Source organism: Actinomyces oris, from assembly GCF_006546825.1.
Lineage (GTDB): Bacteria > Actinomycetota > Actinomycetes > Actinomycetales > Actinomycetaceae > Actinomyces > Actinomyces oris.
On the sequence record NZ_VICC01000001.1, the window covers coordinates 638,841 to 692,002 of the forward strand.

Sequence of the window (53,162 nt, forward strand, 5' to 3'; positions counted from 1 at the left end):
GCCGTAATCGCGGGAGTAGGAGTAGCGCTCACCGGAGTTCGGGCTCCACGAGCTCGACGATCCGCGCACGTCGGCCTCGGCCAGGGCCTGGGCCTGGGCCACGAGCGGCTCGGCCGCCGCGACCTCCGCCAGGGCGGCCACCGGGTCAGTGGTCTGGACGGTGGTGGCGGCCGTGGCGTGACGGGCGGCCTCACTGAGTGCGGTGCGCGCCGAGGGGCCCACCGCTCCGCGATAGGTGGTGATGTAAGAGGTCACGGACTCCACCTGGGAGTTGAGGCGGGCCAGGCGCGAGCCCAGGGAGGCCCGGGCACGCGAGTCGTTCTCCTCGCGCTCGCGTGCCGGGGCCAGGGCGGCGTCGATGGCGGCCTCGGCCCGGGCCAGGTGGTCCAGGGCGGCCAGGGGGTCGCCGCTCGGGTTGGCGCCACTGGCCTGACGGCCCTCGGCGACGGCGGCCTCGGCGTCGGCCACGAGCGGGGCCAGGGTCGCCGCCGGCACCGTGCCCTCCAGGCGCTTGGCGTCCACCAGGTCCGAGGAGATCGAGGCGATGGCCGCCTCCAGGTCCTTGGCCGCGCTCTGAAGGCGCTCGCGGGCCCCGGTGACCTGTGCGGCCAGCTGACCGGCCTGGGCGATGGAGCCCTGGGCGATGCGGACCTGCTCGACCGCCGTCGCCTCCTGGGAGGCCTCGACGCTGGCGCGGGCCTGGTCCAGGGCGGTGCGCCCGGCGGCCAGCAGGCGGCGGGCCTGCTCGGGGGCCTGGGCCACACTGGTCAGGGAGGAGGCGGGATAGGCGGCGCTGAGCGTCACCAGGATCGTCTCGGCCATGACGATGGCCTGCTCGGTCTCATCGGCGCGCTGGGCGGTCTCGGCGATCGACGTCGGCAGGTTCGCCTCGATGCCGCGCCGCTTGTTGAAGGCCTCCTCCTGAGCGCGGATCTCACCGACCGCCTCCGAGCAGTGCTGGAGGATCTCGGTGTACATCTGGCGCTGCTGCGGCTCGGTCTCGGGGATGTCGTCGTCGAGGATCTTGCGCAGCTCGAAGCACCGCGACAGGTGCTTGCGGGCGCTGTCCAGGGCGGCGGTGAAGGCGTCCGTGGCGGACAGGCCGAACTGCGCCTGCGCGTAGGACAGCTCCTCGGCGGCGGCGCGCACCGTGTCATCGGCCTGGACCAGGGCGCTGCCGGCCTGGGTGCGCAGCTGCTCCACCGTCATCGCCGCGGGGCCCGCGGGCTGGTTGCCGGGGGCGCCGCTCTGATTCCTGCGCTTGCCGAACAGCATGTCGTCGTTCTCCTTGTTCTTCCTGCGCTTGTACACCGTCCAGGCGGCGGCCCCGCCGGCCGCGACCGCGCCCCCGCCCAGCAGGAGCGGAAGCGCCGAGGAGCCTGAGTCACCTGAGCTGCCCGAGCCCGATGAGCCGGACATGTTCTCCGGGATGGCGGCCACGGCGTCGTCGTAGTTGCCTGCGCTGAGCTGCTTCTTGATGGCCGAGTCGATCCGCTTGTAGTCGGACTCGGAGAACTTCGAGGAGTTGTCGTGCGCCTGCAGCTTGTAGCTCTTCGAGGCCGAGCCGTCGGAGGGGATGTTGATGACCAGGAGCATGTCGTCGCGTCCCAGCTTCGTGTCCTTGAAGGTCTGCGCGGCGATGGCGGAGGCCTTCTGGCTGGAGTCGGAGACGGTCAGCACCCACAGGCCCACGCCGTACGTGGAGGACATGGTGTCCACGGCCTGCTGGGCCTTGGAGGCATCCAGGATCCCGAGCTCATCGGTGACGTGCTCGGTCAGGGTGGTCGACGCCGCCGGGAGGGCCCGGGGCGCGCCCGCCGAGGTCTGTGCGGAGGAGGCCAGGGCCAGGGATGCGGAGCCGGGCGTCGTCGGAGCGGCTGCGGCGCCGGCAGAGAGCCCCAGCAGCCCCAGGGCGGCCGCCGTCGCGACGCCGGAAAGGGCCATCTGGTGCCAAGGACGGGGGAGTGGGGGCTGCTGGTTCTTCATCCGGGACATCGTCCCCGCAGGGTCAGGGTGTGAGCAAGTCGTTTCGCCTCAGGCGGCACGCCTGCGCCTGTCACTGAGCGCAGGCAACCGAACCGGCGGCAGAATGTCGTCCATGACTGACACGCTCACGATCACCGTCATCGAGCCCGAGGAGCTCGCGCCCGTGGGGCGTCTGGGGGAGTGGCTCTTCGCCGAGGGTGCCTCCCTGCGCATGGTGCGCCCCTGGCGGGGCGAGCCCATCCCTTCCCTGGACGAGATCGGCGATGGCCTCGTCGTGCTGGGCGGTTCCATGAGTGCCCACGATGAGGGTGAGCACCCCTGGCTGGCGGACCTGCGTGAGCTGCTGCGCGGCGTCGTCGCCGACGACGTCCCCGCCATCGCCATCTGCCTGGGTGCCCAGGTGGCCGCCGAGGCCCTCGGGGGCTCCACGGCCGTGCCGGCGCTGGGCAACGACGAGGTCGGCGTCGTCGAGCTGACCATCACGGCCGCCGGCGAGAGCGACCCGGTCTTCGGGGCCGTGGCCGCCGAGGCCATCCGCGCCGCCCACCGCGCCGGAATCCCCACCTCCGACGGCACCCGCCTGCCCGTCATCGTCTCCCACCACGACGCCGTCACCCACCTGCCCGAGGCCGCCACCCTGCTGGCCTCCTCCGACCGCTCCCCGGTTCACACCTGGCGGGCCGGGCGACTCCTGGCCTTCCAGCACCACCCCGAGTCCGACCCGGCGCGCGTGGCCTACTGGCGCACCCGTGACGCCCTCAACGACCTGGCCGGAAGCATGGACGCGGCCTCCCTCCAGGCTGCCCGCGATGCCCTGGAGGTGGCCGCCGGCCGGAGCGCCGCGCCGGGCGCCGCCGGAACCCACGGGGCCACGGCCGCCGACCTGCCCGAGGCGGCCGCCAGCGCCGGGGCCGCCGCCCGTGAGCAGGCCGAGAGGGTCGACCCCGCCATCCAGGCCTTCGGCCGCAGCCTGGCCCGCGTCCTCGTGCGCAACGTGCGCGCCCGCCGTCTGGCGCGCTGACCGGGCTGCCGGCCCTCACCGGCCCGGCCGGCTCGGTTTGTCCGGCTGGGCGGGTTCGTCCGGCTGCGCCTCGTTCACCGCCGGGCTGGGCTCACCTGTTCTCGGTGAGGTCCTCGGCGTCGATGATGGCGTAGGCGTAGCCCTGCTCGGCCAGGAAGCGCTGCCGGTGGGCGGCGTACTCCTGATCGGCGGTGTCGCGGGCGACGACCGTGTAGAAGTGGGCCTGGCGGCCGTCCTCCTTGGGGCGCACGATCCGCCCGAGCCGCTGGGCCTCCTCCTGGCGCGAGCCGAAGGAGCCCGAGACCTGGATCGCGACGCTCGCCCCGGGCAGGTCGATGGAGAAGTTCGCGACCTTGGAGACCACGAGCGTGCGGATCTCCCCGCAGCGGAAGGCGTCGTAGAGGCGTTGGCGCTCGCGCACCGTCGTCGCCCCGGTGATGACGGGGGCGTCCAGGTGCTCGGCGATCTCGGTGAGCTGGTCCACGTACTGGCCGATGACCAGGGCCGACTCGCCCTCGTGGCGGGCCAGGAGGGCCTCGATGATCGGCAGTTTGCGCGGTGAGCAGGCGGCCAGGCGGTAGCGCTCCTCGGGCTCGGCGGTCGCGTAGGCCATGCGCTCACCGGCGTCGAGGGTCAGGCGCACCTCGGTGCAGATCGCCGGGGCGATCCAGCCCTGGTTCTCCAGGTCCTTCCAGGGGGCGTCGTAGCGCTTGGGGCCGATGAGGCTGAAGACCTCGTCCTCGCGGCCGTCCTCGCGCACGAGGGTCGCCGTCAGGCCCAGGCGGCGGCGCGCCTGCAGGTCCGCGGTCATACGGAAGATCGGGGCTGGCAGGAGATGGACCTCGTCATAGACGATGAGCCCCCAGTCGTGGGAGTCCAGCAGGTCCAGGTGCGGGTAGACGCCTTTGCGGCGAGTGGTGAGCACCTGGTAGGTGGCGATCGTGACGGGGCGGACCTCTTTGCGCGAGCCGGAGTACTCGCCGATCTCCTCCTCGGTCAGGGTGGTGAAGCGGATGAGCTCCTCCTTCCACTGGCGCGCCGAGACTGCGTTGGTGACCAGGATGAGCGTCGTCGTCGAGCTCTTGGCCATGGAGGCTGCGCCCACGAGGGTCTTGCCGGCCCCGCAGGGCAGGACGACCACGCCCGAGCCCCCCGCCCAGAAGCTCTCCACCGCCTCGCTCTGGTAGGGGCGCAGCTGGAAGGTGTCGGGGGAGTCGGTCAGGGTGATGGGGTGGGCCTCGCCGTCGACGTAGCCGGCCAGGTCCTCGGCCGGCCAGCCCAGCTTGATGAGCACCTGCTTGAGGTGGCCGCGCTCGGAGGGGTGGACGACGACGTCGGCCTCCCCGAGTCGCGTCCCCAGCAGGCCCTTGGTGCGCTTGGAGCGCATGACCTCCTCCAGGACCGGCACGTCGGTGGCGTGCAGAACCAGGCCATGGGCGGGGTCGGTGAGGAGCTGGAGGCGGCCGTAGCGACTCATCGTCTCGGCGATCTCGGTGAGCAGGGCGTGCGGCACCGGGAAGCGCGAGTAGGTGATGAGGGTGTGGACGACCGTCTCCGCGTCCAGGCCCGCGGCGCGCGCGTTCCATAGGGCCAGCGGCGTGATCCGGTAGGTGTGGATGTGCTCGGGGGCGCGCTCCAGCTCGGCGAAGGCGGCGATGGCGCGGCGGGCCTGCCCGGCCTGGGGGTGGGCAACCTCCAGGAGGACGGACTTGTCGGACTGGACGATGAGCGGGCCGTCGGGGGCGGACGGCGCCGGGGACGTAGGATCGCTGGGCGTGGCGGACATGGGCGGGAGTATCCCAAGCCGGGGCAGCGCGCCGCCGTGACGGAGGAGACGTTCCTCTTCCAGCGGGAGGGGCGAGCCGGCCGGCGTCATGCCTGGGCGCGCGTGGCTGACAGTGCTACCGACAGTGACGTCACATCCATTCGCGTCATGACCGCGCAAGCGCAGCTGACGGCCCGGATCTTGGGCTGCCTCGGCGGAGCGCGAGCCGTGGGACGTGAACACGAGCCCCGGAGGCGGGGCGGCAAGCGCTACAAGGGGCCAGAAACGGTGACATCTGCGGGGTTGTGTCCAAATCGGTGACAAAGGCGTGAGGCGCGCTGCGGCCTGCGAAAGAAAACCGCATGATTCTGCGGTTCGTGTTGCTGGCCTCAGGGGTGGTCAGGTCTGTGACTTCTGCGTTTAAATGGCGGGGTTCTTCCGACGTTCCGTGGCAGGCCGGGGTCAGGTGACGCCGATGACCAGGGTGCTTTGGGCGGCTTCGATGACATCGTTGGTGATGGTGTCGAGTTCGTTTATCTTCAGCACGCGCTGGATCTGGGGGATGAGGCGTTCGAGCAGCCGGAAGTTGCCGCGGGTGACCCGCGCGATGGCGGCGATGGCTTGGGCGTCGGTGAAGTCTTCGGGGTCGAGGGTCTTGCCGAGGGAGCGCCAGTGTCGTTGCAAGACGAACAACAGTTCGTCCTGACCCAGGGGTCGGTATTGATGGGCGAACCCGACCCGGCTGTAGAACTGGGGGTAGTGGCTGAACTGCTTCTCCAGTCCGGGCATGCCGATCAGGATCAGTGCGATGTCGTCTCGGTCGTAGCGGTCGCGCAGCAGTTCCAGGGCGGCGGGGCGGAGCCGTTCGGACTCGTCGACGATGATCAGCTCCACGTAGTTCCTGCTGCGGCGCCATCCCCAGGTCTCGGGCGTGACGTCGCCGTGCGGCGCGAGGTGCTGTTCGATGCAGATGTTGGTGCGGGTGATGGCCTGATTGAGCTCATCCTTCAGGGTCCGCGGGGTGGTCAGCACGCTGGGGGTGTAGAGCACGGTGCGGCTCCGGTTCAGGGCGGCGTAGATCTTGGCGTCGTCGTCGGAGCGCGGCCCCCAGTAGGTCAGCAGATCGAGGGCCTTGTCCCAGTGCGCGTAGCGGCGCGCCGAGAGCGTCTTGCCCACTCCGGCCGACCCGAAGCACAGGCCGATGGTGTGGCCGCGGCGCACGGCGTCGGCGAACTCGGTGAAGCGGCGGTGTTCTTTGGTGACGATGAAGCGCTGGCTCACCTCAGGTCCTCCTTGTAGACCTTCAACTTCCGTTTCGGCGTCTGCGCCGCCGCTGGTTCCTCCGCGGGAGGTGGTGTCTCGGTGGTGTGTGCGGCCACGACAGCGATGCGTTCGTTGATGCCGGCCCGTAGTGCCCGGCGTCTCGCGTTGCGAGCGGCCTGGATCTCTTTGAGGCTGACCTTCTGGTCGTGGTGCTCCTGGTTGACGGCCTTGCAGAGGAACTCGTCGTGGTCGAAGACGCGGATCTCGGTGATGTCGCGAGGGTCGTAACGGATCACGACCGACTGTCCGACGTAGCCGGCCAGGGTCGGGGAGACGTAGCGCAGGCCCTGGAATCGGATGCCATCGCGGCGCACGACGCGGGTCTTGGCCACGGTCAGCAACAGTCCGTCGAGAGCTTCCAGGCTCTCGGGCATGCGGGGCAGCCAGCCCTCGGCGATCCACGCGCTGCGCGGGGAGGTGCCGATCTCGCTGTGCGTGCGGTCGTTGTAGGTGGCCACGAACCTTTCGACGGCGGTGTCGAGCTCGGCCAGGGACAGTGTCGGTGTTGGCCAGGGCTGGCCTTCGCCGATGTATCCGGGCAGGTCGGCCAGCAGCTCGGTGTTGACGGTGCCGAAGAACCGCTCGATCTTGCCCCGGCCCTGGGGGCGGGCGACGGTGGAATGGATCAGCCGGATGTGGAGGTCGACGGCGGTGCCGGCGAGCTGGTGGCTGATGAAGTCGCTGCCGTGATCGACGTAGAGCACGTCCGGTAGGCCGCACATCGGCCAGGCCGGGTCGGCCTTGTGCCAGATCGCCTGCCGCAGCGCCAGCTCGTGCTTGTCGCGGTAGGACGCCGCGCCTTCCAGGGCGAGGGTGACCATGCCCGGGTCCAGGGCGCGCACGATCTCCCACACCACCGAATAGGACGGGACCGGCCACCCGTGGATGCCGCAGATGCCGGTGACCTTGCGATGGATCGTGGCGATAGCCGGCCGCGGCTTGCTCAGCGCCAGACCCTCGATCACGTGGACGAGATCGGTCGGCAAGCGGTGGGTGCCGGCGTCCATTCGCGGGGCCGTCTCCAGGCCCGCGTAGCCGTCGGTCCGGTAGCGGGCGTGCCAGCGCTCCAGGGTCCGCAGCCCGACGCCGGACTCGCGGGCCAGACGCGCGAGCGGAACCTCGTCCTCCACATGGAGCCGGAGAATGCGCCACCGCGCCGCAGCGTCCATCGCGCACCTACTGCACGAGGCTCTCGCGGCCACGCTGCGCGCGCTCAAGGGCACGGTAGACCGTGGAGCGGCCGACGCTGAACAGCTCGGCCAGCTCGCCCACGGTGTGCTCCTTGGCGGCATGCAGGTGGACGAGGTGAGCCTCCTGTCGTGGGGTGAGCTTCGGAGACTTCCCGCGCAGCCGGCCCTTGGCCTTGGCGACCTTCATCCCTTCGCGGGTGCGGGCGCGAATGAGGTCGGCTTCGAACTCGGCGACCATCGCCAGCACGTTAAACAGCAGTTTGCCCATCGGGTCCGTCGGGTCATACACCGATCCGGCGATGCTGAGTTTCACCTCGCGGGCCGCGAGGTCATCGGCAATCTCATGAGCATCGCGCACCGAACGTGCCAACCGGTCGAGCTTGGTGACCACGAACGTGTCACCGGCCCGGCATGCCGCCAGCGCCTGCCGCAGCCCGGCGCGATCCGCATTGCGGCCGGTCAGTCCGTGATCGACGTATATGCGCATCGCGTCGACACCGAGAGCGCTGAGGCCATCGCGCTGGGCGGTGAGGTCCTGTTCATCGGTGGAGACCCGGGCGTACCCGACCTTCAAAGCGGACATGCTTCTAAGTGTGTCATATAATGCCCCGTCACCGAACAGTTCACCGGACGGGTCTTACGGGACACCTCGTCAGGCATGCTATAGGACTCCCATGTCGGGAGTGGGTGTGTCCGGTCGAGGTTCCCCATGCGGGACCCTCGGAAGTGTGCCGTCGAGGGACCGTCGCGAGGTGATCGATGGTGATCGGGTCACCGGCGGCGCGCAGCCGCAGCAACGGGACCAGCAGGGCGGTCTCCTCGGACCGGACGAGCCGGTCTGCCAGGTCGGTGGTCTGTCAGGTCGGTGGTGAGGATCGTCTCATTGAGTGCGTCCAATTCTATTGGGGTGAGTGCGCGGTCAGGCGCAGCAGGACAGCTTCGAGACGTCGGTGGTGAAGGCCTTGGCGACGATGCGGATGCCTTCGGCCATGGTCAGGTATGGGGCCCACGCGTCGGCGACTTCTGCGATGGTCTTGCCGAGGATGTGGACGCCGGCGGCGGCGAGCTCGCCGGCGTCCTTGGCGACAGCGGTGAGACCGAGGATCTCGCCGGTGTCGGCGTTGGCGACCATCTTGATGAACCCACGCATGTCCCGGTTCACCAGCGCACGGGGCACGTACTCCAGTGGCAGGACGCGGCAGTCGCAGCGGATCCCGGCCGCGATGACCTCCTTCTCGGTCATCCCGACCGCGCCGATGGCGGGACCGGTGAACGTCACCCGAGGCATCCGTGTGTAGTCGACCGAAGTGTTGGCGTCGGTGAAGGCGTTCTCGGCGACGATCGTGCCGTGCCGGGCCGCGACATAGACGAACTCGGGGTGCCCGGTGACATCCCCGCCCGCCCAGACGCGGGGGTTGGCGGTCTGCAACTGGTCGGTGACCACGATCTGTCCGGCCTCGCCGGTCTTCACCCCCACGGCCTCGAGGTTGAGCCCCTCGGTGACCGGGCGGCGTCCGAGCGCGACGAGGATCTCGTCGGCACGGAACTCCTGCTCGCCGCCCGAGACCTCGGCCATGACGACGACCTGCCCGGTGACGGTATCGCGGGCAACGCGGGAGGGAACAGCGCGGCGGACCACCCGGATGCCCTCGTCGGCGAAGACTTCCTGCAATGATCTGGAAACCTCCGGCTCCTCCTTCGACGCCAGCCGAGAACGCACCAGCAGGGTCACCTTCGAGCCGAGCCGGGCGAACATCTGGGCCAGCTCCAGCGCCACGTAGCCACCGCCGAGCACCAGCAGCGAGTCGGGGCGCTCGGACAGTTCCATCGCCGACGTCGAGGTCAGGTACTCGACGCCGTCCAGCCCCTGGATGAGCGGGACCCAGGGACGGGTGCCGGTAGCGATCAGGTAATGGGCGGACTCGATGGTTTCCACGGTGCCTTCAGCGGCGGTGACCTCCAGCACAGGCGCATCCGGGGTGCCGGCGAAGGCCGCCTGGCCCTGGCGGACCGGCCAGCCGTAGGCTTCGGCCACGTCGAAGTACTTCTCACCCCGCATCGCCTCGACCAGGTCCTGCTTGCCACCCACCAGCCCGGGCATGTCGACCGCGCCCGCGGTGGCGGCGATCCCCGGGAACCGGGAGCCCGCGTCCGCGGCCACGTGGCGGGCCTCGGCGGCCGCTATCAGCGCCTTGGACGGCACGCACCCGGTGTTCACGCAGGTGCCGCCGAACGTACCGCGCTCGACCATCACCACCGACTTGCCCAGCGTGGTGGCGCGGATCGCTGCGGCGAACGCCGCGCCACCCGACCCGATCACGGCCAGATCAATCTTCGACTGCATCCCGAACCCTCCCCGGACTGTTGAGAAATCCTCCTGATGCGGCGATACTAAAGCTTCCAGTACAGGGGAAGGTCAAGGGTGAGACCTGTGACACACGAGGGGTGAGGATGCGGATCGGGGAGCTCGCTGAAGCGGCCGGCACGACCACGAAGACTCTGCGGTTCTATGAAGACCAGGGGCTCTTGCCCCCGGCCGAGCGCACGCCCGGCGGCTACCGCGACTACACGACCGAGAGCCTCACCCGGATCGACTTCATCCACCGCGGCCAAGCCGTCGGACTCTCCCTCGCCCAGATCCGGCAGGTCCTCGACATCCGCGACCACGGCCAAGCTCCCTGCGATCACGTACGCGACCTGCTCGACGCACGCCTGACCGACATTGACCTGAAACTCAGACAGCTCCACGACCTGCGCGACACCCTCGCCGGGCTACGCGACCAGGCCGAGCACGTTGAGCCCGACACGTGCAGCTCCGACCAGGTCTGCCGGTACCTGTAGCCAAGCCCGACGCCGCACGGACACGCCATCGAGGGGTGGTGGTCGACCGAGCCCCAGCCGCACAGCTGGAACGTTCCGCCTCGACCTACTGACACGAAAGTGTCAGCGGCGCAGTGGGCATCGGAACTGCGCCCGAGGGACTCACAGCACGTATCGATCCGGGTGGGTCGACAGGGGTGAGGGTCGCCAACCCCGGTAGTCGTATGGGGATGGCCTTACGGACACGCAGGGCATCGCTACCACCCCCTCGCGTGCGAGGGAGTGGAGGCCGCCACTGAGCGTCTGAAAAACCCCGCCAATTAGCGGACAAAGTCACAGGTCAGGTCCCTTTGTATCCGATGTGGACACCGGCGCCCTTCATCCACGCTCCCCGCTCTGTCCGTGAGTGGGGCGGGGGCGTATTTTGGTGCGGATGAGCCCTTCCGCCTCCACCCAGGACCTCGCCGTGCACCTGACGGCGCTGCCGGACCGCGAGGTCGCCGCCCTGCTGGTGGCGCGCCCGGACCTGGCCGCGCCGCCGTCCTCCTCCTTCCTGGCGCTGGCGACTCGCGCGGGGGCTCCCGGCAGCATCGAGCACGCCCTGGCCGGGCTGGATGCGCCGACGTTGGCCGTGGCCGAGGCGGTGGTGGCACTCAGCCGGCTCGATGAGTCGGGCCGGGCGGGTGGGGCCGGGCCGACCGAGGTGGCCGAGGTGGTCGGGAACGAGCAGGCTGGCGGGGCCGGTGGAGAACCTGCCGGTGGTGAGCCGGCCGGCAGTGAACCTCTCGGCGGTCCCGCAGACCATGCAGCCGACCCGGCCGACCTGGACCGCCCAGACAGTGTTGACCTGGCCGGGTTGGTCGCCGACCACCTCCCGCTGCCTGCTGAGCAGGTCACCGAGGCATTGGAGCACCTGGGCCGGCTGGCGCTCGTCATCGAGGGCAGGCCCGTGGCCGCGCTCGAGGCGGCCTTTGGACCACACCCCTTCGGCCTGGGGCCCTGGGCCGCTGAGCCCCTGAGCACCGAGCAGCTGCCACCCACCCTGGAGGAGCTGAGCGAGCACTCGGCCAGTGGAGCCGGCGGCGAGCCGGTCATCCCGGTGGCCTCCGTGGAGATGCTCCAGGTCCTCACCTGGGGGCCGCCCGCCGGTACCCTGCGCGCCGGCGGCACCGCACCGGGCGCGGCCCCACTCATCGAACGCGGCTGGCTGGAGCGCAGCAGCGATACCCACGGGCGCACCCGCTTCATCCTGCCGCGCCAGGTCGCCCTCGCCCTGCGCGGCGGCCACCTGACCCGCGAGCCCCTCACCGCCCCCGAGGCCAGCGACCTCGAGACGGTGGGCGCCGACGTCATCGCCTCCGAGGCCTCCTTCCACGCCGAGGAGGCCGTCCGGCTCGTGGCCGCCCTCCTGGAGGAGTGGGGCCGCGAGGGTGGCACGATCCGCCGCACCGGCGGAGTGAGCGCGCGCGCCCTGGCGCGCACCGCCGACGCGCTCGACCTGGAGGCCGATGTCGCCGCCCGCATCATCGAGATCGCCGCGGCCGCCGGGCTCCTGGGGCTCGACGAGGACGGCACCACCTGGGTGCCCTCCTCCCAGGCCGCAGGATGGCTCGCCGACAGCCTCCCCCAGCGCTGGGCGCCGCTCGCCCTGGCCTGGTCGGGCAGCGCCCGCACCCCCTGGCTGACGGGCACCCGCGATGACGACGGCACCCTGCGCGCCGCCCTCAGCCCGGATCTGGAGGCCGGGTGGGTGGCGCGACTGCGCGCCCGGGTGCTCGCCCTCCTGGGTGACCTCCCGTCAGGCGCCAGTGCGACCCCCGCCTTCGTGCGGGCGGCCTTGACCTGGCAGAGTCCCCGGCGCACCATCCCCGGCGGGGCGATCTCCGCGGTCCTGGCCGAGGCCGAGACCCTCGGGGTCACCGGCGGCGGGGCGCTCACCGAGGCCGGCAGGATCCTCGCCCGACGGGCGGCGGCGAGCCTCGACGAGCAGGACACCGGACTCAGCGGCAGGCCCGGCGGCCCCACCGACCCTGGAGACGCCAACCGCGCCGAGGAGGCGGGCGGTGAGGCACACGCCGAGCCGCTGTCGGATGACGAGGCCCTCACGGCCCTCGAGGTGGCGCTCGCCGCGGACCTGCCGGCCGCCGTCGAGATGATCCTCGTCCAGTCCGACCTCACCGCCATCGTGCCGGGTCGGCCCGCCCCCGAGCTGGCCGCGCTGCTGGAACGCACGAGCGTCGTCGAGTCGCGCGGCGGGGCGCTCACGGTGCGCTTCACGCCCGAGTCGGTGCGCGGCGCGCTCGACGTCGGCTACCGGGCCGAGGAGATCACCCAGGAGATCGGCCGTTACAGTCCCACGCCCCTGCCGGACTCGCTGAGCGTGCTCATCCAGGACGCCGCCCGCCACCACGGGGCGGTGCGTGTGCGAGCCGTGTCCGCGCTGCTGCGGATCAGCGACGAGGCCACGGCCGCCGGGCTCCTGGCCGAGCCGCGACTGCGGGACCTCGGCCTGGACCAGGTGGCGCCCGGGATCCTCGTGGCCACCGCAAGCGCCGGGCAGGTGCTGCGCGAGCTGCGCGCCACCGGGCTGGCGCCGGTGACCGAGGACGCCAGCGGCCACCTGGTGGTCGGGCCGGCCACCGCGCAGCAGGCCCGCCGGGCCCCCGAGCCGACGCGCCCCGGCAGCGAGCACTCGGTGCGACGGCGCAGGCCCGGGAGGCGCGAGCTGACGACCCTCGTGGGGCGGCTGCGCGTGGGGCAGGAGGCGCTGCAGGCCGCCGGGGAGACGGCTGTGGCCACCGACCCGGTGCACGCCCTGGCGGTGCTGCGCCAGGCCCAGTCCTCGCGCTCGCGGCTGCGGCTGAGCCTGGCCGGCCCCGACGGCGCCGTGCAGGAGCGGCAGGTGCGGGTCATGGCCGTCGAGCCTGGGCGGGTGCGCCTGCGCGACGTCGTGCGTGAGACCGAGCTGACCGTGGCCGTCCACCGCATCGTCTCGGTCGAGGCGAGCTGACAGTTCTCTCACTTACCGACAGAATCTTCAGAATCGACGCGTATCTGTGTCGATTGTGAAGATTCGGTCGAAGTGTGGGAGGGCGGGGTGGTGTGCCCAGGCCAACCCGCGCGGGCCGGGGAAGTTCCAGGAGCCTCCCCTACACTGGCCGAGTGACCGACACGATCGACTCTCACACCGACGCCTCAGGCGAGCCCGCAACCGGGACCGACTCGGGTTCACCGGCGGGCGCCGCCACCGGGGCGCGCACCTCCACGGCGACCCTGGAGCGCCCGGCTCTGGCACCGAGTGCGGCCTCGCCCTCTCCGACGCAGGCCCCCGTGCCCCGCGCCGGTGCCCTGCCGACCCCGGCCGAGCAGGCCCTGGCCGCCAAGGACAAGACCCTCACCTCCCCGGCGGCCATCGAGTTGGCCCGCCACGCGTTGGAGGAGGTCACCGACCCCATCACCGTCGGCGAGTACGTGGCTGCCGCGCCCGACGCCGAGCGCCTCGTCACCCACCTGTTCGACTGCACCCTGAGCGGCTACCGCGGCTGGCGCTGGGCGGTCACCCTCAGCCGCGTCCCGCGCGGCCGCACCGCCACCGTCTGCGAGGTGGAGCTCCTCCCCGGCGAGGAGGCCCTCCTCGCGCCCGCCTGGGTCCCGTGGGCCGAGCGCCTCGAACCCGGTGACATCACCCGCTCCGATCGCCTGCCCCGCAAGGAGACCGACGAGCGTCTCGAGCCCGGGTGGGAGGCCACCGGTGAGGACGCCGACGCCGTCGCCCTGGATGAGCTCGACCTGGGCCGCCCCCGGGTCCTGAGCGCCCAGGGCGTCGCCAGCGCCGCCGAGCGCTGGTACGGCGGCGACCACGGCCCCGAGGCCGAGGGCGTCCGCAAGGCCCACGCCACCTGCTCCACCTGCGGCTTCTTCGTGCCGATGGCCGGCGCCCTGCGCGCCATCTTCGGCGTGTGCGCCAACGAGTGGGCCGCCGACGACGGCAGCGTCGTCTCTCTGGACCACGGCTGCGGTGCCCACTCCGAGACCGACCTGCCCGACCAGGGCCCGGAGTGGCCCATCAACCCCTCCCGGGTTGACGACCACCTCATGGTGCCGCTGAGCACCAACGGGCTCGACCTGCGCGAGGGCCGCAGTATCGCCGAGCTCGCCGACGAGCAGGCCGACGACGTCGACGCCGAGCCGGGTGGTGCCCCCGCCGAGGACACGGCAGACGCGCCCGGTCAGGGATCCGGTGCGGAGTTGCCTGCTCAGGAGGCCGAAGGCCCGGCTGATGGCGCGAAGGCCACGGACTCCGACGCCCAGAAGGCTCAAGCCGAGGACGGCGCCGCCGGCACGGATGCCACTGCGCCCGCGGCCGAGGAGCAGTCGGAGGAGCCCGGGACGAAGACCACCAAGAAGTCCGCCGCGTCCGAGCAGAAGCCCGCCGCGAAGCGTTCCCGCCGCGTGGCCTCCTCGACGCGCCGCCGTCGCATGGCCGACTCGCCGGAGGAAGCCTCCGAGGAACGCAGCAGCCGCCTGGTGGGGTTCGACCTGGGAGAGCTCGAGCGGGCGGCCGCCGCGGCGTCGGCCTCCTCGGCCCCTGATGCTGCGAGCGCCGCCGAGTCTCTTGAGGCAACAGCGGATCGGCCTTCACCGGCCCCCGCCGGAGTCGAGTCCAGCGAGACACCCAGCGAGCGGGCCGCCTCGGCCCGCGCAGCCGTCGCCGGCCTGTCCCTGGCCCTCGGGATCGACATGCCCCAGGGCGACGCAACCTCCGACGACACCGAGAGCGCCGAGGTCGACGCCCCCGCGGAGCAGTCGCCGCGGACCCTCGCCGAGCTCGAGGCCATCCTGCCCAACCGCTCCTGAAGCCGCGTCAGCCGCGGCCCGTCATCATGCCTCGGCGAGGCGCTTGGCGGCTTCCAGCACGTCATCGAGCATCGCCTCGGTGAGCCGACCGGTGAACGTGTTCTGCTGGCTGGGGTGGTAGCTGCCGAGCAGCGTCACCGGCCTGCCGTCGGGCCTGGTCAGCTCCGCCGTCGCCCCGTGGCCGAAGCGCGGCTGGGGGCGGGGGAGAGTCCACCCCGCCTCGCGGGTGACCCGCAGCACCGCGCCCCATCCGATCCCGCCCAGCGCCAGCAGCACCTTGACCTCGGGCATGAGGGCGATCTCGCGGGCGAGCCACGGCGCGCAGGTGGCCCGCTCGACAGTCGTCGGCTTGTTGGCCGGCGGGGCGCACCGCACGGCAGCGCCCATGCGCGCCCCGGTGAGCCGCTGCCCGTCACCTGCCGCCGTCGAGGTGGGGGACGTCGCCAGGCCCGCCCGGTGGAAGGCCGCCCACAGCCAGTCCCCGGAGCGGTCCCCCGTGAACATCCGGCCGGTGCGGTTCGCCCCATTGGCCGCGGGCGCCAGCCCGACGACGTAGATGCGGGCATCCGCCGGCCCGACACTCGCCACCGGTCGCCCCCAGTACGGCTCATGGGCGAAGGAGGCGCGACGACCGGTCCGGGCCACCGCCTCACGCCAGGCCACGAGTCGGTCGCAGGCACGGCACACCGTGATCCGGGCATCAAGCGCGGACAGTTCCGACGATGCACCGGCCAGGCGCGCCACGTCGGCGGCCGAGCGGGCTACAGGTGTTGCGGCAGTAGCGGGATCGTCGGGCCACCCGGTCCCGGGAGGGACCGGGGAGTCGAAGAACGCTCCGGTGACGGGGTGCGGGTCAGCCATGTCCTCATTGTGAGCGTGTGGAGCGCACCGTGGGCCGGCTTCCGTCACCGGTGAGGAGCCGGCCCACTCATCGCCAGGTGGCCCCGGAGGTGCCGCCGGCGAGCCGCATCCCCCTGGGGTCGCGCACGAAACCGGCCTCATGCAGGAGGTCGCTCACGGCCGGCGACAGCGCGGTGACCCCGTTGAGGGACTCCACCACCGTGCGGCGCCTGACCGCCGCTGCCCCCTGGCGCGCGAACATCGCCTGCCTGTCGGCCGCCAGCGCGGTCAGGGCGCGTGCCAGCTCCTCGCGCGCGGACGTGTAGGAGATGAGGACCTTGAGGTTCTCTGAGGCGTAGAGCACCGGGGCGCCACCCAGCACGACGACGCTCGCCCCCTGGCGCCGGACCGGCGGGCCACTCGTCTCCTCACCGTGGCCCCCGGCCGACTCGCCGAGGCCAGCAGGTAGCACCGGCTCGGGCCACGGCACCCCACGCCCGACGAGACAGGCCGGGTCCTTGAGATCGAGCACGACCGGCGTCTCCGCCGCGCCGCCGGGGCCGTGGGTGAGGGACCGCAGCCGCTCGACGCTCTCCCGCTCGGCGAACTGCGCCGGCCCCAAGCCTTCAATGAAACTGCCACGCAGAACCACCCCGGTCTCCTCCATGCGCCGCAGCACCGGCATGAGCGGCCCGAGCCCTCCCGCGCCGCCGAAGGTCAGGGCGAGGTCGCGGCAGACGACCCCGTAGCGGTCCAGCAGCGACTCCACCTCCGCGATCGCCCGCTCCTCATCGCCCGCCGAGGTGGAAGACAGCCTCACCCAGGAGGTGGAGGCCACCACGGAGGACAGCCGCCCGGCCACCGTCACCTCCCCGGCGCTCGGCATCCCCATCATGAGGCGACGGCCCCGGCGGCTGCGCACTCGCCGTGAGGGCGGGGCAGTGCGCGTCCCGGCCGCGGGCACCAGTGCCCGGCGCACCGGTTCGAAGGAGCGGCCCGTGGCGGCCCCCTCACGAACCAGCCTCCAGAGCTCCTCCTCAGTGACTCCCGTCTCCCGGCCCTCCGCTGCCTCCGGCTCACCCAGCGCGATCGCCTCCCCAGCGACCGGCGCCAGGGCGGAGTCCGTGGGGAAGAAGGCGATCTCGCCTGGAGCGGGGACGTCCGCGGCCCCGCTCCTCACCCGGGCCGCACCGGACCGGGACGCGGCGTTGCCGATGGGTCGCGCCTGCCAGACGACCTCCCCGGTGGCGATGAGCTCATCGAGCATGGCCGGCCGGTAGTCGGCCACGCGCGCGGGCAGCACCACTGACTCCCACAGACCGGCCGGCAGCCACACACCCTCCAACGCCGCCAGGGCCTCTGCCAGGGTGTCCACGCCGCTGCCCGGCTCATCCAGGCCCGCCCGCTCCAGCACGAGACGCTGGAGAGCCGTGGGTGGCACTGGTGCGACGGTGGCCCGCGCCCGGTCCAGGGAGCGGTGGCGCACCCGGGCGAGGATCGCCGGCTCCATCCATCCCGCCGCACCCAGGTCCACGAGGGAACCGTCCCCGGCCAGCTCGGCTAGGGCTCCCTCCGCTACTGCCGTCCCCAGCCCGAAGGCCTGCGCCACGCGCTGCGGCGTCACGGTCGTGTGGGTGCGCGCGTAGCGCAGAAGCAGGTCTTTCAGCGGCGAGCGGGCCGCTGCCTTCCGCTCGACCGCGACACCGGCCGTGGCCCGCTCCAGCGCCCAGTCGGGGACCTCAGCCCCCAGGGCCCGCCGCAGAGCCGGGGCGTCCTCGACCCGGGCCCACAGCTCCCGCCCGCCGACCCTCACCGCGGCGGCTCGGCGAGACCTGGCCAGCTCGGCGAGCGCTCGATCGACCGTCTGCTCGACCTTGCGCTTGTCCCCGCGTTCGAAGCCGTCGCTGGCCCCGACTGCGCCGTCGCCTTGCCCGTCCTCCCCCGGCTCCCGCCCGCCGACGTCGGTGCACCGCGCAGCCAGCTCGGCCGCGCTCAACGGGCCCAGCTCACGCAGAAGATCAGCGATCCCCTCGGCGTTGGCGCGCACCCGCCTGCCGGGGGCCAGGTGCTGGAGCTCGGCCTCCACCTGAGCCAGGACCTCGTCGTCGAGCAGCTCCGCGACGCCACCGTCGCCCAGCAGGGCGTCGAGCGCCTTGGGGTCCAGGGAGAGCAGCTGGGCCCGGCGCTCGGCGTGGGGCAGGTCCTCCTGGTAGATCAGAGTGCTCGCGTACCCGAACAGCAGCGGGTGGGCGAAGGGTGACGGCTCACTGGTGACGGCCTCGACGACGCGCACCCGGCCGGAGGCGAGGCGCTCCATGAGGTCGGTGAGCGCGGGCAGGTCGTAGTACTGCTGGAGGCACTCGCGCGCCGCCTCCACGCTGACGGGGAAGTCCTGGAACTGGCGGGAGGCCTCGAGCAGCTGTCCGGCTTTGACCCGCTGCAGCCACAACGGCGTGCGGCGCCCCGGGCGGGCGGCGGGCATGAGCAGGGCGCGGGCGGCGCACTCGCGGAACCGGGCCGCGAACAGTGCCGTCGTCTCGATCCGGCTGCGCACCAGGGAGGAGATCTCCGCGGTGTCGAAGGTGATGAGCCCGGCCCCCGGGAGGTCGCCCTCAACCGGTGGGATCTGCAGGACGATGCCGTCGTCGGCCACGATGGTCTGCGGGCGCACTCCCAGCACCTGGTGCACCCGCTCCCGGATCGCCATCGCCCAGGGCTCGTGGACGCACCGACCCAGCGTGCTGTGGACGATGATCCGCCAGCTGCCGGACTCGTCCTCATAGCGCTCCAGGACCAGGGTCTCATCGGTCGGCAGGGCGCCGGTGGCTCGGTACTGCTCGCGCAGCAGCGCCAGCAGGTTGCTGCGGGCATGGTCATCCAGTCCCGCCTCCGTGAGCCGGCGCCGCAGCGACCGCTCGCCCTCCGACTCCCCGGCTCCCGCCTTCGCCAGCAAGGAGGCCTGAGCCTCACGCAGGAAGACGCCCTTGGCGAGCCCGGTGGCCGCCGGCCTCCCCAGCCCCTCGCCCTTCCAGAACGGCAGGCGGGCGCTGCGCCCCTCGGCCGGGTCGACGACGACGCGGTCCCCCGTGATCTGGCGGATCCGCCAGCTCGACGTCCCCAGCGTGATGATGTCGCCCGGGCTGGACTCGTGCACCATCTCCTCGTCGAGCTCCCCGACCCGCCGCCGCCCGGCATCCTGCGCCCCCTCGGGCAGGACGACGGGGAACATGCCCCGGTCCGGGATCGTTCCCGAGGAGGCCACCGCCAGCCGCTGCGTGCTGGGGCGGGCACTGAGCTCACCGGTGGCGCGGTCCCACACGATCCGCGGCGAGAAGTCCGCCAGATCCGCCGAGACAAAGCCGCCGGCCAGCAGCTCCAGGACCGAGTCGAAGGCCGGGCGCGGCAGCGAGGCGTAGGGGGCCGCCCGCCTGACGGTGGTGAACCAGGCCTCGGCCGTCAGCCCCTCCGCCACACTCACCGCGGCGACCGTCTGCTGGGCCAGCACGTCCAGAGCGTTGGACACCAGCTCGGTGCGCTCGATCGCCCCGGCACGCATCCCCTCGGCGGCGACGACGGCGTCCACCAGGTGAGTGCGCTCCACGGGGTAGATGACGCCGCGCGGCCGCCCGCCCACCCGGTGGTCGGCGCGCCCCACCCGCTGCAGGCCTGCAGCGACCGACGGGGGCGGCGCCACCTGGAGCACGAGGTCGACCGAGCCGATGTCGATGCCGAGCTCGAGGGAGGCCGTGGCCACCACGCACCTCAGCTCCCCCGCGGCCAGCTCCCGCTCCACGCCCAGACGCTGCTCCTTGGAGACCGACCCGTGGTGTGCCTTGGCGATCACCGGGGCGCCCGCCGCCAGGGGCTCGGTGTGCGAACCGGTTCCCATCTCCCAGGACTCCCGGTGAACCGGCGCCTGCGGCGCTGGCGCCACCGCCCCGAGACGCGCGGCATAGGCCTCGTTGAGGTGCGCGGTGAGCCGCTCGCAGGCGCCCCGGGAGTTGACGAAGACCAGCGTCGTGCGGTGGGCCAGGACCTGGTCGAGGATCGCGTTCTCAAGGTGCGGCCAGATCGAGGCCGACACCCGGGCGGGCACCCCCGCACCGGGCCCGTCAGTCCGCCCCGCCGCCATGGCCCGGCCCAGCGCCTTATCGGAGCGCCAGGCCTGCGAGGACCCTGCCCGCCCGATCCCGGAGGGCCGGGAGCCGCGGCCGCCGCCCGCGCTCGCGGGGGCTGCCAGGGCCCGTTCCATCCGGGTGCGCCGGTCCGAGATCGCCGGGATGCGGGCCATGTTCTTCACCGGCACGGACACTGTGACCTCCGGTGTCGCCCGGCCGTCGTCGGAGATGATCGTCACCGGGTGCGGCCCGCCGAGGAAGCGGGCGACCTCCTCCGGCGGTGAGACGGTGGCGGACAGGCCGATGCGCTGCGCCGGCCGCCCCAGGAGGTCATCGAGGCGCTCCAGGGACACGGCCAGGTGCGTGCCGCGCTTGGAACCGGCGAAGGAGTGGATCTCGTCGACGATGACCGTCTCCACCGTCCGCAGCGTCTCCCGCACGGCGCTGGTGAGCATGAGATAGAGCGACTCCGGCGTTGTGATGAGGATGCTGGGCGGGTGGTTGCGCAGCCGACGACGCTCCCGCGCGGGCGTGTCCCCCGAGCGCACCCCCACCGAGATCGGGCGGGTGGGGCCGACGGCGCGGATTCCCGCCAGCGGCCGGCGCAGGTTGCGCTCCACGTCGGCTCCCAGCGCCTTGAGCGGGGAGATGTAGAGGACCCTCACGCCGTCGGTCCCGCCCTGCGCGCCCCCTGGCGCCGCCGCGTTCCCCTGCTCCTCCGCGGCCGGCTCCTGTCCCAGGCGGTCGATGGCGGACAGGAAGGACGCGAGCGTCTTGCCCGAGCCAGTGGGGGCGATGACCAGGGCGTTCTCACCCCGGCCGATCGTGGCCCAGGCCCGCTCCTGCACCGGGGTGGGACCGGTGGGGAAGGCGTCGAGGAACCAGATGCGGGTGGCCGAGGAGAATCCCTCCCAGCCCGGCTCGCGCGGACCTGCCGCGGCGGCCGGGTCCTCTGCTGCCTCGGTCACGGCCATCACCTCCTCCCATCCGGTCTCACCGACCATCCTTCCACGAGGGTGTGACAGTAATTCCGGGGTCTCAGCGATGGGGCGAGCGCCGGCGGCAACGATGACGACAGCGCTCAGTTTCGCTCAGCGCTTGATGATCTGGAAGAATGCCGCCGTGAGCACACGTACCCCGACGAAGTCCTCATCTTCGTCCTCGCCCAGTCAGGTCTCTCGACTGGATCGGTTCTTCCAGATCACTGAACGCGGTTCGAGCATCTCCCGAGAGATCCGTGGCGGCATCGTCACCTTCTTCTCGATGAGCTACATCCTCGTCCTCAACCCCGCGATCCTGTCCAAGGCGAGCCCCCCGGGAACCGAGGCCCAGCTCGCCGCAGGCACCGCCTTCGTCGCCGCAGTCATGACGATCCTCATGGGCGTCGTCGCCAACTACCCGATGGCCCTGGCCGCGGGCCTGGGGATCAACGCGATGGTCGCCTACACCCTCGTGGGTACCCAGGGCATGACCTACGCCGACGCCATGGGCCTCATTGTCATCGAGGGCATCATCATCCTCGTCCTGGTACTCACCGGCTTCCGGGAGGCCGTCTTCAAGGCCGTCCCCGACCAGCTCAAGACCGCGATCTCGGTGGGCATCGGCCTGTTCATCGCGCTCATCGGCTTGGTGGACGCCAAGATGGTGCGCCGCGGCGGCACCCCCCTGGAGCTGGGCCTGGGCGGCTCCCTCCAGGGCTGGCCAGTCCTCGTCTTCCTCTTCGGGCTCTTCCTCATGGTGGTGCTCCACGTGCGCAAGGTCCGCGGCGCCATCCTCATCGGCATCGCCTCGGCCACGGTCCTGGCTATCATCATCGACGCCGTCACCCACCTGGGTCCCTACAACGACGAGACGATGCCCGGTCCCGACAACCTCACCGGCTGGTCCCTGTCCGAGCCGCGCCTGGACGGCCTTCCGGTGGACCTGCCGAGCCTGTCGACGCTGGGCCACTTCAGCCTGCTGGGCAGTGTGCACAAGGTCGGGATCGTCTCGGTGATCCTCCTGGTCTTCTCCCTGCTGCTGGCCGACTTCTTCGACACGATGGGCACCATGGTCGCCATCGGCGCCGAGGGTGACCTGCTCGACGAGCACGGCAACCCGCCCAAGACGCGCGAGATCCTCGTCGTCGACTCCCTGGCCGCCATCGCCGGTGGTGTCGGGGGCGTCTCCTCCAACACCTCCTACGTGGAGTCCGCCGCGGGCGTGGGGGAGGGGGCCCGCACGGGCCTGGCCTCCGTGGTCACGGGCTGCATGTTCGCCCTGTCCATGTTCTTCGCGCCGCTGGTCAAGATGGTCCCCTACGAGGCTGCCACCCCGGCGCTCGTTGTGGTCGGTTTCCTCATGATGATGCAGGTGACCGATATCGACTGGAAGTCCCCGGAGATCGCCCTGCCGGCCTTCCTGACCATCATCATGATGCCCTTCTCCTACTCGATCACCAACGGGATCGGGGCCGGCTTCGTGTCCTACCTGGTCATCGAGGTGGCTCAGGGACGGGCGCGGAAGATCCACCCGCTCATGTGGGTGGCCTGCGCGATGTTCGTTGTCTACTTCACCCTCGCTCCGATTAAGGCGATCCTCGGGGTCTCCTGACGAGGGTTGGCGGCCTCCGGCGGGAGCGCCGGAGGCCGTCCCTCATTGGGTGATGACGGTGTAAGTGTCCATATCTGCAGCAAAGGCTGTGAACGGCTTCGTTCCTTCGGATGCAAACCGCATGATTCCGCGGTTCCTGCTGGTGAGGTGAGCGGCGTTGAGTCCCCTTTGCTGCAGATATGGACACTCGGCGCCTGTGGGCGGCATTCCGCTCCTCTTCACCTGTGCCTCATGCCCCTGGCCAAGGGGGCGTTTCACGTGTTTCGGAGGTCGACGAGGGGCGGAGTCGGCGGTTCTGTCTGTTGACTGAAGCGTGCCGCGCGCAGCGGTCGGGTGTTCACCATTGGTTGAGGATGGTGGGGTAGGTGTCGGGGGTGCCGAAGGTGAAGATGGCGCCGTTGGCCACGGGAGCGGTTCGGGTGGCTAGTTGGGTGGCGCGTTGGTAGTGGGGTGAGTCGGAGGCGAAGAACATCTTCCAGCCTGGGATGTAGTTGTAGGGCTCTGGGGTGGGGCTAAGCGGGTGGTCCTTGCGGGTCAGGGCTCCGATGATGTTGGGGGCGAAGATGCTGGCGGTGGTGTGCATGAGAGCATCGGCCAGGTCCTCGCTGGCGTCCAGGGCGACCCCGAGAGCCCCTCTGATCATGAGTCCGATGCTGGCGTCTCCGGGGTTGGGCGTGTTGAAGTACAGCTCGAGCTTGCTGCCCTGGTTGACCTGTCCGGAGAAGGCCGGTGCCAGGCCGAAGTCTGGGAAGTCGGAGATGGCTTGTACGCCGTGGATGTAGTGGAGGAGGTAGTCCTGGGTGATGGGTGGGGCCTGTTCGGCTTCCTGGGGGCTGTCGGCGGTGGGGCGCCACAGGTCCAGGGAGGGGTGCAGGGGCCTGACCCGTTGGATCCACTCCCACACCCGACGCCCCTCCGATACCGGGTCGCCAAGCGCCCGCCAGTCAAATACGAGACTCCATTCCATAATCGTGCTTCCTTCCCTCGTGGTGCTGATTGACTGAGATGTTAGTTAGGTGGCGTGTAGAAGAGCTCGATCTCGATAGGAAACTTTCCGAACTTCTGTCGATTGAAGAGCTCGTCGAAGGTTTCTTTTTCTGCGATGTGCCATTGGATGGGGGTGTCGGCGCCGGTGGCTCGCACGGCCTCGACCTGCTCCTTGGCTGTGTCGATGAGTCCTTTCTTGACGCGTTTCACTTCTCCTGTCACTGGGTCGGTCCTGTAAGTGCTCTTTGGTTCGTTTGACCAGGTGCCTTTGATGGGGTTGGCGTAGCCGGGGCCTTTGGCGTCGATGAGGGCGAAGCCGTCGTAGCCGTCGAACTCGACGCCGTTGACGATGTAGGACTGTTCGATGGGGACTCTGGTGACCTGCTCCTCGTAGAGTTGGGAGCGGGCGGAGCCGTAGTTCTTCCCGTTGCCCCACAGGCCGGGGCCGCCGTCGGATCGTCCGGGTCGGGGGGTGCGCAGTCCGGGGTGGTGGAGGCCGTTGCGAGGGCTCCATTCCTGGAGCCTGACGGCGCCGGTCTCGTCGTGGACGAGTCTGCGGCGTGCGTTTCGGACGTATTGGCGCCATGCGGTTCGGTCGGTGCGCCACAGGTAGGAGGCGTACTTGGCCTCGCGGGTGGCGGCGTAGGCGCCGCGGGCCATTTGCCCGCCCATGGCGCTGGCGGCTCCGCCGCCGACCGTGGTCAAGGCGGTGGCCGCCAGGTCCAGGGCGATCTCGGCTGGGGTGTGGGTGGACAGGTAGCGGGCCACCGTGCCCCGTGGGTCGCGCATAAGGGCCGCCGCCCCGCGAGCGGCCCCGAACACGGTGGCTACGCCCATGCCGACCTCGAAGGCCAGGCCGAGCGTGCCCCCGGACAGGAGGATGATGGCCCCGGCCAGAAGCATCAGCCCCAGCTTCTGCTCCCAGCTCAGCGACTCCCACGCCGCCCCCAGCGCATCAAGAATCCCCGCCAACCAGTACGGCTGTCCTTCGCCCAGACCATCGGCCATGCTCCGCGTGAGACCGGGAACCATGGCAATGACGAGCACACCGGCCGCGACCGCGCACAGCCCTGCGAGCCGCACCCTCCACCACTGTTCCGGCGCCGGATCCAGCTCGGCGCGCGCTGCCTCCTCCCGTGCGATCCGCAGTTTCGCGGGAGTTGTCAGCAGCAGCCTCGGCTCGCGGAACGCGGCCGCCTCCATGAGCGTCATCCACGCCCACCGCCACTCGATCCCGACGACGGAGACCAGGCAGGCGCCGTCGGCCAGGAAACGCCCGAAGGCATTGCGTGGCACTCCAGCCCAGACGCGCCACCGCCACGGGCCCCAGCGGTTCGCGTAGTTGTCGCTCTCAAGAGCGCTCACGTAACCGCCGCCCCACAGTGTGCGGCTATCGATGACCCAGGCCAGAGCCATCATCAGCAGAAGAATGCCGCCGCGTCCGTGCCCGTAGTTGGTCAGCGATGCCGTCACCTCGATGGGCCACGACGGCGCCTCTCCTCCCGTCCACAACCACAGTACGTAGTCGGAGGCGTTGCGTCCCATGTGGTCGACCACCGCCACCCACCATGTCCAGGAGGGCACCAGGATGCCGAGGCCCTGCAACGCGGCCCTGTATCCACCGCGATGCACCCGACCACGGCGCCACAGGGCGATCCCCAGCCCGATCGCCCCGGCCACCAGCCCAGTGACGACCGCGTGCCCGGCGTAGACGAAGACGTCGCCAGAGGCACCCGACAACGGGATCAGCGAGTAGGTCGAGGCGCCGTTGCACTTCAGCTGTCTCACCCCGCCCTCGGGGCAGAGGAGACGGTCAAGGAAACTGCTTCCGTGACCGGTTAGGAGCATGATGCGGCGGGTAACCTCCTCGACCGCCTCGAAGGCGGCGCCCGCCGCCACTCCGAGAACGATCCAGTCGCTCACCAGGAAACGGCGCACCCGCCCCGGAGCCACCAAAGCGAGAACTGCAAGCGGCGTGAGCTTGAGAACCTCCTCCACCACGGAGGCGACCACTAGGGAGGCAGACGCGTCTGAGGGGGTGACGCCGGCGGCGCTGCAGACCCACAAGCTCACCATGCCGATCAGCAGCGCCAAGGGCATCCCGGTGGCGAACACTCCCGACGTCAGTGCCCAGGAAACGGTCTTGGCCCGGGCCAGAGCGAACCAGCACACCACCAGCCACAGGCACCCGACCCAGGCCCCCAGCGCGGTGCGGACCGTCGGCGAGACCACCACTGCCACGAGAACCACCAGCAGCGCGAACCAGGTCGCAACGGCCCGCACTCGGCGCAGCGCCAGGAAGATGCGGGACCGCGACGTACGGTCTCGCAGCCGCTCCCACCACTCCCGCTTGGGCGAGGGTGCGTCTGCCCCCGGTCCGGCTGCGGGCCCCGGCCTCGGTGCCGCAGCGGTCGTCATGGTCGCAGTGCTCGGTTGAACAGGCGTCGTTGCAGGCTGAGGCGACCGGGCGGTCCCCTGGGCGGGCCTCGGTACGGAAGCTCTGCTGGAGACTGGCATGCGGCCATAAGCGGCCGCCTTCGCTCGGTCGACCGAATGATCGTCAGGCGGTACTACCCCATAGGTCGTGGCTGGAGCACCCCCGTGGGGCGTGGACGACATGACCCCGTATGTCGCCGTGGGGACGTAGCCGTAGCCCGATGCCGATTCTCCCGACGTCGTACGCCTCTCCTGCTCCGTCCGGCTCGGCCGGCGCCGGGCTGCCGGCCAGATCCGGGGAGGCTCCATCCGAGGAGACTCTTCGGGGCTCGATTCCGGCACATAGCCATAGCCGTCACCGCTCACCGTTCGCGCCTCTCCAGGAACACCGTCTGCTGCCGTAACCATTTTGTGACTTTTGAGTGACTGGCACGGTGGTTCCGGTGTCTTTGATGTCTTCGGTGCCGCGGAGGCGATGGGGCACGTCCAACAGAATCGTTGGTACGCCTGGGGCTAGTCTTCTCAGGCAGGGCGTCTGTCGCCCGCCTCGTACCCGTCGGCACCACCCCTGACACTCCTCAGCCCGCCCCACGTCGTCACCACGTCAGGACATGACCCGCATGACCTCACCGCGCCGCCCCGGCGGTGGCATCTTCGCCTCCTTGAGATTCCACAACTACCGGATCTGGTTCCTGTCCGCCCTCGTGGCCAACACCGGGACCTGGATGCAGCGCGTGGCTCAGGACTGGCTGGTGCTGCGCGTCCTCACTGACGACTCCGCCTCCGCCACCGGCCTGACCACGGCCCTGCAGTTCCTTCCGATGCTGCTGCTGTCCGCCCACGCCGGCCTCGTCGCCGACCGGGTCGACCAGCGCAAGTTCCTCATCCTCACCCAGAGCGCCATGGGCCTGGTCTCCGCCGTCCTCGCCGTTGACGTCCTGGCCGGCACCGCCCACCTGTGGCACGTCTACCTGGCCGCCTTCCTCACCGGCGTCGCCGCCGCCTATGACGCCCCCGCCCGCCAGACCTTCGTGGCCCGGATGGTGCCCGCCGAGCACCTGTCCAACGCCGTGGGCCTCAACTCGGCCTCCTTCAACGCCGCCCGCCTCCTGGGGCCGGCCCTCGCCGGCGTCGTCATCACCTGGGTCGGCGCCGGCTGGGTCTTCGCCGTCAACGCCGCCACCTTCGTCTTCCCGGCCGTGGCACTGGTCGCCATGCGCGTGAGCGAGCTGGTGGACATGCCGCGCGCCCGCCGCGCCGCCGGCCAGCTCCGCGAGGGCCTGACCTACCTGCGCGGCCGCACCGACCTCGTCGTCATCATCGCCGTGGTCGCCGTCGTCTCCATGCTCACCCTCAACTTCCAGGTCACCATGGCCGCGATGGTGCGCACCGTCTTCCACCTGGAGTCCGATGCCTACGGCACCGTCTCCTCGGTCTTCGCCGTCGGCTCCCTCTCCGGTGCCCTGTGGGCGGCCCGACGTCGTAACCCGCGCCCCCGCACCGTCGTGCTGGCGGCCCTCGCCCTGGGGGTGTTCACCCTCCTGCTGGCCATCATGCCCACCTACCCGACCTTCATGGTCATGACGATCCCGGTGGGCCTGTGCGTCCTGACCCTCTTGACCAGCGCCAACCAGACCGTGCAGATGACCACCGAGCCCTCCATGCGCGGGCGGGTTCTGAGTATCTACATGATGTTCTTCCTGGGGTCGACGCCGCTCGGTTCCCCGCTCATCGGCTGGGTCGCCGACACCTGGGGGCCGCGCATGGCGATCGCGGTCGGTGGTCTGAGCGCTGTCCTCACCGCGCTGGTCGCCGCCGCCTGGAGCTACAGGCACTGGAACCTGTCCCTGCACTACTCCTCCACCCGCCCCTACCTTCGGGCTGCACCGAAGTCGCCAACACCACCGACGCCGCCGCAGACCCCGCAGCAGACCCGCGCTGACGACGCCGACTAGCGCCGACCGACACCCACCGGACGCCGCTTCACACCGCACGACCGGACCGCACCGGGTACCGAACGAGTAATACGTACGCTACCCGTGGCGCATCTCCCTGACACTGGGGAGTCCTCCCCAGCCGAGGATCGGCGCGCTTTCAGGTGGTACTGGCCCACATCACAGGGTGACGCCTATCCTGGCGAGGAACGCGGTTCGGTGAGCGAGCCCTTCCGAAGGCATCGAATGTCCGCGGTAACCCACCTCAAGCAGGAGCCCACCCCATGACCGAGCTGATCGACACCACCGAGATGTACCTCAAGACCGTCTATGAGCTTGAGGAGGACGGCGTTCCCCCGCTGCGTGCCCGCATCGTCGAGCGTCTCGATCACTCGGGTCCCACGGTATCCCAGACGGTGGCGCGCATGGAGCGTGACGGCCTCATCAAGGTCGCCGAGGACCGCTCCCTGGAGCTCACTGATGAGGGCCGCAGGCGTGCCACCGACGTGATCCGCAAGCACCGGCTCGCTGAAAGACTGCTGCTGGACGTCATCGGCATCGAGCGCCGATTCGTCCACGACGAGGCCTGCCGCTGGGAGCACGTCATGAGCGAGCAGGTCGAGGAGCGCCTCGCCGACATTCTCGACGACGTCTCCACCGACCCCTTCGGCAACCCCGTCCCGCCGCGGACCGCGGAGCACCCGCGACCCTCCGCCGATGAGGTCAGTGTGGACCGCTTCGCCGGACGCGACACCGTCACGGCCGTCATCAGCCGCATCGGGGAGCCGATCCAGGCCGACGCGGAGCTCCTCGCCGGCCTCGAGGACGCGCAGATCGTCGCCGGGGCCGAGGTGGAGCTGCGTGTCAGTGCCGGTGGAGTGAGGCTCGTCGGGTCCTCCGGTGATCCCGTCGTCCTGGCCGACGACGTCGCCCGCCACCTCTTCGTGCGGCGCTGAGCGCCGACGCTCGACCTGTCTGTCAACCCCCTCAAGAAACCCTGAAAACACCCTGTGCAGGCAGAGGGTTCAAGGGTGTTGTCTGTCTCAGGAAGTGAGATGCGTGGGGTCCGCCTCGGTGACGGTGTGACAGCCGTCCGAACTCCCTCGCTGTGGGGTCCCATAGTTGCTGGGACAGAGGGCCTATGGTGGGGTTCCGTCGAGGTCCATGCAATTTTTCCGCGTCATCTCGCGCTTTTCCGGTTCTTGTTGCGAGCGCGCCGATGGACTGAGGTCCCTGGGGCAATATGGATAAAAGCGAGAAGTGCTTCATAGTGCTTCGGCTCACAAGAGTGTGTGACAACTGGCCGTGACGAAGCGTGGGTCTGTCATGTAGCGTTCAGGTCGTTGCCGCAGACAACCGTCTCGGTGATGTCTCGGATCGGGGCTTAGTCCTGCCGCTCGGTCTGAGGCTCGTGGAACCAACAACTCAAGTGGCAGGAACGGGGGAACCAACTACCGGTCGCCCAGGCGAACAGCCGAAGCGGCCTTGGGGTGAAGCCCGCATCTGCGGGCCGGACGTCTCCAGTCCGAACCCGACAGCTCACCTCGTCGGCTCAACAGGAGAAAGCATTCATGTCCTCACGCACCACCGCACGTCACCGCAAAGCCACCCGCGCCCTTACCCCACTGGATGACTTTGCTCCCACCGCGCGCCGCGGTCTGGCTGTCGCCGCTTCGTCCGGCCTCGCCCTGACCATGATGGCTTCGGGAGCCAACGCCGCCGGCCACACCGAGGTCACCTCCTCCGGCACCATCGAGGCTTCCGGCGTGACCCCCGGGGTCGGCATCTTCGCCGCCAACGCTCGCGAGGCCCTGGCCGCCCGCCAGCAGGTCACCATGTCTCAGGTCAACTGGGTCACCGAGGCTGCTCCTGAGGTGGAGGCTGTCGCCCCCGCCCCTGCGGCTCCTCAGGCGCCCGCCGCTCCCGAGGCCCCCGCTGCCCAGGCCGAGCAGACCTCCTCCGAGGCCGCCGCCCCGGCTGCTGCTGACCAGGGCACTGACTCCGCTGCTGCCGACACGCAGGCCGCTCAGGCCACCCCGGCCGCTGCGCCCGCCAGCACCTCCAACTCCTCTGTCGTGGCCATCGCCATGCAGTACGTCGGTGCCCCCTACGTGTGGGGCGCCTCTGGCCCGAGCGCCTTCGACTGCTCCGGCTTCACGCAGTACGTGTACGCCCAGGTCGGCATCAGCCTGCCCCGTACCTCCTCCGAGCAGGCCGTGTCCGGCACCCCGGTGTCCGCCGCTGAGGCCCAGCCCGGCGACCTCGTCACCTGGCCCGGCCACGTCGGCATCTACGCCGGTGACGGCAAGGTCATCGACGCCGGCAGCGAGGACACCGGTGTGGTCTACCGCGATCTCTGGGACTCCCCGAGCTTCGTCCGCGTCGGCTGATACCAGACGCTGAAGTCTTCACCGTGAGGGGTGAGTGCCATCAGGCGCTCACCCCTCACGGCGTGTCAGGAGGGTGGGAGCCGGTCGATGCCGGTCACTGCCGGTCAACGGGGCGTCTCAAGGGAGCAAAACGAGGACAAGCCCTTCATGTGGTGGTCCCCACACCCCTTTTCGGGGCAGAATGTTCCTAGGGTCGTAGACCGTGATCTCGAGAAAGGGCAGATCCCATGACTGATGACAATGTCGTCCTCGTTGGAGTCGATGGTTCACCGGAGTCCCTGGCGGCAGTGGACTGGGCTGTGGCGCGGGCTGAGTGCCAGGGCTGGCGCGTCCACATCCTGTGCGCCTACTCCCTGCCCTCCTTCACCACCGCCTCTCTCGACGGCGGCTACGCGGCGCTCGATGACTCGGCCATCAGGTCCGGCGCCCAGGCCGTCATCGATGAGGCTGTCGAGCGCGTCAAGAAGTCCGGCGTCGCCGTCACCTCCTCCCTGGAGACCGGGGACCCGGCAGGGGTCCTCGTCGACCTCTCCGAGGAGGCGACGCTGGCCGTCGTCGGCACCCGGGGCGGTGGCGGCTTCGCCGACCGGCTCCTGGGAACCGTCTCCTCGGCCCTTCCTGCGCACAGCCACTGCCCGGCCGTCGTCGTGCCCCAGCACAACGAGGGAGCCGACTACACGCCGGTACGCCGCATCGTCGTCGGGGTCGACGGCTCCTCCTCGGCACGCCGGGCCCTCAAATGGGCCGTGACCGAGGCTGAGGCGTGGGGCGCCGAGCTCACCGCCATCGCCGCCGTCCCGATGGCCTCCGGGGCCGGGGCGCTGGCCTGGCTGCCAGCCGCGGTCGACCGCGAGCAGGTCCTGGCCGACGTCCGCTCCGGACTCGACCGTGCCATCAATGAGGCCCTCGAGGGCCACGAGGGCGTCACGGTGCGCCGCCACGCCCTGGACGGCAATCCGGCCGAGCTCCTGGCCGAGTTCTCCACCGCCGTGGACCTCATCGTCGTCGGCTCGCGTGGGCGCGGGGGCTTCTCCGGTCTCCTGCTGGGCTCCACCAGCCAGGCCGTCCTGTCCCACGCCTCCTGCCCTGTGCTGGTCGCGCCGACGCACCAAGCCAAGGGGGAGCGGCGCACCTCGCGCACCTCCACCCCGTGGGGCCGGGCCTGAGGCCCCACTCGCTGCGGCGAGCCCATCGCTGCTCGCCGCGGCGCCACCCCGCGGCCCGTGTGGTCATGGGTGGGGCGATCCGCTGGTAGTCTTCCCTCCAGGCCCTCGTAGCTCAGGGGATAGAGCACCGCTCTCCTAAAGCGGGTGTCGTTGGTTCGAATCCAATCGAGGGCACTGACACCTTTCCGCGTCATCGCGGGAGTCAGCACCTCACCCGGTTCTGGCGCTCCCTCCCTTCATATCGGATCGCGTGTGCCATACGTATGTGGACACTGGTTTTCGCCTGGAATCTCAGGGTTTTGCGCTGCGCTCGTCCAGCATGGTGACCAGTCGGCGCTCCTCGTCAGTGCTCACTAGGTGCAGGTATGCCCCTGTGGTAGTGACGGAGGCGTGACCCAACCAGGCGCTGACAGTCGCTACGTCGACGCCCTTGCGCAGCCACTCGCATGCTGCTGTGTGGCGAAGATCATGGATTCGACGGCCGCCGCTGATCTCGTCCCACCGCACCGACCGTCTCATGTTGCTGCGGTTGAGCGGACCGCCCCGCGGGGAGGTAAACACAATGTCGTCTGGCTTCAGGCCACGCAGGCGCCGGCTGATGATGAGCGCAGGGCGTTGCATGAGCGGGACCTTCCGGACCTTCCCGCTCTTGGGGGCCTTCTCCGGGAATCCGTCGCTAGCACTTCGCCTCACGCGCAGCGCGGTGGCGATGCCATCGTCGTCGATCACGACGTCGCGGGCACGTAGGGCCCTGAGCTCACCCCACCGCAGGCCCGTGTAGGCCAGCACGATAATCACGTCCCCGTACGGGCCTTCTGGTGCCATCGTCTCGACCTCCCGCCACGAGAACGGGTTAGTTGCTGCCCCGATGGCATTGGTTCTCGGGATCCTGATGCCCCGGACGGGGTTGCGGTCGACGACAGCAAGTCCCTCGAGCCACGAGAAAAAGGCAGCCACTGTAATCAGTGCCCGCTGTTTTGTTCCCGGGCTGCCATTGATTGACTTGATCAAACGAGAAATCACTTGAGGATTGACATCGCAGACACGATGGGCGCGCAGCCACGCGGGCAGTGACGCGCATACCCCTTCGTCTCGTTGCAGCGTCGACGCAGCAACAACCTCACGGCGGTGCTCCAGGAAAAGCGGCAGCCACTCCTGAACTTTTTTAACCGCGCCGACGACGTCGATTCCTGCGGCCAGCTGACGTTTCATGCGTCGTTCCCAAGCGCGCGCATCAACCGGATTGTCGAATGTTCGCGTAGCGATCGCAGTTCCGCCGTCGTAAATGTAAGCACGCCATTTGCTGCCAGCTTTTGCGACCGTCATTCGTCCGTGCTTTCTGGGATGAAAGTGTGGATATTCTCTGCAATGAGGAGAATCTGCTCAGAAAGATCGTCACAGTACTGGGCATACACTCTTTCGTGCTCCATCTCGTCAGCCACTGCATCGCGCTCGTCGGTGCAGACCTTGTCCTGCATGAGCTGGAGCTCGATCTCGGCAGCGATGTCGGCGGCACGCAGAGCCTCGTCGCGCACGGCACTGGCCCTGAGGCGGAGCTGCGCCGCCACGAAGTTGGACACTCCCCCAGGGAGGTTAGCGGCCTGCTTTCTGACCTCAGTAGACGACAAGCGCCGGGTTCTCTTCATCATTCCTGTCCCCTGGTGCTGACGGCAGTCCATTGAGCGTGGCATCATCCACCCAGAAAGCTCTCACACGCTGGGGCTTATTTGGGGTAGTCAGCTTCCCGTCCTGCTCCACCATTGTGATGGCATATGCCGCTCCGGGCATTCCCTTCAACTCTTTTTCGGGCTTAATCCCACCCTCCCACTCTTCGCGGTTAACCAGCATAAGCGAGTCGGCGACTCCGCTGGCCGCCATGATGATCCGTGAAGTGAAAAGGTCACGAGCTCGTAGTGCGTCTTTTCTTGGGTCCTGGAGTGCGGCAACGACAGAGATCGATGCGGCTCGACCTCGAGTCAGAATTGCGCGCAGGCTCTTGTCAACGCTCTTCTCTTCCTTTGTGGAATCCGCCGCATATGTGAGCATAGCCGCCTCATCAATCATCACCACGATCCCCGGATAGGCCGGGCAGAGTTCGGCATTCCTCACTTTGTCACAACGCATCAGCTCCAGGCGGTCATCGAGTAGGGCATTGATCTCGGTGAGCAAATCAGCCGCCTCCGCGTAGGTGCGTGCCCGTTTTTCGAAGATCTGTTTGTAGGCTTCCTGCTCGACTCCGCCTTTCAGGTCGATACCATACATTTTGATGCGACGCGCTTGAATCTGAGGAGTCATCCCTACGGCGATACCACCTAGTACGCTGCCCTTCCCGGCGCCAGTCATGCCAACGATTAGGGTATGGCCGCCAATGATCGGGATCGTCCACTGCTCGCCGGCCTCGGTGATCCCCACCAGCGCCGACCCCACTGGAGTGCCGGCCGCATCAGCCACCGGATACTCTCTAACCTCAGCGAGCGGATCCGGACCCACGACGACAGTGAGGACCACTCCGGCAGCGTCATCGGGAGATGACTCGGCCGTGACGGGTGCGCCCAGCGCGGATCCCAGCCGCTCCGCCGCTTTGGCCGTCTCAGCGGGAGACATGCTCGGCAACGAGCGAATAGTGACCTCGAGACCGCGGGGCACACGATGAATTGCTGTGACTTCGGGAACGTAGAGGTCCTCAACGATGTCGTCGCCGATCAGCGCATGATGGCGAACTCGGCGCTCCAGACCGGCAGCAGAGCACGCCGAGATCCAACGCAGCTCCCGCAGATTCCGTAGGACGCGATCGACATCATCGCGCCTCCAGTACGCGACGATCGCCACCCAGCTTGACCACGGCATCTCACCCGGGCGGAGCGTGGTGCGAATGGGCACACGGTGCCAAGCCAGCCACGACGCAAACGCGCACGCCATGACGACAACCACCGCAATGAGAGCGAACGTCCACCGATTCCGCTCCGCAGCGATGAACCCCCAGACAGAGAGTGTCGTGAGGATGGCGGTGACTGTGGTTGCTATAGCCACCGTTAGTTGGCGCTCCCACCGGCGGAGCATCGGGCCACGACGACGGACGCGGCGCCGCCCGGCATCTGGCTGATCAAAATCTGCTGCGGTGCGCATCAGCGACCGCCCTTCCCGCTTGCGGAGTCGTCTGCGAGGAGCTCAACCTTCGGCTTCGAGGGTGTGGACGTCGCAGGGTTTGGAACCTCTATGAGCCTGTCGCAGGTAATGGCCTGGCGCGTCTCAGCGCGATCTCCGAACGACGTCACGGCGTACTGAGTGACCCACACGCGGCCATCCATCTTATAGAAGTGACCGTACTTGTAGTTGCCTCGCTCGATGACCGAGATCGTGGTTCGCGTGTCAGGTCCGCCCCAGCGACTCGGGCCGACCACGCCGGTCGCGTACGTCGGTTCGCCAGATGGGGCGAGCTTCGGTGCGCCATCCCGCATGCGCGGCCTGACGTCCTCCGCGGTCAAATCCGTGCCCATGCCGGCAAAAATGGCGTCGGAGAACTGGGCTGAGTCGTACTGAACATCGGACAGATCAAGCATGACGAGTTCCTAAACGTATGGAAAACGGAAATCGGCACACAAAAAAGTGCACCACTGGTCGATGTCGTCAAAAGTAACCCCCTTCGAAACGGCCGTCAAATTTCTCGAAGACTCCGTACCCACCCCTTCATGCACATAAATTGCTAACCAAATATGTGTATAGGCGGGTCGGCTCGGATGGAAGATTTCGCTGAATAACAACGATTCTTGGTTGTGCCACGATCGGATGTCATTCCACTGGCGTCCTTTAGTGGCAATCTAAAGCCATAATGTGACGTTACTCACACATGGTGATTCGGTGGCGTCCCGATCATGGGCGACCAGGAACGCGAGAGTTGCCGAGCTGGCTGTGAGACGATGGCAGCCAGAGCGATAGCCGCCGCCAGGGTGCTGGCTGATGCGGAGACTCGGCCCGACTAACTCGTTGAGACACCGGAGGCGCTTGCTTCAGCCCAGGCCACTCTCGCGGAGACGCGGCGGGCGCTCGTCAATGCGACGCTGTATGCAGCAGTGAGTATGGGGAGAGCTGCGGTTGTCGCAAGATGATCGGTGGAGACGGTGTAGTCGTGGCGGAAAGACGCCAAAGAATCAGATTGACCGTAACTTCTCTCTACAGGATCAAGGGGGCCGCCGAAGGCGGCCCCGGTTGGCGGCGCGCTCCTCGCGTCGCGCGCCGCCAACCCACTAACGTGCTTGTGCCCTGCATCGTGAAATGCGGGACACGGATCGAAAGAACCGCAACATCACACCGAGAAACCTGGCATGCCACGAGATGCCGCCCCCGTACCACATCGGCACCAGCGCAGCGATGATGAGGCACCGCCGCGGGCCGGAGGGTAGGCGGGCCTGATGAAGCGTGCCCGAGCGCACACGCGTGACCAGGACAGAATCGCGCAGCAGCCAGTGATAGCGGCGAGACGCCCACCGCCATCCTCAACGACAGTCGGCACCGTCGCGCTGCTGGTCATCCATGGCCGGATGATCCGACCCCAACAGTGCGGAAATCACCAGCCAGAAAGCCATCAAGGTACCGCCTACCGGAGCCACCATTCTCTAAGCAACTCTGGTCGCCACCGAGGCCGCAACAGTCATCGCACTCACCCGCCGTCGAGCAAGATGCCCGACCCGGGGTCCGGAGGAGCCCAAGCCAACGCGGTACCAGGATCGCGCTCGATCTCACCGCGGATACGTCGCGCGTCCCGCGACCAGGACGTGGCCGATGCGTGCCGCCACACAACACTGTCGCCCAGTACGGAGCCTCGCGCCCGTGAGCAGTAGTCCTGTCTACGCCGACGGCAACGCGTGAGACTCAAACGATCAGGGCTCCAGTCCCGCGACGTGCTGAAAACCCTTCCGTGCCAACCGAATGAGCGGTGTCCGCCGCCACGACACCGATAGGAGCGCTGCAACCGCGAGTTGTGTGCCTCGCAGCACCGGCGATGACGAGCGCCATCCGCTCCGCCGCCAGGACGACCGCACCGCCAGGCATGTGCAGCCTGACTCATCCGTCGAATGTGACTGCGCCGGGCAATCTCATCAGGTGACGGGGTACATGGCATCTCCTCGTCATCGCCGTCAGAGCCGGCAGCAACTACGTCCTTGAGAACGTAATTGATGACCTTCGACATATAGCCCGAGGCTCTATAAGCCTGCTGCTCCGAGCCAATCACGTCGGCGCGGAGCTGAGCACCCCATCGCAGAGCCCGGCCCGACGGAGAGGAGGTGGACACGCCTGCGCAAATCCTCTCCAGAGTCGATGCGCGCTGAGAGCCAGTCTCGGACCAGAGGAACCGCCGGTCCGCCCCGGTAACGCCGAGATCGATCTCAGACACCGACGGCGGCAGCGAGATCAAGACATGGAAATGGATCAAACCGCGGCTCTGCCACTCCGCGACCCGAACATACGATAACCGAGCCGAAGAGGTGCCCGTCACCCGGGCCAGCCAGTCCGACAGCGCGTCCGTGGTACGCGTGAAAAGACGTGGAGCACATCCGTTGAAGTCGACCGCGCCGCTGTAGTCGTATGAGGCGAGGTCAATAGGGACGCCACGCAAAGGCGAGTCATGACGATGGCGCCGACCGCACCGGCACAGCGGCGGAGCACCCGAGGTCGGCGACTTCGGCACCCGGTGGACCTCCCCGAACGAAGGCGCGGTCAGAGTCAACAGCACGAACTTCTCACCGGCATCAACCCGAGCCCGAAGACCGCTGTACACGACTGCTCTGACGTCGCCTCTATACAGACGTGCACAAGACGGACACGACAGCACCGAACGTGACCCACAACGGATACCAACGACGCCAGACCGTCCCGATGCCTCGTCGTCGTAGCGCATCGGGACGGGGTGCCGACACGGCAGACGCGCAAGCAAAGCCTCGTCCTGCGCGGCGAGATCAGTATCACCCTCTAGCCTCGCTCTAACCATCTCCTCCAGCACCGGGCCAGCCAGGCGATCAGCCTCCGAGAGATCCCCGGCCCCCAGCGCCCTAAGAAGGTTCATATGCGCTTCCGAACCGGTCGCTGACACAGACGTCATGTAAACTGCGCCCGAACTCCTAAAGCGGGTGTCGTTGGTTCGAATCCAATCGAGGGCACTGACACCACCGGGTCAGTTCGGCAGGCTTCGCCGCCCGACGGACCCGATCGATTCCACCCGGTGTCCCTGCACGCCGGTGGCAGGCGCACTGCGCGTCGGCTGATGCCGGCCGGCAGATACCGGTGCTGGCGGGCGCCGGCCGACGCCGGCCCATGGGGCGTGCCACGCCGCGGTGCGTCTCCACGCCCAAGGGTCGATCGGCCTATATCTTGAGCATATGACGCCTTCGTTCTTCTCCTTCGGCCGCAAACGGCGCGATGCTGCCCTGCGGGAGGATGAACGCAAGGGTGCCCGATCCTCGGCCGGCTCGGATCAAACCGCGAGCCGACAGCGTTTCGCCGCGGATCTGGGGGCTGTGGCCGCCGCACCGCGCCAGCCCGAGCCCGCCCCCGCACCGGAGCCTCCCGCTCCTGCTCGCCCCGCGCCCGCACCGCCGCTGAGCGCGGCGGACGTCGAGCGGCGCGAACGCATTGACACGGCCCTGTCCACCTGGCGCAGCCAGCTCGTGGACCTGGGGGGCGTGGCCAGCCTGGACGACATCTCCCTGCTCGACGGCGTCGTCGACCTCACCGCCGCCCACCCCTCCGGCCTGGCCCAGCTCTACGCCGGCCGCCCCACCAACCTGTCCAGCATCGTGCGCGAGCGCAACGCCCTGGGCGAGGCCCGCCAGTCCCTGCGCGAGGTCTCGGCGCGCACCGACGTGCTGGCCCGCCAGTTCGGCGTCGCCCCGGTCTACCTGGCCATCGGGGTGGCCACCTGGAACGAGACGGTCCCCGAGGACGGCGAGGAGGACGGCAGCATCCACCTGGCCGACGGCGCCTCACCGGAGGCGGACCTGACCGCCCAGATCCCGCACGTCGAGCGCATCGCTGCCGAGCACGCCGCCCGCAACGCCCTGGCCGCCGCCGGACTGACCGTCCCCGAGGCCCCCTCGGCCCCGCGCGTGCGCACGGTCAACGCCCCGGTCCTGCTGCGCCCCGTGCGCCTGACCACCGCCACCGCGGACGCCACCCTCACCCTGGACCCCACCATCGAGGTCAACCCGGTCCTCACCCGCGCCCTGCGCCGCTACCAGTGCACCACCGACATCGGGGACATCGCCCGCGCCGCCCTGTCCTCGGCGGGCTTCACGCCGCGTGCGGCTCTGGCCCGCATCGGTGCCCTGGGCCGGCAGTTCCTGCCCGGCTTCGAGATTCACGAGCGCCTCGTCGTCGGCGCCTTCGTCCACCCCGGCCAGGCCCTGGTGGAGGACTTCGACGCCGTCCTGGAGCGCTCGCGCACCTCCGCCCTGGTTGCAGCCATCGCCGGGGACGAGGGGGCCCGCGAGGCCCTCAGCGTCGAGCTTCCCCCCGCCGTCCCCACCGACCGGGTCCCCGGCGCCGAGCGCGGCGTGGGCGACCTGGAGCCCGCCCAGCTCGACGTCATCGAGGCGGTGGGCACCGGGGCGAGCTTCCTCATCGACGCGCCCCCCGGCTCCGACGTCGCCGGCACCCTGGCCGCCGTCTTCGCCGACGCCGCCGCCTCCGGGCGCACCGTCCTGCACGTGCCCGCCACCAGCGCCGACGGACACGCCGTCGCGGCCGCCCTGCGCGAGGAGGGCCTGGGCTCCATGGTCCTGGACCTCACCGAGGACGCCGCCTGGCGCCAGCACGCCTCCGAGGGAATCCGCGAGAGCCTGGGCGTCCAGCCGCCCCAGCTCGACGTCGCCGGGATCATTGCCTCACGCGACCGCCTCACCTCGGTCCGCTCCCGCCTGGACCGCTACGTGCGCGCCCTGCACCGGCCCCGCGAGCCCTGGTCGGTCTCCGCCTACGAGGCGCTGCAGAAGCTCGCCGAGCTCACCAGCCGGCGCGACCGCGCAACCACCCGGGCCCGCATCGACGCCGAGCACCTGGGTCGCCTCGATGAGGACGGTCGGGAGCAGGCCCTGACCCTCCTGCGCCGCGGGCACACCCTGGGGCTGTTCACCCCGGAGGTCTCCTCCAGCGCCTGGAACGGGATCCCGGTGGAGGACATGGACGAGGCCACCGACGCGCTCGTCCACCTGCGCGCCCTGGCCAACGACCTGCTGCCCACCATCCAGGAGCACACGGCCGTGGTCGCCCGCACCACCGGCCTGAGCCGGGCCCGCAACCTGGGCCAGTGGATCGAGCAGCTCGACATGTTCGACGGCGTGCGCGAGTCCCTGGACGTCTTCCTGCCCGAGGTCTTCGAGCGCTCCGCCGCCGACATGGTCATCGCCACCGCCTCCAAGCGCTGGCGCGACGAGCGGGGCATCCACATGGATGGCTCGCGGCGCCGGCGCTTCACCCGGCAAGCCAATGACCTGGTGCGTCCGGGCCGTGTCGTCGATGACCTGCACGCCGAGCTGGTCAAGGTCCAGCGCCGCCGTGAGGTGTGGCGCCGCCACGACCCCGACGGCGGCTGGCCCCGCCTGCCCCAGGGCCTGGACGAGATGCGGCGCACCGCCGGCCGGGCCCGCGGCGCCGTGACCGAGGTGCAGCCGCTGCTGGGGCGCGCCCAGGACTCCCCGGTGCTCATGGAGATGCCCCTGGAGGATCTCCTGGAGCTGGCCCGCTCCCTGGCTGCTGACGACCTCACCGCCCAGAAGCTCCCCGAGGTCAACCGCATCCGCACCGAGCTCGAGACCCTGGGGCTGAACGACTTTGTGGCCGACATGGCTGTCCGCGGCGTCGAGGCCGACCAGCTCGAGCCCGAGCTCACCTACTGCTGGTGGTCCTCCCTGCTGGCGCAGACCCTCGCCGCCGACCCCGACCTGGGCGGTCTCGACGCGCGCGCCCTGTCCCACATGGCCGTCTCGCTGCGCGAGCTCGACGCCGCCCACACGCGCTCCCTGTCGGGCCCCGTGGCCCAGGCCTGCGCCCGGCGGGTACGGGCCGCCGTCGAGCAGGACAAGGCCGACGCGCGCGCCCTGTATATCGCCCTGGCCCGTGAGGACGGCGTCCCGCTGCGGGAGATCATCGACGCCCACCCCATGGCCCTGCTGGCCCGGCCGATCTGGATCGTCCCGCCCACGCTCGTGCCCCAGATCTTCTCGCCCACCGCGGTGGTGGACCTGGCTGTGTTGGACGCCTCCACGCCCATGCCCGTCCCGCAGGTGCTGCCCGCCTTCGTGCGCGCCGAGCAGGTGCTCGTCGTCGGTGACTCCCGGCGTGCCACGACCGGCCTGGCCGCAGAGCTCGGCCCGCTCCTGCCCTCGCGGACTCTGCCGACCGCCCGCAACAGCCTCGACGCCGGCATCGCCTCCTTCCTGGCGGCCAACGGCTACGAGGGGGTCGTCGAGGCCGTGCCCTCCCCGCCGGGGGACACCTCCCTGACCCTGGAGCTCGTGGACGGGCGGGGCATGCCGGCCCCCGGGCAGACGGCGGTCGAGACAGTGGAGGCCGAGGTCTCCCGCGTCGTCGACATGGTCATCGACCGCGCCCTGACCCGTCCCGAGGAGTCCCTGGCCGTCATCGCCCTCAACCGGCTGCACGCCGACGCTCTGCGCTCGGCCATCACCCGGGCGGCCGCCGGCGCCCCCGCACTGGAGGAGTTCTTCGCCCCCGGGGCGGCAGAGCCCTTCACCGTCGTCGAGCTGGCCGAGGCCCGCGCCCTGCAGCGCGACCACATCATCATCTCGGTGGGTTACGCCAAGACCCCGCACGGGCGCACCATCCACAACTTCGGGCCCGTCTCGGACCACAGCGGCATGGTGGGGCTCGTCGAGGCCCTGTGCGCCTCGCGGGGCAGCACCCAGGTGGTCTCCTGCCTGGCGGCCGCAGACATTGACCGCGACCGGCTGCGCGCCCCTGGGGCCCGCCTGCTGCGTGAGGTCCTGGCCCGGGCCGAGGACTCCTCCCAGTCCGGCAACTCCGCCGGCAAGGTGCCCGACCGGCTCCTGGTGGACCTGGCCGAGCACCTGTGGCGCAAGGGCCTGTCGGTCGTGCCCCGCTACGGGACCGACGGCGGCGTGCGCATCCCGCTGGCCATCGGCCACCCCGACTACCCCGACGAGCTGCTCGTGGCGGTCCTGACCGACGACGTCGATTACATCTCCGAGCCCAGCCTGCGCCGGCGCGACCGGCACCGCGTCGAGCGCCTTGAGCGGCGCGGGTGGCGCGTCCACATGGCCTTCTCCGCCGGGGTGTTCGTGGACCCGGAGGCCGAGGCGAAAGCCGTCGAAGAGCTCGTCCTGGCCGTCCTGGTCGAGCGTCAGGGCGAGGCTGCCCCGGACATGGAGGCCGTGCCCGAGCGCGTTGACGACGCGGTGCGCGCCGTCCCCGAGGCGCCCGAGCCCGAGGCCACCGAGGCCCACGAGCGCACCGAGCGCCCCCGCATCGCCCAGGGGCTGCCGCTGCAGGCCTACTCCGACGACCAGCTCGATGACCTCATGGCCTGGATCCGCTCCGACGGCGTGGGCCGCTCCGAGGCAGGGGAAGTCGAGGAGCTGCGGTCCGCTCTGGCGCTGCGTCGCCGCGGATCGGGGATCGACGCGGTCCTGGCCAACGCCGTGCGGCGCACCCGCTGAAGCCGCCCGAGCGGTACTGGATGACGCAGTGAACGACCATGGCGCCTCAAGCCATGCCGTGAGTGATGGCGTGAACCGCACAGTGAATGACGCCGTCGTGACCGGTGGATCGGGCCGCGGGCGGGCCGCGGAGGCGGAGCCAGGCAGCGACGTGACGCCTGAGCGGGGGAGTGCGCGGCGACGTCGTCGAGTGGTGGCGCTCTCGCCCCGGGACCAGGCGCGTGTGGCCCGCGGTCAGAACCCGGAGGACCTGGCGAGGGCGGACTACGAGCACGACGCCCTCAGCGGTCCCGCGGAGGGGCTCGACGCCCCCGCCCCTGGTGGCACCGGCTCCAATGACGCCCGCCTCCGGCGCGACGTCCCCCCGCACTGGGGCTGATATCGAGCCGCTGCGGGCACGCGGAAGGCCCCGCCGATCATGAGGATCGGCGGGGCCTTCCGGTGATGCGATGCTCAGATCGCTGGGGGACTCAGCGCTTGGTGGCGAGCAGGTCGCGGATCTCGGTGAGCAGCTCGACGTCGGTGACCTCGTTGGCCTCCTCCTCGGCCTTCTGCTTGGCCAGGCGCTCCTTGATCGTGTTCATCGGCATGACAATGGCGAAGTAGACGGCGATCGCGATAAGGATGAAGTTGATGATGGTGGTGACAATCTCACCGGGCATCACGAAGCCGTCAGGGTTGGCGGCGAGCTCCTTGGCGGTGGCCAGGTGGAACGTGTACTTACCGTCCTGGTACAGGGAGAACGCTCCCAGCGAGTCGAAGTTCGGCTGGCCGATGAGCTGACCAATGATGGTCATGATGACCTTGGTAATGGAGTCAACGATCGGCTTGAACGCGCCACCGATGATAACGGCGACGGCGAGCTCGAGGGCGTTGCCCTGGGCAATGAACTCCTTGAATCCCTTGATCATGGCGATCCTTTCTAGCGGCGCGGGCAGACGTCTGCCGGGGGTGCGCCATCGGGGGCTGAAAGTGAGAGTGTCTTGTCATTCGCGTAAGACGTCGCAGCGGCATTACGGGCTCAGCGCAATGCCGAGCGTGCTATTCGTAGCCGCGCCAACGACCAGAGTAGCGCTACTTGCAGGAATAGCCAGTGTGATAAGTGTTACTTTCTTGTGTCCTGTCCATTGCTCACCTTCTCCGACCTGCTGAATCATCACTACTCGGGCTCCAGAACAGAGAACTGTGCTGCGAGTTTCGAAAGGCGCGACAGGTATTCCTTGGGAAATGCTCTGAGAAGACTCCTGAAATCCTGGTGATCCCTGGTCGGTTGGTGAAGAAGGGGTGTCGGAGCCGGTCGAGGAACTCGTTGTCGAGCTGTTCCCCGGGTCTTTCGGTGCGGTGGGGGACTCGGACTGCTCTCCGGGATTCTGTGCCGTCCCGCCCTGAGAGGCGTCGTTCTGCCCCGGCGGCGCCCAGTCCTCAGAGGCCTGCCCGATGATGTCCACCCGCGCGCCGGGGCGCGCCAGCTCGGCTCCGACGTCGATAGGCACCTGGACCAGTCGCTCGTCGTCTCCCAGCTGCTGGGCCAAGGAGCCGCTGGTCATTGAGGCCGTCAGCACCGTGCCCTTCTCCAGGGAGATGGCGGCCCGACTCCCGACCGCCTGCCCCACGGAGGTCAACGGGGACTGGGGGAGGGCGCCGGCCGGAAGGTTGCTGATCGAGACGTCCTGCTCGGTGAGGACCGCTCCGGCGCTGATCGAGCGCGAGGCGACAAGAACCTGCTGCCCGCGTTCGGGGCCGGGACGCAGCACGCTGAGGGCCACCAGGACCGCGGTTCCCAGGCAGAGTGCCACCACCAGGTGGCGATGGCGCCACAGCAGAAGCGATGGACGGCCCCCGGCCCATCCGGTCCATCCGGCCCGGCCACTGGGGCGGGCCGGACGGGAGTCGGAGGCGATGGAGCGCGGCGACCCGCCGTGATCCTGAGGATCCCGAGAGGCGCTGAGAGAGGGGTGGCGGGGCAGTCCGTGGCGAGGTCTCATGTCATCAGGGTCCGGTGGCCGGCGGCCTCCCGGCACGCCCGCTCCTTGGCGTTGTGGACAGAGGGCGCCGCCGGCGAGCCTGTGGCCCCCGGAGGCCCGCGGCGTCGGTGGCTCAGGACTCCGACGACAGGGAGTGCGCCGGTGAGCCGGCGGCCAGCAGGAACCACTCCTGGGCCGTGATGACGGCGTCCACGGGCTCGTCGTGCTCCTCCATCGGCAGCGGCCCGGGCACCAGCTCCTCGGGGTGAAGGATGGCGAAGGTGTGGGCCTCAGGGGAGCGCAGGGGCAGCATGCGGTCGTACCAGCCGCCGCCCTGTCCCAGGCGGCGCCCGGCACTGTCCACGGCCAGCGCTGGAATGATGAGGGCGTCGACCTGGCCGACCGCCTCGGCCGGCAGGGTGGGGCCACTGGGCTCCGGGGGGCGCCTCGGCGCCCGCTCCGCCAGGTCCTCACCTCCCTGGAACAGCCCCCAGCAGCGCGCCAGGCGGGGTCCGAGCACCGGCAGCAGGACCTGGACGCCGCCCTCGTGAAGCCGCTCCAGCAGCAGTCGGGTACAGGGCTCTGCCCCCACGGACACGAAGGCCGCCACCCTCTGTGCGCCGGCCACCGCCTCCAGAGCGTGCTCAGTCAGAGCCTCGCAGTCCGCCGAGTGCCCCTGGGGCGGGTGGTGGTGATGGGCGCGTCGGTGCGCCCGCAGCACCTTGCGCAGCTCGTCCTTGGCGTCGTCGAGCTCGAGTCGGCCCGTGTCGGGAAGGTCCAGCGCGCCGGTCGTCATGGTCCCATCCTCGCAGGTGATGACGCGTCGTGTCTGAACCGTTCGTCCCGGCGGGGCACGGCGCATGTCGTCAACCTGACGGTAACCTGAGTGCCATGAGAACAGTGGCCGAGCACCTGGCCGCCTGCCTGGAGATCGCCCAGGCGGCAGCACCCCTCGACGTGGTCCTCCCCGACGCCGTCGGATGCGTCCTGGCCCAGGACGTCGCCGCCGGAATCGACCTGCCCGCCGTGGACCTGGCTGGACAGGACGGCTACGCGGTCATCGCCCAGGACGTTGCCGAGGCTGATCGCCACAACCCGCTCGTGCTCGACGTCGTCGACGCGGTGCGCGCCGGCGACATGCGCCCCTGCCACCTCGTCTCCGGTGCCGCCGTCCTCATTGACTCCGGCGCCCCCATGCCGCTGGGCGCCGACGCCGTCATCCCCTGGGCCGACACCGACCGCGGCGAGTCCCGGGTGACCATCCACCGCGCCGTCGCGGCCGGCGACAATGTCCGCCGCCGTGCCGAGGACGTGAAGTCGGGCACGACTGTCCTCAAGCGAGGCTCGCGCATCAGCGCCCGCCATGTGGCCCTGCTGGCGGGCCTCGGGATGCACCGGGTGCGCGTGCGCCCCGCCCCGCGCGTCGTCGTGGTCTCCATCGGGGACGAGCTGGTCGAGCCCGGCCAGTCCCGCGAGGCCGGGGACGTCTTCGACGCCAACGGCCACGCCCTGGCCTGCGCGGTCACCGACGCCGGCGGCCAAGCCTTCCGGGTGGCCGCCGTCCCCGACGAGCTGCGCGCCCTGGCCGACACCATCGAGGACCAGCTGGTGCGCGCCGACGTCCTCATCACCACCGGGGGCTTGAGCGTCGGGCAGGGCGACACCGTCAAAGACGTTCTGGCCCCCCTGGGCTCGGTGCGCTTCGACGCCGTCGCCATGTCCCCGGGCCGCCAGCTCGGCGTCGGGACGGTCGAGGGCACCCCGATCTTCTGCCTGCCCGGCGACCCGGTCAGCGCCCAGATCGCCTTCGAGACCTTCGTGCGCCCGGTCCTGCGCCAGATCGCCGGACGCACCTCCCTGCACCGCTCCAGCCTGGCGGCCACCATCTCCGAGGGCTGGCACTCCCCGAGCGGCAAGCGCGAATTCGTCCCCGTGCACGTCAGCGGCTCGCCATCCCGCGGATACCGCGCCGAGCCGACGGCGCCGCCGGGCACGGTCCGACTGCACGGCCTGTCCGAGGCCAACGCCATCGCCGTCGTGCCCGAGGACACGAGCACCGTGGTGGCCGGTGACACCCTCCACTGCCTTCTGCTGGACGCCTGATGTCCGACTCTGCCCCGACGACGCCCGCCGACTCCCTCGGCGGGGAGCTGCGGCGGGCCATCGCCGGCCTGCTGCTCGGGGCCGGGATGCCGGCGCGCTTCACCTGGCCGGTACGCCTCGAGCCTGAGGCCGCCCTGGGGGAGCGGGAACCCGGTGCCACGCAGTCGCCCGAGCGCCCCTCAGTCGTTGTGCGCGAGCTGCGGGCCGAGGATGAGGCGCCCTGGAGGGCGCTGCGGCTGGCGGACAACGACCGGCTCGCTCCCTGGGAGGCCACCTTGCCGGCCGGTGGCGGGGAGACGCTGAGCACCTTCCCGGTCTTCCTGCGTCGCCAGACGCGCCGGGCCAGGCTCGCCGAGGCGATGCCCTTCGTTGTCGAGGTCGACGGCGCCTTCGCCGGCCAGATTGCCGTCGACCCGATCACTTGGGGGGCCACGCGCAGCGCCCAGGTCGGCTACTGGATCGGCTCGGCCTGGCAGGGCAGGGGGATCATGCGCCTGGCGGTGGCCCTCGTCCTGGACCACCTGCTGGGGCCGGTGGGGCTGCACCGCGTGGAGATCAACGTGCGCCCCGACAACGAGCGGAGCCTGGCCCTGTGTCGCGGTCTCGGGCTGCGCGAGGAGGGGTTGCGTCGCGGCTACATGCACATCAACGGCGCCTGGGCCGACCACGTCTCCTTTGCAGCCCTCGCCGAGGAGGTCCACGGGCCCGAAGGTGCCAGATTCGAGCAGCGACTCGCGCGCGGGTGACCGTTTTTCACGGCGATCGCGCCGGTGGGGGTGGGGTGCTCGCGGGGGAGCGGCGGGTGTGCCGACGGCGCGTTCGGGCAGGCTGTCTGCCGGTCGGTCACGGCGTGCCCAGAGAGGCGGAAGAAACGTGTGTGACTCATGTGGTGACAGGGGTGTCGTACTGACAGTGTGACGTCGTGAATCCCAGGTATTTCGAAGGAAAGCCGGAGTGTTCCTGCGCGGGGACGAGGGCAGGCGCACTTACGGTTGCGGTGTGGGAATCGAGATCTGGGCAGTCATCGCCCTCATCACGGTTCTCTCCGTGTACCTCCTTCCGCTTTTAGTGGGGCGCCGCGAGATGGCTCGCCGCTCCAACGTCCAGGACCGCTACTCGGCTGAGCTGCGGGTCCTGGCCACGGGTGCGGCCGCCGTCGAACGCGACGACACCTGCGCGAACAGTGGGCATGCGGAGATCTTTCGACGTCGACCGGAGGTGAGGGTGATGAACAGGCCCGCCGTGAGGAATGTGCGCGCCCTGCGCACCGAGCGCGAGCTCGACCGTGCCCGCCAGGTTCACGCCCAGGGGCGTGAGCGCCGCCGGGTCGCCGCCTCGCACCGTGGGATCGTCGCCAGCGTCCTGCTCGGAGTCACGCTCGGCGCCTGGGTGCTGGGCCTGGTCACCGCGCTGCCCTGGTGGCCCGCCCTGCTGCCCTCCGCCCTGCTGGGGGCCTCGATGGTGGCCGGGCGTCGCGCCGCTCTGGCCTCGGCCGCGGCGGACCGCCGTGAGCGCCGCCGCATCGCCGAGCTCGAGCAGACTCTGGTGACCCTGACCGGCCGGCGCTCCTCGGCCTCGGTCGTGGCCGCGCCCCGCTCCGTCGTCGACGGCCCTCGCAGCGCCTCCAGCGGTGCGGTCAGTGCTGTCAGCGCCAGTGCGGCGTCGCCGGCCGTGTCCGCGGTGTCGGCCGAGTCTGTCGAGGCCGCCGGCGAATCCGGCGCGCAGGACTCCTTCATCGAGCGCCTCACCCGCGAGGGCGGCCAGCGCCCGGCCGCGCGCTCGGTGTCTGCCGAGTCGGCTGGGTCCACTGAGTCCGCTGTGTCCGCCGAGCCCGTCGCCGGCAGCCCCTCCGAGGCGACCGGCACCACTGCTGCCCGTCCCTCCCGAGCCGTCGACTCTGAGGAGGAGCGCCTGGCCAGGCTCGACGCCGACCTCGATGACGAGACCGCCGCCGCCATCGCCGCTGAGCGTGAGGCGACCCGCCGCGCCTCGGTGTACGTGCCCTCCCGCCACGCTGGCCGGGTCACCCGGGACATGGGCGTGCGCGAGGCGGTCTCCCGCGACGGCGACGAGGAGAGCTCGCCGCGCACCAAGGACTTCGTCGCCTCCCTGCCTGCCTCGACCTCCCGCAGTCTGTCCGGCTGGGGCAAGCTCTTCGCCGAGGCGAGCGCCATTGAGCAGGAGGCTCAGGAGCGCGCCGCTGCGGCCCCCTCCCCGCAGGTCGCCGCTGAGCCGGCTCGGCGCGCTGCCGACTCTGCTCCCCAGGCTGTCTCCCGCACTGCTTCAGAGCCTGCCCCCACGGTCGCCCGCCCGCAGGCCCCCGCTGCCGCTGCCCCGGCGGCGACGGAGGGAGTCGTCAAGGAGGAGGCGACGACGTCGACCCCGCCCCAGGGTTGGCGACCGGTCCACGTCCCCGCTCCGACCTACACGCTGGCGGCCCGCGCACCCCGGCGCTCCTACGCCGACCCAGTGGTTGACCCAGGCACCTCCGCACCGGTGCCCGCCCGCCCGCAGTCGGCCCGCGGCTACATTCCCGCTCCTGTGGAGGATGAGGAGGAGCTCTTCCACCCCATCGACCTCGACGCGATCCTCGAGGGGCGGCGCGCAGCCGGCGAGTAGCGCCGGGCGCTCCCGCGGCACGCCGCCGGGCGACCCGGGTGCGGTGGGCGGGCTCACCGCCACCGAACTTGCCACGACTCCCGGCGGCGATGCTAGGATCGGTCCGCACTTGGGGCTATGGCGCAGTTGGTAGCGCGTCTCGTTCGCAATGAGAAGGTCGGGGGTTCGAATCCCCCTAGCTCCACCACCTCGAAGGTCTGCCCCGCCAGGAAACTGGCGGGGCAGACCTGTTTCCGCGGTGACTTCGGACAGGGCATCGATGCTGGTGTGGGCGAGGATGCTGGCGGCGATCTGCTCGGGGGTGTAGGTGGCGTTCTCTTCGTCGTCGATGGTGATGCGGGTGAACAGGGCGCGGTTGAGGATGCGTCGTTCGGCGGGTTCGCACTTGTTGTAGAGGTCGTCGAGGTCGACCAGGAGTTCGGTGAGCCGGTCCAAGCCCGTTCGGGCGTCGGCGTAGGTGTCGGTGAGGTTGTCGAGCCGTGTGCTGATCTGGTCGAGGCTGGCGCGGATGCGGTCTTGCTCGCTTCTTGAGGAGGTCGAGTGGGATCGCGTCGGCGTAGTGGGCCTGGACGAGCTTGAGGCGTTCGGCTTCGAGCTGGTCGAATACGTCGTTGAGGACCTTCCGGACGTGCTCAGCCTGGGTTGGGCTGAGGGATTTGCGCTGGTAGGTGTGTTCGATCTCGGCTTCGGCGCGTTCGGCGAGGATCGCGGAGCGAGTGCAGTTGGTGGTCTTGCGGCGTCGTCCGGAGCAGGTGAAGTGCTCGTAGCGGTCCCCGGCCTTGTCGCGGGGGTGTTCGATCATGAGCTTGGCTCCGCAGGCGCAGTACAGGGTGCCTTTGAGGTAGTGGTCGTACTTCTGGGGTCGTTCGCCACGGGCGTTGTTGGTGTCGAGGTTGGTTCGGACCCGCAGCCACGTCTCCGCGTCGACGAGGGGCTCGTGGGTGCCCGTAGGTGACGCCGCGGAAGGTGACGGTGTCCTGGTAGTAGGGGCTGGTCAGGATCTTGTGCAGCCCGGTGGTGGTGACTGGCTTGGCCGGCTGCGAGGGCGTGGGCCGGGTGGTCAGGCCACGGGCTGTCAGTTCCTTGGCCAAGCGCGACAGGGACCAGTCCCCGGTGGCGTAGCGGTGAACGCGAAACGGACGAGGTCGGCGCGTTCGGGGTCGACTTGGATCACGCGGGACTCGCGTCCTCGGGCGTCGGTGGTGCGGACGTTGAGGTAGCCCAGAGGTGCTTTGGTGGAGGTGCCGCCGATGGCGCTTTCTGGGTCATGCCTTTGAGGACTTCTTGGGCCAGGTTCAGCGAATAGAACTCGGCCATGGAGGCCAGGATGCCGTGCATCATCATCCCTGATCCCTGAGGGGGTCTCGTCGATGTTCTCGGTGACCGACACCAGGCTGATGTTCGCATCCTGGACTGCTAGGTGTTTTTTGGACACTGCTTGTTTGGGGTTTCAGGCTGCCTTGGTTAGGCCCAGTAATTCTTGCTCGACCTCGTTAGGTGTGCGGTATCCCAGGGCTGAGTGAAGGCGTATGTGATTTTATCTCAGCTCGACCCGCGAGACAATATCGTTGATCGCCTTGTCCTTCGTGGGATACACCATTCTATACCCCCTTTCGTTCTTGAGCGTGGCATTGAAGAATACCGCCCAGGCATTGTCCCGGCACACTCCGGTACGCCCCACGGACGGACGGATGCCATAGTTCTTCAGGTGGTCCAGGAACTTCTGAGACGTGTACTGACTGCCCCGGTCGGAGTGAAAGACTGTCATACCTTTCTCAACCGGGCAGCGCCTGGCTGCCATGTCGATGGCCTCACACACCAGTGAGGTGCACATATGATCGGCCATCGCGTACCCCACGACCTTCTTGGTGCAGCAGTCCAGAACAGTGGCAAGATAGACGAATCCGGCCCATGTGTTGATGGAAGTGATGTCCCCGCACCACTTACGCCCAGGCTCGTCGGCGGTGAAGTCCTGCCCCACCAGGTCGGGGCGCTCATCGAGGTCCTCGGCCGGCACGGTGGTACGGACCTTCGCCCGTGGCTGCGCGGCTTCAAGGCCCAGCTCCCTCATGATGGAGCGGATCGTGGCGCCATCCACCCTCACCCCACGCCTCTCCAGATAGGCCTGGATCCTTCGGTACCCGTAAGTGCCGTCGGAGTCCTTAAAAACGTCCTTGATGTTGATACTGAGCTCTTTTCTTTTCGCTCTGGTGATGGACTCAGGTCGGTCGCGCCAGGAGTAGTAGCCGGACCGTGAGGCACCGGCCCACCGGCACATTGAGGAGATGGGATAGTGGCCTTCTTCGCGGTTGATGACCTCGTAGCGCTCGGTCACGGTCGTTCCTTGGCGAAGAAGGTGGCTGCTTTTGTCAGGAACTCGTTCTCCTGACGCAGCTCCCTGTTTTCCGCTCTCAGCTTCGCGATCTCGGCTGACTCGAAGGTTTTCTTGTGGTCCTGGTCGGTGGCATGATCTTTTCTGTATCTGGCGACCCAGTTCCCCACCGTCTGGGCCACAAGATCGTACGAGGCGGCTATCGAGGCTATCGTGCGGTCCTTCTCAATGACCTCGCACACGACCTGGGCCTCGAACCCCTCCGAGTGTTTCGCTGCTGGCATGGCCTCCATCCTATCGACTCACGGGAAGAAAAACTCCCCCAGTCCGAGAAACACCACGCACTCCATCCCGTAGTGCGGCGTGGATCTTGGCGTCATCGATCCGGTTGCGGGCGAGGCGGTCGACCTTGTTGATGATGCAGTACCGCACGGGGTGTGTGGTGGCGTAGTCGAGCATCTCTTGGAGCGCACGTCGTTGTGCGGTTTTGGCGGACTCGCCGGGCTCGATGAACTCCTTGATGATGACGGCGCCGAGATGTTCGGCCTTGCGCTGCGCGGCTTCGCGCTGGGCTGGGATCGACATGCCCTCTTCCAGCCCGTTGCGGGTGGCCTGATCCTTGGTCGAGACCCGCAGGTAGCTGATCGCCGCCACCTGCCCCTTAGCCCCGGTCGCTGTGGCGTCTGGGCGTGGTGTGGTGCGGGCGAGTCGTTGAAGGCCTGGGACGTCGAGGCCGGAGAACTGATCGAGTGTCATGGTGACTGCCTTTCACAAGCCCCCACATAACTGGGGGCGGGTGGGGCGCTGGAGGCGGTCACGTCAGAGTCGAAAAGAACACCCCGCGAACGGGGCTTAGCAAGGCAGGTGCCAACAACACCGAACTTGACGTGGGCCCAGTTTAGCGATCGGCTACGAGCAGGCGACGAAGATGGGCACCGGACTGACCGCCGGGCTGGTCGCCAGCGGTGCGCAGCGCGATCCGGATCAACACCTCGGCAACCTTCGCAGCCTCGATCTCCTCACGCGGCTCATACCGGACGCACAGGGGCCGATCCGCCTCGACTCGGGCCGTGGCGCGGCGGTACCGGCGCACCATCCTCAACCACCCTCACGGCCCGACACGTTGTCACGAACCTCACCGGTCGCCGGGTCGATCCGCTCATCCAGGCTGGCGTAGAAGGCGTCTTCAGCAGCCTGGCGTTCGTTGACTTGGTCGATGACGTGCTGGACGAAGTCGGAATCCCGGTCAGTGATCACCGACTCCTCGTGAGTGGGCTGGGGTTCTTCGCCGGGCCAGGTGGTCTGTCGGGTGGGATGGTCTCGGTCGAGGCGGGTGTCGGAGGCCGTGACCCAGTCGCGTAGGCGGTGGCGGGCGTCGGCGAAGTCGCGGTGCCAGCCCAGGGGTGCGGAACCGTTTTGCTCGGGGTCGTAGGCGCACAGCCAGTGCAGGTGCAGCGCGGAAAGTTCCCAGACCAGTTCGGGGTGGCGGTGCCAGTACGGCGGGACGACCGAGGCAGGCAGTCCGTAGGTGTGGCGAAGCCAGTCGACCCACCGGTTCAGCTCCAGCAATTCTGTTTCCAGTTCCTGCGCCGACAGTAGGTTCCAGTTGATCGGGTGCGGTGGCTCGGGCAGGGCATTGGCGTCGAACATGTCGGGCTGGTCGTCGAGGATGCTGGGGTCGTCGTACTGGTCGTCGGGATCGGGGCCGTGACTGCTCATGATCGGTCCGCCCGGGTCACATGCTGAGGCTGTCGGCAGCAGGCGTGGCCTGGTGGTGCTGGGGTGGTTCGAAGGCCTGTCCAGCCGGCTGACGCTTGAGAGCTTGGCGGGGTGTGCGGTCGACGTCGTAGCGGGTGCGGGCGGTGTCGTGGCCGATCTTCTAGGCGACGAATTCTTCTCCCTCGATATGGTGGAGTGCGTGGTGTTTCTCGGACTGGGGGAGTTTTTCTTCCCGTGAGTCGATAGGATGGAGGCCATGCCAGCAGCGAAACACTCGGAGGGGTTCGAGACCCAGGTCGTGTGCGAGGTCAT

The 53,162-nt window shown here is 69.5% G+C and carries 38 protein-coding genes, 2 tRNA genes, 1 pseudogene and 1 riboswitch (1 of these 42 only partly in view); of the genes and pseudogenes, 18 read left to right on the top strand and 23 right to left on the bottom strand.

Going from position 1 to position 53,162, the window contains the following annotated elements:
* Positions 1 to 1,986, bottom strand: the 5' portion of a protein-coding gene (locus tag FK267_RS02685; RefSeq protein ID WP_141406165.1) for a TPM domain-containing protein. It extends 192 nt beyond the left edge of the window; only the first 1,986 of its 2,178 coding nucleotides appear in the window; the start codon lies at positions 1,984 to 1,986; the stop codon falls past the left edge of the window.
* A 112-nt stretch (positions 1,987 to 2,098) separates the two neighbouring features.
* Here FK267_RS02685 and FK267_RS02690 point away from each other — a divergent pair, with 112 nt between their 5' ends.
* Entirely contained in the window at positions 2,099 to 3,007 is a 909-nt protein-coding gene (locus FK267_RS02690; protein WP_141406167.1) for a type 1 glutamine amidotransferase, read from the top strand.
* A 91-nt stretch (positions 3,008 to 3,098) separates the two neighbouring features.
* On the opposite strand, the gene FK267_RS02695 is transcribed toward FK267_RS02690, so the two are convergent.
* The 5 genes from FK267_RS02695 to merA form a co-directional block, all read right to left on the bottom strand.
* Positions 3,099 to 4,793, bottom strand: coding sequence for a DNA repair helicase XPB (locus FK267_RS02695; RefSeq protein WP_141406168.1), 1,695 nt, complete (start codon positions 4,791 to 4,793; stop codon positions 3,099 to 3,101).
* A gap of 441 nt (positions 4,794 to 5,234) precedes the next feature.
* A complete protein-coding gene (locus FK267_RS02700) occupies positions 5,235 to 6,053 on the bottom strand; it encodes an AAA family ATPase (RefSeq protein WP_065361617.1) in 819 nt (272 codons plus the stop codon).
* A complete protein-coding gene (locus FK267_RS02705) occupies positions 6,050 to 7,264 on the bottom strand; it encodes a Mu transposase C-terminal domain-containing protein (protein WP_141406170.1) in 1,215 nt (404 codons plus the stop codon). The genes FK267_RS02700 and FK267_RS02705 overlap by 4 nt, the downstream gene beginning before the upstream one ends.
* A 7-nt stretch (positions 7,265 to 7,271) precedes the next feature.
* A complete protein-coding gene (locus tag FK267_RS02710) occupies positions 7,272 to 7,868 on the bottom strand; it encodes a recombinase family protein (RefSeq protein WP_065361615.1) in 597 nt (198 codons plus the stop codon).
* A gap of 336 nt (positions 7,869 to 8,204) precedes the next feature.
* Positions 8,205 to 9,629: a mercury(II) reductase gene (merA, locus tag FK267_RS02720; RefSeq protein WP_065361614.1), complete on the bottom strand. Its 1,425-nt coding sequence runs from the start codon at positions 9,627 to 9,629 to the stop codon at positions 8,205 to 8,207.
* A 107-nt stretch (positions 9,630 to 9,736) separates the two neighbouring features.
* Here merA and FK267_RS02725 point away from each other — a divergent pair, with 107 nt between their 5' ends.
* The 3 genes from FK267_RS02725 (at position 9,737) to FK267_RS02735 (ending at position 14,962) form a co-directional block, all read left to right on the top strand.
* Positions 9,737 to 10,126: a heavy metal-responsive transcriptional regulator gene (locus FK267_RS02725; RefSeq protein WP_010613285.1), complete on the top strand. Its 390-nt coding sequence runs from the start codon at positions 9,737 to 9,739 to the stop codon at positions 10,124 to 10,126.
* A gap of 412 nt (positions 10,127 to 10,538) precedes the next feature.
* Positions 10,539 to 13,115: a helicase-associated domain-containing protein gene (locus FK267_RS02730; protein ID WP_232622500.1), complete on the top strand. Its 2,577-nt coding sequence runs from the start codon at positions 10,539 to 10,541 to the stop codon at positions 13,113 to 13,115.
* Between the two features lie 152 nt (positions 13,116 to 13,267).
* Positions 13,268 to 14,962: a DUF3027 domain-containing protein gene (locus FK267_RS02735; protein ID WP_232622501.1), complete on the top strand. Its 1,695-nt coding sequence runs from the start codon at positions 13,268 to 13,270 to the stop codon at positions 14,960 to 14,962.
* 24 nt (positions 14,963 to 14,986) lie between these two features.
* On the opposite strand, the gene FK267_RS02740 is transcribed toward FK267_RS02735, so the two are convergent.
* A complete protein-coding gene (locus FK267_RS02740) occupies positions 14,987 to 15,823 on the bottom strand; it encodes a uracil-DNA glycosylase (RefSeq protein WP_141406174.1) in 837 nt (278 codons plus the stop codon).
* A 67-nt stretch (positions 15,824 to 15,890) separates the two neighbouring features.
* The gene (locus tag FK267_RS02745; RefSeq protein WP_232622502.1) at positions 15,891 to 20,894 is read right to left on the bottom strand and encodes a DEAD/DEAH box helicase; all 5,004 of its coding nucleotides are present in this window, start codon (positions 20,892 to 20,894) and stop codon (positions 15,891 to 15,893) included.
* A gap of 94 nt (positions 20,895 to 20,988) precedes the next feature.
* Here FK267_RS02745 and FK267_RS02750 point away from each other — a divergent pair, with 94 nt between their 5' ends.
* On the top strand, positions 20,989 to 22,512 hold the full coding sequence (locus FK267_RS02750) for an NCS2 family permease (RefSeq protein ID WP_141406177.1): 1,524 nt from the start codon (positions 20,989 to 20,991) through the stop codon (positions 22,510 to 22,512).
* A gap of 337 nt (positions 22,513 to 22,849) precedes the next feature.
* Here FK267_RS02750 and FK267_RS02755 read toward each other — a convergent pair whose 3' ends face one another.
* The gene (locus tag FK267_RS02755) at positions 22,850 to 23,479 is read right to left on the bottom strand and encodes a hypothetical protein (RefSeq protein WP_141406178.1); all 630 of its coding nucleotides are present in this window, start codon (positions 23,477 to 23,479) and stop codon (positions 22,850 to 22,852) included.
* Between the two features lie 41 nt (positions 23,480 to 23,520).
* Entirely contained in the window at positions 23,521 to 25,917 is a 2,397-nt protein-coding gene (locus FK267_RS02760) for a Tox-REase-5 domain-containing protein (RefSeq protein WP_141406180.1), read from the bottom strand.
* A gap of 629 nt (positions 25,918 to 26,546) precedes the next feature.
* On the opposite strand from FK267_RS02760, the gene FK267_RS02765 reads away from it, so the two are divergent.
* From FK267_RS02765 to FK267_RS02785, 5 genes are all read left to right on the top strand, one after another.
* Positions 26,547 to 27,890: an MFS transporter gene (locus FK267_RS02765; RefSeq protein ID WP_178389510.1), complete on the top strand. Its 1,344-nt coding sequence runs from the start codon at positions 26,547 to 26,549 to the stop codon at positions 27,888 to 27,890.
* Positions 27,891 to 28,153: 263 nt separating this feature from the next.
* Positions 28,154 to 28,825: a metal-dependent transcriptional regulator gene (locus tag FK267_RS02770; protein WP_003788968.1), complete on the top strand. Its 672-nt coding sequence runs from the start codon at positions 28,154 to 28,156 to the stop codon at positions 28,823 to 28,825.
* Positions 28,826 to 29,274: 449 nt separating this feature from the next.
* Positions 29,275 to 29,437: riboswitch (cyclic di-AMP (ydaO/yuaA leader) on the top strand.
* A 3-nt stretch (positions 29,438 to 29,440) separates the two neighbouring features.
* Complete coding sequence (locus FK267_RS02775; protein ID WP_003788969.1) at positions 29,441 to 30,259, top strand: C40 family peptidase; 819 nt, start codon at positions 29,441 to 29,443, stop codon at positions 30,257 to 30,259.
* A gap of 227 nt (positions 30,260 to 30,486) precedes the next feature.
* Positions 30,487 to 31,425, top strand: coding sequence for a universal stress protein (locus tag FK267_RS02780; protein ID WP_003788970.1), 939 nt, complete (start codon positions 30,487 to 30,489; stop codon positions 31,423 to 31,425).
* A 101-nt stretch (positions 31,426 to 31,526) separates the two neighbouring features.
* A tRNA-Arg gene (locus FK267_RS02785) sits at positions 31,527 to 31,599 on the top strand.
* A 117-nt stretch (positions 31,600 to 31,716) separates the two neighbouring features.
* Here the strand turns inward: FK267_RS02785 and FK267_RS02790 are convergent.
* From FK267_RS02790 to FK267_RS13820, 5 genes are all read right to left on the bottom strand, one after another.
* The gene (locus tag FK267_RS02790; RefSeq protein WP_141406182.1) at positions 31,717 to 32,751 is read right to left on the bottom strand and encodes a tyrosine-type recombinase/integrase; all 1,035 of its coding nucleotides are present in this window, start codon (positions 32,749 to 32,751) and stop codon (positions 31,717 to 31,719) included.
* Entirely contained in the window at positions 32,748 to 33,005 is a 258-nt protein-coding gene (locus FK267_RS02795; RefSeq protein ID WP_141406183.1) for a hypothetical protein, read from the bottom strand. The genes FK267_RS02790 and FK267_RS02795 overlap by 4 nt, the downstream gene beginning before the upstream one ends.
* Before the next feature lie 34 nt (positions 33,006 to 33,039).
* Positions 33,040 to 34,455, bottom strand: a complete 1,416-nt coding sequence (locus tag FK267_RS02800; RefSeq protein WP_170198569.1) for a type IV secretory system conjugative DNA transfer family protein — start codon at positions 34,453 to 34,455, stop codon at positions 33,040 to 33,042.
* A gap of 95 nt (positions 34,456 to 34,550) precedes the next feature.
* Positions 34,551 to 34,985, bottom strand: coding sequence for a hypothetical protein (locus tag FK267_RS02805; RefSeq protein WP_141406186.1), 435 nt, complete (start codon positions 34,983 to 34,985; stop codon positions 34,551 to 34,553).
* 1,097 nt (positions 34,986 to 36,082) lie between these two features.
* The gene (locus FK267_RS13820; protein WP_408626783.1) at positions 36,083 to 37,522 is read right to left on the bottom strand and encodes a replication initiator; all 1,440 of its coding nucleotides are present in this window, start codon (positions 37,520 to 37,522) and stop codon (positions 36,083 to 36,085) included.
* 277 nt (positions 37,523 to 37,799) lie between these two features.
* Between FK267_RS13820 and FK267_RS02810 the strand changes: the two genes are divergently transcribed.
* Both FK267_RS02810 and FK267_RS02815 read left to right on the top strand, forming a co-directional pair.
* The gene (locus tag FK267_RS02810; protein ID WP_141406188.1) at positions 37,800 to 42,113 is read left to right on the top strand and encodes a DNA helicase; all 4,314 of its coding nucleotides are present in this window, start codon (positions 37,800 to 37,802) and stop codon (positions 42,111 to 42,113) included.
* Between the two features lie 70 nt (positions 42,114 to 42,183).
* Entirely contained in the window at positions 42,184 to 42,492 is a 309-nt protein-coding gene (locus tag FK267_RS02815; RefSeq protein ID WP_232622503.1) for a hypothetical protein, read from the top strand.
* Between the two features lie 91 nt (positions 42,493 to 42,583).
* Here FK267_RS02815 and mscL read toward each other — a convergent pair whose 3' ends face one another.
* The 3 genes from mscL to FK267_RS02830 all read right to left on the bottom strand — a co-directional run bounded on the left by mscL (position 42,584) and on the right by FK267_RS02830 (position 44,873).
* Positions 42,584 to 43,024, bottom strand: a complete 441-nt coding sequence (gene mscL, locus FK267_RS02820; protein ID WP_141406190.1) for a large conductance mechanosensitive channel protein MscL — start codon at positions 43,022 to 43,024, stop codon at positions 42,584 to 42,586.
* A 102-nt stretch (positions 43,025 to 43,126) separates the two neighbouring features.
* On the bottom strand, positions 43,127 to 43,912 hold the full coding sequence (locus tag FK267_RS02825) for an SAF domain-containing protein (protein WP_141406276.1): 786 nt from the start codon (positions 43,910 to 43,912) through the stop codon (positions 43,127 to 43,129).
* A 298-nt stretch (positions 43,913 to 44,210) separates the two neighbouring features.
* A complete protein-coding gene (locus FK267_RS02830) occupies positions 44,211 to 44,873 on the bottom strand; it encodes a 5-formyltetrahydrofolate cyclo-ligase (RefSeq protein ID WP_141406192.1) in 663 nt (220 codons plus the stop codon).
* A gap of 95 nt (positions 44,874 to 44,968) precedes the next feature.
* Here FK267_RS02830 and FK267_RS02835 point away from each other — a divergent pair, with 95 nt between their 5' ends.
* The 5 genes from FK267_RS02835 (at position 44,969) to FK267_RS13570 (ending at position 49,330) form a co-directional block, all read left to right on the top strand.
* Positions 44,969 to 46,180, top strand: a complete 1,212-nt coding sequence (locus FK267_RS02835; RefSeq protein ID WP_141406194.1) for a molybdopterin molybdotransferase MoeA — start codon at positions 44,969 to 44,971, stop codon at positions 46,178 to 46,180.
* The gene (locus FK267_RS02840; RefSeq protein ID WP_141406196.1) at positions 46,180 to 46,926 is read left to right on the top strand and encodes a GNAT family N-acetyltransferase; all 747 of its coding nucleotides are present in this window, start codon (positions 46,180 to 46,182) and stop codon (positions 46,924 to 46,926) included. The genes FK267_RS02835 and FK267_RS02840 overlap by 1 nt, the downstream gene beginning before the upstream one ends.
* 253 nt (positions 46,927 to 47,179) lie before the next feature.
* The gene (locus FK267_RS02845; RefSeq protein ID WP_232622504.1) at positions 47,180 to 48,799 is read left to right on the top strand and encodes a type II secretion system protein; all 1,620 of its coding nucleotides are present in this window, start codon (positions 47,180 to 47,182) and stop codon (positions 48,797 to 48,799) included.
* Positions 48,800 to 48,910: 111 nt separating this feature from the next.
* Positions 48,911 to 48,986 (top strand) — tRNA-Ala (locus tag FK267_RS02850).
* A gap of 80 nt (positions 48,987 to 49,066) precedes the next feature.
* Positions 49,067 to 49,330 (top strand): hypothetical protein, encoded by a 264-nt coding sequence (locus tag FK267_RS13570; protein ID WP_232622505.1) that lies wholly within the window; start codon positions 49,067 to 49,069, stop codon positions 49,328 to 49,330.
* A gap of 196 nt (positions 49,331 to 49,526) precedes the next feature.
* Here FK267_RS13570 and FK267_RS13825 read toward each other — a convergent pair.
* The 5 genes and pseudogenes from FK267_RS13825 to FK267_RS02880 all read right to left on the bottom strand — a co-directional run.
* Positions 49,527 to 49,601: pseudogene (locus FK267_RS13825) on the bottom strand (hypothetical protein); the annotation flags it as partial.
* Positions 49,602 to 50,336: 735 nt separating this feature from the next.
* Positions 50,337 to 51,134 carry an IS3 family transposase gene (locus FK267_RS02860; RefSeq protein WP_170198570.1) on the bottom strand — a complete coding sequence of 266 codons (798 nt, stop codon included), beginning with the start codon at positions 51,132 to 51,134 and terminating at the stop codon, positions 50,337 to 50,339.
* Entirely contained in the window at positions 51,131 to 51,415 is a 285-nt protein-coding gene (locus FK267_RS02865) for a transposase (RefSeq protein ID WP_170198571.1), read from the bottom strand. Before FK267_RS02865 ends, FK267_RS02860 begins: the two co-directional genes overlap by 4 nt.
* Positions 51,416 to 51,425: 10 nt before the next feature.
* Complete coding sequence (locus FK267_RS02870) at positions 51,426 to 51,887, bottom strand: recombinase family protein (RefSeq protein ID WP_141406206.1); 462 nt, start codon at positions 51,885 to 51,887, stop codon at positions 51,426 to 51,428.
* Positions 51,888 to 52,229: 342 nt separating this feature from the next.
* Positions 52,230 to 52,850 carry a hypothetical protein gene (locus FK267_RS02880; protein ID WP_141406208.1) on the bottom strand — a complete coding sequence of 207 codons (621 nt, stop codon included), beginning with the start codon at positions 52,848 to 52,850 and terminating at the stop codon, positions 52,230 to 52,232.
* Here FK267_RS02880 and FK267_RS13475 point away from each other — a divergent pair.
* Entirely contained in the window at positions 52,849 to 53,088 is a 240-nt protein-coding gene (locus FK267_RS13475) for a hypothetical protein (RefSeq protein ID WP_198498127.1), read from the top strand. The two genes, FK267_RS02880 and FK267_RS13475, sit on opposite strands and share 2 nt — an antisense overlap.
* Positions 53,089 to 53,162: the final 74 nt, after the last annotated feature.

Excerpts from the sequence above, each read along its gene's own strand:
- FK267_RS02690 (WP_141406167.1), top strand. The coding sequence starts at position 2,099 with ATGACTGACACGCTCACGATCACCGTCATCGAGCCCGAGGAGCTCGCG.
- FK267_RS02695 (WP_141406168.1), bottom strand. The coding sequence starts at position 4,793 with ATGTCCGCCACGCCCAGCGATCCTACGTCCCCGGCGCCGTCCGCCCCC.
- FK267_RS02705 (WP_141406170.1), bottom strand. The coding sequence starts at position 7,264 with ATGGACGCTGCGGCGCGGTGGCGCATTCTCCGGCTCCATGTGGAGGAC.
- FK267_RS02710 (WP_065361615.1), bottom strand. The coding sequence starts at position 7,868 with ATGTCCGCTTTGAAGGTCGGGTACGCCCGGGTCTCCACCGATGAACAG.
- merA (WP_065361614.1), bottom strand. The coding sequence starts at position 9,629 with ATGCAGTCGAAGATTGATCTGGCCGTGATCGGGTCGGGTGGCGCGGCG.
- FK267_RS02725 (WP_010613285.1), top strand. The coding sequence starts at position 9,737 with ATGCGGATCGGGGAGCTCGCTGAAGCGGCCGGCACGACCACGAAGACT.
- FK267_RS02730 (WP_232622500.1), top strand. The coding sequence starts at position 10,539 with ATGAGCCCTTCCGCCTCCACCCAGGACCTCGCCGTGCACCTGACGGCG.
- FK267_RS02740 (WP_141406174.1), bottom strand. The coding sequence starts at position 15,823 with ATGGCTGACCCGCACCCCGTCACCGGAGCGTTCTTCGACTCCCCGGTC.
- FK267_RS02745 (WP_232622502.1), bottom strand. The coding sequence starts at position 20,894 with ATGGCCGTGACCGAGGCAGCAGAGGACCCGGCCGCCGCGGCAGGTCCG.
- FK267_RS02750 (WP_141406177.1), top strand. The coding sequence starts at position 20,989 with ATGACGACAGCGCTCAGTTTCGCTCAGCGCTTGATGATCTGGAAGAAT.
- FK267_RS02755 (WP_141406178.1), bottom strand. The coding sequence starts at position 23,479 with ATGGAATGGAGTCTCGTATTTGACTGGCGGGCGCTTGGCGACCCGGTA.
- FK267_RS02760 (WP_141406180.1), bottom strand. The coding sequence starts at position 25,917 with ATGACGACCGCTGCGGCACCGAGGCCGGGGCCCGCAGCCGGACCGGGG.
- FK267_RS02765 (WP_178389510.1), top strand. The coding sequence starts at position 26,547 with ATGACCCGCATGACCTCACCGCGCCGCCCCGGCGGTGGCATCTTCGCC.
- FK267_RS02770 (WP_003788968.1), top strand. The coding sequence starts at position 28,154 with ATGACCGAGCTGATCGACACCACCGAGATGTACCTCAAGACCGTCTAT.
- FK267_RS02775 (WP_003788969.1), top strand. The coding sequence starts at position 29,441 with ATGTCCTCACGCACCACCGCACGTCACCGCAAAGCCACCCGCGCCCTT.
- FK267_RS02780 (WP_003788970.1), top strand. The coding sequence starts at position 30,487 with ATGACTGATGACAATGTCGTCCTCGTTGGAGTCGATGGTTCACCGGAG.
- FK267_RS02790 (WP_141406182.1), bottom strand. The coding sequence starts at position 32,751 with ATGACGGTCGCAAAAGCTGGCAGCAAATGGCGTGCTTACATTTACGAC.
- FK267_RS02805 (WP_141406186.1), bottom strand. The coding sequence starts at position 34,985 with ATGCTTGATCTGTCCGATGTTCAGTACGACTCAGCCCAGTTCTCCGAC.
- FK267_RS13820 (WP_408626783.1), bottom strand. The coding sequence starts at position 37,522 with ATGACGTCTGTGTCAGCGACCGGTTCGGAAGCGCATATGAACCTTCTT.
- FK267_RS02810 (WP_141406188.1), top strand. The coding sequence starts at position 37,800 with ATGACGCCTTCGTTCTTCTCCTTCGGCCGCAAACGGCGCGATGCTGCC.
- mscL (WP_141406190.1), bottom strand. The coding sequence starts at position 43,024 with ATGATCAAGGGATTCAAGGAGTTCATTGCCCAGGGCAACGCCCTCGAG.
- FK267_RS02830 (WP_141406192.1), bottom strand. The coding sequence starts at position 44,873 with ATGACGACCGGCGCGCTGGACCTTCCCGACACGGGCCGACTCGAGCTC.
- FK267_RS02835 (WP_141406194.1), top strand. The coding sequence starts at position 44,969 with ATGAGAACAGTGGCCGAGCACCTGGCCGCCTGCCTGGAGATCGCCCAG.
- FK267_RS02840 (WP_141406196.1), top strand. The coding sequence starts at position 46,180 with ATGTCCGACTCTGCCCCGACGACGCCCGCCGACTCCCTCGGCGGGGAG.
- FK267_RS02865 (WP_170198571.1), bottom strand. The coding sequence starts at position 51,415 with ATGCCAGCAGCGAAACACTCGGAGGGGTTCGAGGCCCAGGTCGTGTGC.
- FK267_RS02870 (WP_141406206.1), bottom strand. The coding sequence starts at position 51,887 with ATGACACTCGATCAGTTCTCCGGCCTCGACGTCCCAGGCCTTCAACGA.
- FK267_RS13475 (WP_198498127.1), top strand. The coding sequence starts at position 52,849 with ATGATCGGTCCGCCCGGGTCACATGCTGAGGCTGTCGGCAGCAGGCGT.
- FK267_RS02880 (WP_141406208.1), bottom strand. The coding sequence starts at position 52,850 with ATGAGCAGTCACGGCCCCGATCCCGACGACCAGTACGACGACCCCAGC.